The organism is Posidoniimonas corsicana (assembly GCF_007859765.1).
Classification (GTDB): domain Bacteria; phylum Planctomycetota; class Planctomycetia; order Pirellulales; family Lacipirellulaceae; genus Posidoniimonas; species Posidoniimonas corsicana.
Genome location: NZ_SIHJ01000004.1, coordinates 388,823 through 446,493, shown reverse-complemented (window position 1 = coordinate 446,493; position 57,671 = coordinate 388,823). Strand labels below are relative to the sequence as shown.

At 67.8% G+C, this 57,671-nt stretch carries 41 protein-coding genes and 1 tRNA gene (2 of these 42 running past the window's edge); 31 read left to right on the top strand and 11 right to left on the bottom strand.

Translation table 11 applies throughout. The annotated features are described in order from the left end of the window. Nucleotides 1-677, top strand: partial view of a response regulator gene (locus tag KOR34_RS23170; RefSeq protein ID WP_146568501.1) — the 3' portion only. 217 nt of this gene lie to the left of the window's left edge; 677 of the gene's 894 nt are visible here — the last part of the coding sequence; the start codon falls outside the window, past its left edge; its stop codon occupies nt 675-677. Nucleotides 678-713: 36 nt separating this feature from the next. Here the strand turns inward: KOR34_RS23170 and KOR34_RS23165 are convergent. Further along, a tRNA-Arg gene (locus tag KOR34_RS23165) sits at nt 714-786 on the bottom strand. A 404-nt stretch (nt 787-1,190) separates the two neighbouring features. Between KOR34_RS23165 and KOR34_RS23160 the strand changes: the two genes are divergently transcribed. The 10 genes from KOR34_RS23160 (at nt 1,191) to KOR34_RS23115 (ending at nt 13,386) form a co-directional block, all read left to right on the top strand. After that, nucleotides 1,191-2,411, top strand: a complete 1,221-nt coding sequence (locus tag KOR34_RS23160) for an AAA family ATPase (protein ID WP_146568500.1) — start codon at nt 1,191-1,193, stop codon at nt 2,409-2,411. Beyond that, a complete protein-coding gene (locus KOR34_RS23155) occupies nt 2,408-3,757 on the top strand; it encodes a CpaF family protein (protein ID WP_146568499.1) in 1,350 nt (449 codons plus the stop codon). The genes KOR34_RS23160 and KOR34_RS23155 overlap by 4 nt, the downstream gene beginning before the upstream one ends. After that, on the top strand, nt 3,754-4,701 hold the full coding sequence (locus KOR34_RS23150; RefSeq protein WP_146568498.1) for a type II secretion system F family protein: 948 nt from the start codon (nt 3,754-3,756) through the stop codon (nt 4,699-4,701). Before KOR34_RS23155 ends, KOR34_RS23150 begins: the two co-directional genes overlap by 4 nt. A gap of 17 nt (nt 4,702-4,718) precedes the next feature. Next, a complete protein-coding gene (locus KOR34_RS23145; protein WP_146568497.1) occupies nt 4,719-5,648 on the top strand; it encodes a type II secretion system F family protein in 930 nt (309 codons plus the stop codon). A 35-nt stretch (nt 5,649-5,683) separates the two neighbouring features. Next, nucleotides 5,684-6,106 (top strand): TadE family protein, encoded by a 423-nt coding sequence (locus KOR34_RS23140; RefSeq protein ID WP_228714746.1) that lies wholly within the window; start codon nt 5,684-5,686, stop codon nt 6,104-6,106. 6 nt (nt 6,107-6,112) lie between these two features. Then, nucleotides 6,113-6,589, top strand: a complete 477-nt coding sequence (locus tag KOR34_RS23135; RefSeq protein WP_146568495.1) for a TadE/TadG family type IV pilus assembly protein — start codon at nt 6,113-6,115, stop codon at nt 6,587-6,589. 96 nt (nt 6,590-6,685) lie between these two features. Further along, entirely contained in the window at nt 6,686-8,410 is a 1,725-nt protein-coding gene (locus KOR34_RS23130; RefSeq protein ID WP_197531685.1) for a pilus assembly protein TadG-related protein, read from the top strand. A 4-nt stretch (nt 8,411-8,414) separates the two neighbouring features. After that, complete coding sequence (locus KOR34_RS23125) at nt 8,415-9,722, top strand: sensor histidine kinase (RefSeq protein WP_146568493.1); 1,308 nt, start codon at nt 8,415-8,417, stop codon at nt 9,720-9,722. Between the two features lie 45 nt (nt 9,723-9,767). Next, nucleotides 9,768-10,802, top strand: coding sequence for a response regulator (locus tag KOR34_RS23120; protein ID WP_146568492.1), 1,035 nt, complete (start codon nt 9,768-9,770; stop codon nt 10,800-10,802). A gap of 184 nt (nt 10,803-10,986) precedes the next feature. After that, nucleotides 10,987-13,386, top strand: a complete 2,400-nt coding sequence (locus tag KOR34_RS23115) for a PAS domain-containing hybrid sensor histidine kinase/response regulator (RefSeq protein ID WP_197531684.1) — start codon at nt 10,987-10,989, stop codon at nt 13,384-13,386. A gap of 12 nt (nt 13,387-13,398) precedes the next feature. Here KOR34_RS23115 and KOR34_RS23110 read toward each other — a convergent pair whose 3' ends face one another. Both KOR34_RS23110 and KOR34_RS23105 read right to left on the bottom strand, forming a co-directional pair. Then, nucleotides 13,399-14,916 carry a sigma-54-dependent transcriptional regulator gene (locus KOR34_RS23110; protein WP_146568490.1) on the bottom strand — a complete coding sequence of 506 codons (1,518 nt, stop codon included), beginning with the start codon at nt 14,914-14,916 and terminating at the stop codon, nt 13,399-13,401. 545 nt (nt 14,917-15,461) lie between these two features. Continuing rightward, on the bottom strand, nt 15,462-15,629 hold the full coding sequence (locus KOR34_RS23105) for a DUF1328 domain-containing protein (protein WP_146568489.1): 168 nt from the start codon (nt 15,627-15,629) through the stop codon (nt 15,462-15,464). A 447-nt stretch (nt 15,630-16,076) separates the two neighbouring features. Here KOR34_RS23105 and KOR34_RS23100 point away from each other — a divergent pair, with 447 nt between their 5' ends. Further along, a complete protein-coding gene (locus KOR34_RS23100) occupies nt 16,077-18,923 on the top strand; it encodes a hybrid sensor histidine kinase/response regulator (protein WP_146568488.1) in 2,847 nt (948 codons plus the stop codon). Nucleotides 18,924-18,971: 48 nt separating this feature from the next. Next, nucleotides 18,972-20,231, top strand: coding sequence for a protein kinase domain-containing protein (locus tag KOR34_RS23095; protein WP_146568487.1), 1,260 nt, complete (start codon nt 18,972-18,974; stop codon nt 20,229-20,231). Nucleotides 20,232-20,682: 451 nt separating this feature from the next. Here KOR34_RS23095 and KOR34_RS23090 read toward each other — a convergent pair whose 3' ends face one another. The 4 genes from KOR34_RS23090 to KOR34_RS23075 all read right to left on the bottom strand — a co-directional run bounded on the left by KOR34_RS23090 (nt 20,683) and on the right by KOR34_RS23075 (nt 27,831). Then, complete coding sequence (locus KOR34_RS23090) at nt 20,683-23,523, bottom strand: glycoside hydrolase family 2 TIM barrel-domain containing protein (protein ID WP_146568486.1); 2,841 nt, start codon at nt 23,521-23,523, stop codon at nt 20,683-20,685. Further along, nucleotides 23,520-25,778: a glycoside hydrolase family 31 protein gene (locus KOR34_RS23085; RefSeq protein ID WP_197531683.1), complete on the bottom strand. Its 2,259-nt coding sequence runs from the start codon at nt 25,776-25,778 to the stop codon at nt 23,520-23,522. Before KOR34_RS23085 ends, KOR34_RS23090 begins: the two co-directional genes overlap by 4 nt. A 98-nt stretch (nt 25,779-25,876) precedes the next feature. Beyond that, entirely contained in the window at nt 25,877-27,265 is a 1,389-nt protein-coding gene (locus tag KOR34_RS23080; protein ID WP_146568485.1) for a FecR domain-containing protein, read from the bottom strand. Beyond that, entirely contained in the window at nt 27,262-27,831 is a 570-nt protein-coding gene (locus KOR34_RS23075; protein ID WP_197531682.1) for a sigma-70 family RNA polymerase sigma factor, read from the bottom strand. The genes KOR34_RS23080 and KOR34_RS23075 overlap by 4 nt, the downstream gene beginning before the upstream one ends. Nucleotides 27,832-28,341: 510 nt before the next feature. Here KOR34_RS23075 and KOR34_RS23070 point away from each other — a divergent pair. From KOR34_RS23070 to KOR34_RS23010, 13 genes are all read left to right on the top strand, one after another. Continuing rightward, on the top strand, nt 28,342-28,905 hold the full coding sequence (locus tag KOR34_RS23070; RefSeq protein ID WP_146568483.1) for a sigma-70 family RNA polymerase sigma factor: 564 nt from the start codon (nt 28,342-28,344) through the stop codon (nt 28,903-28,905). Next, a complete protein-coding gene (locus tag KOR34_RS23065) occupies nt 28,902-30,737 on the top strand; it encodes an anti-sigma factor family protein (RefSeq protein ID WP_146568482.1) in 1,836 nt (611 codons plus the stop codon). Before KOR34_RS23070 ends, KOR34_RS23065 begins: the two co-directional genes overlap by 4 nt. 224 nt (nt 30,738-30,961) lie before the next feature. Further along, nucleotides 30,962-31,843: a PEP-CTERM sorting domain-containing protein gene (locus KOR34_RS23060; RefSeq protein WP_146568481.1), complete on the top strand. Its 882-nt coding sequence runs from the start codon at nt 30,962-30,964 to the stop codon at nt 31,841-31,843. Between the two features lie 134 nt (nt 31,844-31,977). Continuing rightward, nucleotides 31,978-33,111 carry a PEP-CTERM sorting domain-containing protein gene (locus KOR34_RS23055; RefSeq protein WP_146568480.1) on the top strand — a complete coding sequence of 378 codons (1,134 nt, stop codon included), beginning with the start codon at nt 31,978-31,980 and terminating at the stop codon, nt 33,109-33,111. An 82-nt stretch (nt 33,112-33,193) separates the two neighbouring features. Next, a complete protein-coding gene (locus KOR34_RS23050; RefSeq protein WP_146568479.1) occupies nt 33,194-35,119 on the top strand; it encodes a hypothetical protein in 1,926 nt (641 codons plus the stop codon). A gap of 83 nt (nt 35,120-35,202) precedes the next feature. Continuing rightward, entirely contained in the window at nt 35,203-36,213 is a 1,011-nt protein-coding gene (locus KOR34_RS23045; RefSeq protein WP_146568478.1) for a DUF1559 domain-containing protein, read from the top strand. A gap of 36 nt (nt 36,214-36,249) precedes the next feature. Next, nucleotides 36,250-39,522: a hypothetical protein gene (locus KOR34_RS23040; protein ID WP_146568477.1), complete on the top strand. Its 3,273-nt coding sequence runs from the start codon at nt 36,250-36,252 to the stop codon at nt 39,520-39,522. Between the two features lie 13 nt (nt 39,523-39,535). Further along, nucleotides 39,536-41,467, top strand: a complete 1,932-nt coding sequence (locus tag KOR34_RS23035) for a glycoside hydrolase family 13 protein (RefSeq protein WP_146568476.1) — start codon at nt 39,536-39,538, stop codon at nt 41,465-41,467. Between the two features lie 106 nt (nt 41,468-41,573). After that, a complete protein-coding gene (locus KOR34_RS23030; protein WP_146568475.1) occupies nt 41,574-43,151 on the top strand; it encodes a glycosyltransferase family 4 protein in 1,578 nt (525 codons plus the stop codon). Continuing rightward, nucleotides 43,148-44,020 carry an HAD family hydrolase gene (locus KOR34_RS23025; protein ID WP_146568474.1) on the top strand — a complete coding sequence of 291 codons (873 nt, stop codon included), beginning with the start codon at nt 43,148-43,150 and terminating at the stop codon, nt 44,018-44,020. The genes KOR34_RS23030 and KOR34_RS23025 overlap by 4 nt, the downstream gene beginning before the upstream one ends. A gap of 102 nt (nt 44,021-44,122) precedes the next feature. Then, the gene (locus KOR34_RS23020) at nt 44,123-45,409 is read left to right on the top strand and encodes a glycosyltransferase family 4 protein (RefSeq protein WP_146568473.1); all 1,287 of its coding nucleotides are present in this window, start codon (nt 44,123-44,125) and stop codon (nt 45,407-45,409) included. Between the two features lie 121 nt (nt 45,410-45,530). Further along, nucleotides 45,531-45,689, top strand: coding sequence for a cbb3-type cytochrome oxidase assembly protein CcoS (gene ccoS, locus KOR34_RS23015; RefSeq protein ID WP_146568472.1), 159 nt, complete (start codon nt 45,531-45,533; stop codon nt 45,687-45,689). 35 nt (nt 45,690-45,724) lie between these two features. Then, the gene (locus KOR34_RS23010) at nt 45,725-45,907 is read left to right on the top strand and encodes a hypothetical protein (protein WP_146568471.1); all 183 of its coding nucleotides are present in this window, start codon (nt 45,725-45,727) and stop codon (nt 45,905-45,907) included. A 136-nt stretch (nt 45,908-46,043) separates the two neighbouring features. On the opposite strand, the gene KOR34_RS23005 is transcribed toward KOR34_RS23010, so the two are convergent. From KOR34_RS23005 to KOR34_RS22995, 3 genes are all read right to left on the bottom strand, one after another. Further along, nucleotides 46,044-47,474, bottom strand: coding sequence for a hypothetical protein (locus tag KOR34_RS23005; protein ID WP_146568470.1), 1,431 nt, complete (start codon nt 47,472-47,474; stop codon nt 46,044-46,046). Nucleotides 47,475-47,604: 130 nt separating this feature from the next. Then, on the bottom strand, nt 47,605-48,690 hold the full coding sequence (gene holA, locus KOR34_RS23000; protein ID WP_146568469.1) for a DNA polymerase III subunit delta: 1,086 nt from the start codon (nt 48,688-48,690) through the stop codon (nt 47,605-47,607). Between the two features lie 100 nt (nt 48,691-48,790). After that, nucleotides 48,791-50,503, bottom strand: coding sequence for a hypothetical protein (locus tag KOR34_RS22995; RefSeq protein ID WP_146568468.1), 1,713 nt, complete (start codon nt 50,501-50,503; stop codon nt 48,791-48,793). 352 nt (nt 50,504-50,855) lie between these two features. Here KOR34_RS22995 and KOR34_RS22990 point away from each other — a divergent pair, with 352 nt between their 5' ends. Together KOR34_RS22990 and clpX are read left to right on the top strand one after the other, a co-directional pair. Then, nucleotides 50,856-51,176 (top strand): hypothetical protein, encoded by a 321-nt coding sequence (locus tag KOR34_RS22990; protein ID WP_146568467.1) that lies wholly within the window; start codon nt 50,856-50,858, stop codon nt 51,174-51,176. Between the two features lie 354 nt (nt 51,177-51,530). Then, a complete protein-coding gene (clpX, locus tag KOR34_RS22985; protein ID WP_146568466.1) occupies nt 51,531-52,808 on the top strand; it encodes an ATP-dependent Clp protease ATP-binding subunit ClpX in 1,278 nt (425 codons plus the stop codon). Between the two features lie 225 nt (nt 52,809-53,033). On the opposite strand, the gene KOR34_RS22980 is transcribed toward clpX, so the two are convergent. Further along, nucleotides 53,034-54,290 carry a valine--pyruvate transaminase gene (locus KOR34_RS22980; RefSeq protein WP_146568465.1) on the bottom strand — a complete coding sequence of 419 codons (1,257 nt, stop codon included), beginning with the start codon at nt 54,288-54,290 and terminating at the stop codon, nt 53,034-53,036. A 205-nt stretch (nt 54,291-54,495) separates the two neighbouring features. Here KOR34_RS22980 and pckA point away from each other — a divergent pair, with 205 nt between their 5' ends. The 3 genes from pckA to KOR34_RS27605 form a co-directional block, all read left to right on the top strand. Further along, nucleotides 54,496-56,094 (top strand): phosphoenolpyruvate carboxykinase (ATP), encoded by a 1,599-nt coding sequence (gene pckA, locus KOR34_RS22975; protein WP_146568464.1) that lies wholly within the window; start codon nt 54,496-54,498, stop codon nt 56,092-56,094. A 61-nt stretch (nt 56,095-56,155) separates the two neighbouring features. Then, entirely contained in the window at nt 56,156-56,986 is an 831-nt protein-coding gene (locus KOR34_RS22970) for a Yip1 family protein (RefSeq protein WP_146568463.1), read from the top strand. After that, a protein-coding gene (locus KOR34_RS27605; protein ID WP_390620803.1) for a Yip1 family protein crosses the window boundary here: on the top strand, nt 56,952-57,671 show its 5' portion. Its footprint extends 99 nt past the window's final position; the window shows 720 of its 819 coding nt (coding positions 1-720); the start codon lies at nt 56,952-56,954; the stop codon falls past the right edge of the window. The genes KOR34_RS22970 and KOR34_RS27605 overlap by 35 nt, the downstream gene beginning before the upstream one ends.

The following is a 57,671-nucleotide window of genomic DNA, read 5'->3' as shown; positions in this document are numbered from 1 at the left end:
CCTGGCCAAACCGGCCGAAGATCGTCGTGCTGACCGGTCTGGCGGAGCCGCGGCTGGTGGAAGACCTGCGGCGACGAGGCATCGACGAGATCCTGCAGAAGCCCGTTGACTTTGAAGAGCTGGCGGCTCGGGTTGCGTCGCTTATCGACCCCGCGTTCGTCGACGACGACGACCGCGAGAGCCCCAAGTCGATCAAGCTGCTGTCGACGATCGAGCGATCGCTGCTTGAGCTCAGCGAGATGTTCTCCGAGCGGCTGGAGGGGGTCTTCGAGATCAGCGAAGCCATGACCGACCCGCCGGCGGCCGTGAACGACTTCATCCACCGCCTGGAGGAGGAAGAAGCGCTCGCCGAGCAGAGCACGACGAAGAAGCTCCGCGACCGCGACGTGCAGAAACGCCGCCGCGAACGCGCCCGCGTGCGGTCGGTGGCGCTCGCCGTCCCGGTGACGCGTCACATCGCCCGCTGCGGCGAGCCGTTCACACTAGCGGTGCGGGACATCTCGGAGTCGGGCGTCCGCCTACTCCATACGCGGGCCGTGACGTCCGAATTCCTGGCCCTGAAGTGGACCTGTCAGACGCTCCCGTTCCGCGAGATTGAGGTGGTCAGCAAGGTGATGCGGTGCGAACCGATGAGCCGCTTCTACGACTACGGCTGCCAATTTGTGCTAGCCGACTAGCCGCGCCGCCGGCCCTCGAACGGCCGAACTAAAGAGCGCCCCCGGCAGGATTCGAACCTGCGACACACGGTTTAGGAAACCGATGCTCTATCCCCTGAGCTACGGGGGCTTGGCGGATCGACGGGGAGTCCATTGCGACCGTCCCGGCGCATCACTCGATCGGGACAGTGTACCAGCGGCGGCGGCGGCCGGGTAGTTGGCTGCGGTGGCTGAATCTAAAGGTGTTGCAGCGTAGCGGCCGCCGGCTTCCCACCCGACTGATAGGAGTGCTGGAAGGGCAATGCTAGGTGAGTGTGGATCCGCAGCGCGACGCGTCCGCTGCGTGTGGCTAATACGCACGGTGAATAGCCACGGGGCGGCGATCGCAGACGTAGGTTTGCACGGCGACGCCCTCCGACATGGGACGATAGGTGCCCCATCTCAACCGCTCAGAAAACGCAGGCGACTACCCCCCTCACCAAACCTTCGGCGCCGCGGCCACAACACCGGGCCGTCTACGCCGGTCTACCTCCTATGCAACTCTGGATCGTCAGCAACAGCGAGCCAACGACCGCGCGGGTGTTGAACACTCTCAGCGATCTGGACTTTGACTGCCCTCTCGAGCATGTGCTGGGGCTGTCGACCGTGCTGGCGGACTCGTTCTCCTGGGACATGGGCGAAGGTGTGGTGTTCGTTACAGCCGACGAGGTTTCCGGCGACCTGATCGGCTTAGTATCAGAAATCCGCTCGAGCAGCAGCAACTCAATCGTCGTGGTGGCGCCGGCATCCGACTCGCGCCGGATGCTGCAGGCGATTCGCGCCGGCGCGGACGACTTCCTGGATGTCGAGAGCGACCTGCGACGCGAGATCGGCGACCTGGTGACCCGGGTGTTCTATGAGCAGCGGCGCTCAGTGGGCCGCGGGCGGCTCGTCAGCGTGTTCCCGGCGTACTCGCAGGGCGATTGCGATCTAACCGCGGTGAACCTAGCTGCGGCGTCCGCACGAGGCGGCCGGTCGTGCGCTCTGCTCGACCTCAACCTCAGCGGCGGCGACCTGGCGACCTACCTCGGGGTGAGCCCGCAGCACACGGTCAACGACCTTGTACACCAACCCGACGGCATTGACGAGGGAATGCTGCACCAGGCAATGACCCGGCACGATTCAGGGCTCGCGCTGCTGGCGGGGCCTCCGTCGATGTGCTCGCCGGATGACGACGCCCACCACGCGTGCCGCACCATCGCCTCATTGGCGCAGGACAGCTTCTCGCTCGTGTTCGCCTGCCTGACCGGCGCACACTCGCCCGAGAGCGTCCAGCTGCTGGAGCGGAGCGACTCGCTTGTAATGACGATGAGGCTCGACTTGATCTCGATCTGTCGGGCGAAGAAGCAGCTCGATCGCCTGCGGGACCTCAGCGTTTCCACCGGCGCGCTGCGTGTCGTCGCGTTGGAGACCAGCGGCGCCGTGCAGCTGCCGCTCAAGGAGGTGACCCGCGTGCTGGACCTCGAGGACGGCATCGTCTGCATCCCCGACGACCAGCAGGCGGTCAGCATGTCGGTGAACATCGGCGCGCCGGTCGTGCAGGAGTCGCCGGCGTCGGCGGTCTCCAAGGCGTTCGTCGAGCTGGCGGGGACACTGGCAGAACGGACGCGCGAAGCCAAACCTCCGGCGAAGGCGGCCGCGAGTCAGGGGTCGGTGTTCTCGCTCGCCTCCAGCATGTTCCGCGGCGCCAAGACCAACCCGGGAAGTAAGAAATGAACGAACAGACTGGCCGATCCGGCTCGCAGGACAAATCCCGCGACACACGCTTCCAGCGGCTGAAGTCGGAGCTCCACGAGCAGCTCATCAGCAGTGTCGACTTCTCCGTGCTTAAATCGGTTGATCCCGACGTGCTGCGGGGTGAGCTGCGACGCGGCGCCGAGGCGCTGTGCCGCAAGCACTCCGACCTGTTGAGCCAGTCGGATCGTCAGCGGCTGATCGACGAGCTCGTCGACGAGACGCTCGGCCTCGGCCCGCTCGAGTCGGTCATGCACGACCCGACGGTGTCGGACGTGCTGATCAACGGACCCCACTGCGTGTACGTCGAGCGCCGGGGGCGGCTCGAGCCCACCGACCTCCGGTTCCGTGACCAGGACCACCTGCTCGATATCGTCCAGCGGATCGTAAGCCGGGTCGGGCGGCGCGTCGACGAAGCGAGCCCGATCGTCGACGCCCGCCTGGCCGACGGGAGCCGGCTCAACGCGGTGATCCCACCGCTGGCGTTGGACGGGGCGCTGGTCTCGATCCGCAAGTTCTCTAAGAAACCGCTCACGCCAGGCGACCTGGTCGCGCGGAAAGCGGCGACGCCGCAGATGCTGGAGTTCCTGGCCGCGTGCGTCAAGGCAAGGCTGAACATCCTGGTCGCTGGGGGCACCGGCAGCGGCAAGACCACCCTGCTCAATGCGCTGTCCCGGTTCATCCCCGAGGACGAACGGATCGCCACCATCGAGGACGCGGCCGAGCTTCAGCTGCAGCAGCCCCACGTCGCGCGGATGGAGACCCGCCCCGCCAACCTCGAGTCGCGCGGCGAGATCACCTCGCGCGACCTCGTCCGCAACGCGCTTAGGATGCGTCCCGATCGGATCGTGGTCGGTGAGTGCCGCGGGCCCGAGGCGTTCGACATGCTGCAAGCCATGAACACCGGCCACGACGGCGGGATGTCGACCATCCACGCCAACGACGCCCGCGACGCGATGAGCCGGCTCGAGCTGCTGGTGGGGATGGCGGCGCCGGAGCTGCCGATGTGGTTCGTCCACCGGCAGATCGCGTCGGCGATCCACATCGTCGTCCACCTGGCGCGGCTCAGCGGCGGCGAGCGGAAGATCCTGCAGATCTCAGAGATCACCGGCGTGCAGCGCGAGACGATCAGCATGCACGACTTGTTTGTGTTCAACCAGACCGGCGTCGACGCCGACCACCACCCGATCGGCCGGCACGAGGCGTGCGGCATCCAGCCCAACTGCCTCGACCGGCTTGTCGCGTCAGGGGTCGGCGTGCCGAGGGAGTTGTTCCGGCAGGGCGAGTGCCCCGTCGAGCGGATCGACGCGGTGGGGGCCCAGTCATGACCGACAACGCGGTGCTGATCGCCGTTTTTGCGGCTGTGTCGTTGCTATCGGGCGCCGTCGGGCTGGCGGTGTACCACTGGGCGTTCCGCTACCGCGACCTCGTCAACGCCCGGCTGCACGAGCTCGCCCGGGACGATGCGGACGCGGCGTCGGTTTCGCTGTTCAAAGAGAGCGGCCAGCGCGGCGCGTCGATGCTTACTGCCGACTCGCTGCGTGCAACGCTTCAGCGGTTGATTGACCAGTCGGGGCTACGGTGGACGGTGGGCACGCTGGCTTGGGCGACGGCGGCCGCCGCCGCGGCAGGCGCCGCGGTTGCACTCTCTGCCGGGGTCGGCAACACGGCGGCGGGCGTCGCCGCCGCGTGCTGCAGCGCGGCGCCGATCGCACTGCTCTACTCCAGGCGGCACAGCCGAACCAAACGCCTGACCAAGCAGCTGCCCGAGGCGTTTCAGCTGATCAGCCGAACCGTTCGCGCCGGACAAACCGTACCAGCCGCGCTCAAGCTGCTCTCCGAAGAGTTCAAGCCGCCGCTGTCCGAGGAGTTCGCGCTCTGCTACGAGCAGCAGAACCTCGGCATGAGCAAGGAGTCCGCTCTCCGCAAGCTCGCCGACCGCACGGGCATCCTCGAGCTGAAGCTGTTCGTGGTGGCCGTGTTCGTTCAGTCCAAGTCGGGCGGCGACCTCATGACGCTTCTCGACAACCTAGCGCTTATGGTTCAAAAGCGGCTCCGGCTGAAAGACCGCGTGCGTGCGCTAACCGGCGAGGGACGGATGCAGGCCAACGTTCTGCTGCTGCTCCCGCTGGCGGCGATGGCCGCCATCCTGGTGCTGGCCCCCGAGTACGCCGCGTCGATCATGGCCCGCCCGTGGCTGCTGCTCGCGACCGCCGGCGCCCAGTTGGCCGGCGTGTTCTGGATCCGCAGGATCGTGAACTTCGACTACTAGTCACCTTAGATGCAAACATGATAAGTCAACAACAGATCTACGCCGCGCTGGTGTTCACCGCAATCTCTGGAGCGGTGTACGCGGTCCTGCACCTGTGGGACCCACGGCAGCGTGCGATCCGGACCCGACTCCGCGAGGTCGGCGGCGACGGCGACCGCGGACCCGCCGGGGCGCTTGAAGCCGGCGGGTCGGGCGGCGAGCGAGACCACTCTCCCTTGGGGGGGCTGCTGCCGCTATTCGGGGCCGAGGACCGTGCCCGCGTCGAGCAGCGGCTGAGCTTCGCGGGGTACTACCGATCGGCCAACTCGCACTGGTTCTTCTTCGCGCGTTTTTTGATGGTTGCGTTCGCCGCCACGAGCGTAGCCATGCTGTACGTGTTCAACCTGCTCGCCGCCGGCGTAGCAATGCCGGCGGCGCTGCTGGCGTGTGGCGCCGCGTACTGTGCTCCGGGCCTGTGGCTGGAACGAGCGATCAGGGTCAACCACAACAGCCTGCGGAAGTCGCTGCCGGACTTCATCGACCTGACGATCATCTGCCTCGAAGCCGGACTCAGCCTGCAGGAGGCGGTGAAACGAGCCGGTGAGGAGATGCGTTCAGTCCATCCAACGCTCGCCCGAGAACTCGATCTCGTGCAGCGTGACATCGACCTTGGCTCGACCATCGACCAGGCGCTAAAGCGATTTGCCGTCCGAACCGACTACGAGGGGGTCGGGCTTCTGAGCAGCCTGGTCAAGGAAGCCCAGCGGTTCGGCACCAATATCGGCGACGCTTTGCGGAGCCACGCGGACATGCTCAGGAACCAGCGGGAACAGCTCGCCGAAGAGAACGCGCAGAAGGCGTCGGTCAAGATCCTCCTGCCGACGCTGCTGCTGATTTTCCCCGCGATCTTCGTCGTGCTGGTGGCGCCCGCCCTGCTGCAGATCCAGGACGCGTACGCGGCCAAATAGGAACAGGGGACGAAGGGATAAAAAACGCCATGGCAATGAGAGGCAAGAACACTGCCCCCCGACGGGGCACCGCGGCCACGGAGTTCGCGATCTTGATCCCGCTGCTGATGCTGATCGCGCTGGCGTGCTGCGACTTTGGACGGATCGCGGACGCCCGGATGGTGCTCACGAACGCGGCCCGCACCGGCGCCGAACTGGGCGCCTCGCGCGGCTTTACCGCATTTACCTACGACGCCTGGGAGGCGTTGGTACGCGACGCGGTGCTCGACGAGATGCAGCACTTCCCCGGTTTCCAGGAACCCGACTTGGATGTCAGCGTGACGACCACCATCGGCCCCGACGACGTGGTTCAAGTGGAGGTTGGCGTAGGGCACCCGTTCCGCACACTGATCTCTTGGCCCACGCTCCCGAACGAAACAGGCCTCGAAGAGCAGATCCACTTCCGACAGTTCCGCTGATCCTGCATGCCACGCCCGCTACGGCCAACACACGTCTCCCAGCCAAACGCAGCCAGATCGGCCGCGTCGGCGGTCGAGTGTGCGCTGACACTGCCCGTCATGCTGCTGGTCGTGTTCGCGCTGCTGGATCTGGGCGTCGCAGCGGTGCGGGACAACACCCTTTCCAAGGCAGGACGGCAGGTCGCGCGTGAGGCAGTCATGAGCAGCCGGTTCGCACCAGCCGGGGTACCGAGTTGGGGCCCGGCCACGTACTCGGGCGTCCTGGACGACGGCCAGATCGCCCCCCTCGTGGCGGGCACGCCCCTGCCCCTGCTCTCTGCGGATGAAGTCGCGGTGACCGTGGAGTGGATCGATGGCGACAACGCGCCGGGCGATCGCGTGCGGGTGACGCTTGCGTACGACCACGCGCCGTTGCTGGGATCGCTCCTGCCGTGGGGACAAACGGCCCTGCGGTCAGAAACCACCATGTGCATCACGCACTAGAACCGGCGCTACGGCGCCGCCTTGGAGGCCACGATGCGAGAGATCACTTACACCACCTCTGACTGCCCTCACACTGCCAGTAGGCGCCGCGGGAAGGTGCTCGTGCTCCTCGCGGTGCTGCTGCCCGCGTTGATCGCGGTGGCGGGACTGGTGCTCGACGGCGGCGTGGTCATGGACGAGCACCACCGGCTGCAGCACGTTGCCGACGGCGCGGCGACCGCGGCGGCGGTGGACCTGCGTCTCGGGAACCCGTCGGCGACGGCGATCGCCACCGCCGAGCAGTTCGTCCACGCAACTTCAGGGATGCCCGACGCGCAAGTTGTCGTATCGATCCCCCCCACTTCGGGCGACTTCGCCGGCCTGGCGAACCACGTGCAGGTCGACGTCCAGCGTGACTACCAGACCGTCATCCTGCGCGGCGCTGGCGGGCTGATGTCGAAGCCTATCAGCGCACGCGCGGTTGCCGGCGTGGCCGACGCGACCGACGGCGCCGCCATCATGGCGCTCGACCCCGATCCGGCGCCCATCGATCTCGGCGCGGTGGACGACACGCTGTCCGCCGTTGCGGTCACATCGGTGGTCCAGCAAGCAGTCGCCCAATCTCCAGCAGTCGACTACCTGGCAGGGGTCCCAATCGTCGGTGGCGTGGCGTCCGCGTTGCTGTCCGATGGGCTCGAAGCGCTGCTGCCCGACTTTCTTACCCAGACGCTGACGCAAGCGTCGACCGACCTGGCGCCGCTGCCGCTCCCCACAATTACCGCGGGGCTCGAGGTTGAGGGCCTGGGACAAGTGCGAGTCGAGGGCGCGGTGCTGATCAACACGACCTGGGGCGGCGTGGACCAGGACGGACGCCCCGCAGGCGTCAGCGCGGGGCCGCCCTACGGGTCGGCCTGCATGCCGCTGTTGCCGACGACCCAGCTACTGGCAAGCGACATACGCGTTACGGGCGGCGTGGACGATCAGGACCAGTACCAACCACTCGACCCGGATGACGAGTCGCCGCTCAGGGCGAACATGCTGCCCACGGACGACCCGCTGGAGGCTCTCCCGCCCCCCTCAACGTCCGTCGATGCGACCAACGTCAGCGGCGCGGTCCGCTCTCCGTCCCACGCCATCGCCGTGGCATTGTCCGCTAGCGACGCCGCTGCGTTGCTCGGCGACGTGCTCAGCGGCCTCTCGCCGCTGCTGCAGCCGTTGCTCTCGGCCGTGCTGACCCCGGTGTCCGACCTCCTCGAGAACCAGACGCTTCAGCCAGGGGTGTACGACTCCATCACGGTCGTCGCGCCCGTCGGGGGCGTCATATTCGAACCCGGGGTCTACGTCATCCGCGGCCGGAGTCCGCTCACCAACCTGTCGCTTCTAGCGCTGGGCCCGGTCCAAGCCGACGGCGCCATGTTCTATATCACCGACTCCGCCTCCTACGACGCAACCACGGGCATGCCGGACGCGGGCGTTGACGCGTCGACCGCCCCGCCGGCTTCCGTGGGAACGGTGGTGCCGAGCGTGGTCCTTGCTCCGCTCCTGGCCGGCGCCGCGTACACCGGGCTGCAGGACCCAACCAGCCCCTACGACGGGGTGCTGGTGTACCAAGCCCGGAGCGACCGTCGCCCGATCGTGATCGATGCGCAACACCTCCTCGGGGGCGGCGCGCTGTCCGGGACCGTTTACGCCAAGTGGGGCCACACCATCCTGCTGACGGGCGCAGGCTCGTGCGGTCTCCGGATGGTGAGCGGCACCATGCGGATCGTCACGGTTACGGACGCCACCATCAACCCTGTCGACCTGCTGCCCGCGGCACAAGACGTCTACCTACTGGAGTAGCCCGATGGACCCGAACTACCTTGCGCTGATCGGCGGGCTGGCCGTCGTGGCCTGCTTTGCGTTTGTGCTCCGACGGCGTGGGTCCGCGGCCTCTCGGGCGGCGGGCAGGCTCGCCAAGCTGGAGGCCGCTTCCAGCGACGCGCTGCTGTGGGTTTCGCGGTCCGGGGCCGTGCTGCAGTGGAACCACATCGCAGAGAAGTTCTTCAGCTCCGGCCTGCTCAGGCGGCGCGTCAGCCTCGACGCGCTGGCGACGCCGGACAGTGGCGCTGGCCTGAGCCGAAGGCTCGCGGAGTGCCTGTGCCTGTCGAGCGTGGAGAATGCCGCCCGCCGCGTCCGGTGCTCTGCCAACGGGTCGGACGGTCAGTCGTTCCCGGTCAGCGTCGACCTCTACCCGCTTGAGAACGAGCCGTGCTGTTTGGTGGTGATCGAGGACCAGACCCGGCACGAGGGTTCCGTGAAAGAGTTGCGCGACTACTCGCACCAGCTGCTGGCGACCAAGCAGGCCTTGCTCGCGCAGAACACACAGCTTGAGGAGACGGTGCGGCTGCGCACCGAGGAATTGAGCCGGGCCAAAGACGAGGCCGAGTCCGCCAACCAGGTGAAGACCGAGTTCCTGGCCAACATGTCCCACGAGCTGCGCACGCCGCTCCACGGCATCCTCAGCTTCTCGCGGTTCGGGCAGCAGCGGACCGGCACGGCGCCCGTGGAGAAAATCAGGGGCTACTTCACCCGCATCAACGCCAACGGCAAGGTGCTGCTGGGTCTGGTCGAGCAACTCCTCGACATGGCCCGGCTCGACGCGGGGTCCGAGACGTTCTCGTTCACCCCCTGCTCGGCGGCGGAGCTAATCGACGAGGTACTGCAGGAGTTCGGCTCCCTCGCCGAAGAGCGCGGCCTCGAGCTGTCGTGGTCCGCACCCGATGTGCCAGTAATGATCAACGCCGACCGGGAAAAGCTAGCCTGCGTGGTCCGCAATCTTGTCGGCAACGCGGTCAAGCACTCGCCCGACAGCGGAGTGGTGAGCGTTACTCTGGAAACATCCGATGAATCCGGTGCGTGCGTGTTGCGTGTCCGCGACCAGGGTCCCGGCATCCCGGAGGCGGACCTCGTGGCCGTCTTTGAGAAATTCTTCCAGTCGGACGCGGGCGCGCGACTAGGCGTGGGCGCTGGCCTCGGTTTAGCGATCGCCGAACGGATTGTCCACCAGCACGGGGGGGCCATTCGGGCCGACAACAACGAGGCCGGGGGCGCGGTGTTCACGGTCGAGCTCCCGATCCGCGCCGCTGCAAACTCCGAACCGGCGCCGGCCTAGCCGTCGGCGCCCCGAGACGTACAAGTTAGCCCTCAGGGAGAACGAATGAGCACGCCAGAAACAATCCTTGCGGTCGATGACAATGAGGTGAACCTGGAGGTCATCCAGGAAGCCTTAGACGGGTTTTACCGCGTCGCCACTGCGACCAACGGCGTTGACGGTATCGCCATCGCTAAACAGCTCCGGCCCCCGGTCGTGCTGCTGGACGTGATGATGCCGGGGCTCGACGGCTATCAGGTTTGCCGACAGATCAAACAGAGCTACGAACTGGAGGGCGTGCGCGTCATCATGGTGTCCGCTCGCGTCGCGTTGAGCGACAAGCTACGCGGCTACGACGAAGGCGCAGACGGCTACATCGCCAAGCCATTCGATGAGGAAGAGCTTCTCGCCAAGCTCGACTTCGCGATCCGCGCCCGGCGACTCGAGCAATCATGCGGGGCAATCGGCGACGTGCTCGCGTTCGTAGCGACCCTGCGTGACACCGGGCGCCTGAGCAGCCTTGACCGCACCAGGGCGTTTAACCACCTGTTGGCCGAGAGAACACTCGACGCTTCTCCGGAACTGCTGGAACGCCGCCAAGAATTCCTTGACCATTTGCACTACGCCTGCGTCCTGAAGGACGTTGGCATGCTCTCGATCCCGGTGCGAATCGCCGAGGCGGCCGACCCCATCACTCTCAGCCGCAACGACTACGAACTCCTCAAGGAGCACACCCTAATTGGCGGGCGTCTGCTCGCCCGGATGGCAAAGCAGCACCCCGACACAACGCTCTTCCCTATGGCGGCGGAGGTCGCCCAGTCGCACCACGAGCGGTTTGATGGATCTGGTTACCCGGAGGGATTGCGCGGTGATGAGATCCCGCTATCGGCCCGGATCGTAGCCGTTGTCGACCGCTACGAATCACTGCTCAACGCGGCGGGCCCCGGGTCACGGCCTGGACTTAATGCCCTGCACAAGCAACTCGCCGACGACCGCGGCAGCCTGCTCGACCCGGACCTCACTACGCGTTTCCTGCAAGTGCTGGAAGAACTCAATCGGGACTCTGCGGTTCCGAGCGAGACCCTGGAGCAATGGCACTGAGCAAAGGGGCAAGTCCCTTCGGGCCGCTACTGGTTTCGATCGAGCCAGCACGGCCGCGCGAGAACCACCGCCGATAGAAAGGGCGGTGCGTGGCTCCCCGCGTGGCTTCGCATGGCCTATAGTAGCTACTCTCCACGCTATCCTCCGCTCTGGACACGGACGCCCGCCCAGCGAGATCGACCACATGACCCCCGGCCACGAACCGTACGGGCAATCCACCGGGCTCCTCTCCGCAGTGATGGCGTCGTGCCGTGACGCCATCATCGCCCGCTCTTTCGACGGCCGCATTGAAGCCTGGAACCGCGGCGCCGAGGAGATCTACGGTTACTCCCAAGACGAGGCGATCGGCGAGAACGTTTCGCTCACCACGCCGCCAGACCGCAGGAGTGAGCTAAAGCGCCTGCGTGACGCGGCACGGGACGGCCAGGTTATCGAGAACTTCGACACGGTCCGAACCCGCAAGAACGGCGAAACGTTCCCGGTGGCAATCTGCGGATTCCCCATCAAGGACAAACAAGGGACCGCGGTTGGGTACGCCACGGTCGAACGCGACATCTCCGACCGGGTGCGTTCCGCGGACGAGTTGCGGCGGGCGCTGGCCGAGGCTCAGGATGCGACCGCCGCAAAGTCGCGATTCCTCGCCAACGCCAGTCACGAGCTGCGCACGCCGATGAACGCGATCGTTGGCATGACCGCGCTCGCCCTCGAAGAAGACATCTCGCTGGAGCTCCGCGACTACCTGGAGACCATCCGCGACTCTTCCGACGCGATGCTGCACCTCATCAACGACGTGCTCGACCTGTCAAAGTTTCAGGCGGAAGAGTTCGAACTAGACGAGACCCCCTTCAACCCCCGCGAATTGTTGGAAGGGGCCACCAAAGTGCTTGGTCCGGCGGCACACGCGAAGGGTCTCGAGCTGGTGTGCCACGTCGCCCCCGACGTGCCGTCACGACTGATCGGCGACCCGGTCCGCCTCCGCCAGATCATCACCAATCTGGTGGGCAACGCCGTCAAGTTCACCGCCGCCGGCGAGGTTGTGGTGGAGCTGACAGAGGTGGAGTCGCACCACCGTCGGTGCCGGCTGGCGTTCCGCATCGCGGACACCGGCATCGGCATCTCGGAAGAGGACCAGACCCGCATCTTCGCGCCATTCACCCAGGTAGACGGCGCCACCACGCGGCGGTACACCGGCACCGGTTTGGGGCTGACCATCACCCAGCACCTGATCCATTGCTTCAACAGCCAGCTGCACGTGGAGAGCGCGCCAGGCTCAGGGAGCGAGTTCTCGTTTGAGTTGACTCTCGCCATTGACGACCAACCCGCGAATCCCGACGCCGAATTGACCGCCAAGATGAAGGGGCTGTCGGTGCTGGTGGTTGACGACAACGAGGCCAGCCGTCAGACGCTAATCGAGCAATTCAACGCCTGGGGCATGAAAGCCCTAGCCGTCGACAGCGGCGACGAGGCCGTCTCGCAACTGCGTGCCGGCGCCCCCGATGGAGGCGGGTTTGACATCGCTGTCGTCGACGCGCTGATGCCAGGGATCGACGGCTTCACGGTCGCGTCGCAGATCGAATCCGACGACTCGCTCGCGACCAAGCCGATCATTATGGCGTCGGCCACCGACCGACTCGAGTTCAGCCGCCGCTGCGCGGAAGCCGGGGCGGCGGCCTTCGTGCAAAAGCCAATCAGCCAATCCCAGCTGCTGAGCGCTATCGGTCAGGCGACTGGCGCGGCCACTCTCGAAGGGCAGCGCAATCAGGGGCTGTTCGACAAGCCAAGCGTTCAGCCGCTCACCATCCTGCTCGTCGAGGACACGCCCGCCAACCGGAAGGTGGTGCAAACGGTGCTCAGCCGGCGGGGGCACCACATCGACATCGCCGTGAACGGCCGCGAGGCCATCGATGAGTTCCGCAAGAAGCCGTTTGATCTTGTCATCATGGACGTGCAGATGCCCATCATGGACGGGTTCCAGGCGACCGAGGCGATCCGCGAAATTGAGCGTGGCGATTCACGGCCGAGCACCCCGATCATTGCGATGACTGCCCACTCGATGCGGGGAGATCGCGAACGGTGCCTGCGCGCCGGCATGAGCAGTTACCTGTCAAAGCCACTCGACCTTGCGAAGTTGCTCAAGGTGGTTGAGAGCGTCGCCGATCGGAAGGACGGGAGCGTCGCGTGGCCGTCGAACGAAACGCCGCAAAAAGCGCCGAGCGAGCCGGATGCCGAGGCGCCGCCGAGCCGGCGACTGGTCGACTTGGACGCCGCGCTCAGCCGCCTTCGCGGAGACCGCAGCCTACTCCGCGACATGATTGGCTTCTACCGCGAGGACGCCCCGACTCTACTAACCGCGATCGCAGAGAGCCTCGAGGCCGGCAACCTTGCGACGCTCGAGCGGGCTGCGCACAGTCTGAAGGGGCTGTCGGCGAACTTTGATGCAGAAGCCGTGGTAAACGCTGCCCGCGACCTGGAGCTTGCCGCGCGAACCGGTGAAGAAGGTAAGCTCTCCAAACTGGCCGCCGACCTCACCAAGGCGGCCAACCAGTTGATGGATTTCTTCGAGGACTATTTGGGAGGCGAATAACCGCTCCCAGGCTCAGCTCTTGATCTTGATGTCCGGCCCAATCACGATCCCGTTGGAACGGATCTTGTTACGCAAGCTGCCGCGGGTGATTCCAAGAATCCGCGAGGCTTCCGACTGATTCCCGCCGGTGTGGCTCAGCACACGCGAGAGCAGTTGCTTCTCCATCGCCGCCAGCGTGGCCGCGTAGAGGTCGCCAGAGCCGGCTGCGATCTGCGAGCTGATGAACTCGCCAAGCCCGTTTGCAGCGGGCGAACCATTGGCTGGGGCCTGCTCTCCTTCGGCCACGTGCCCATTAGAACTGCCGGGATCCCCCTCGCCATGAGGCTCCGCGGCCGGGGCGGACTTCCTAGGCCGCATAGGGCCCGCGGTCACCTCTTGCGGCAACGCCGAAGCCATCAGCACCGGCCCGCTGCAGTGCAGCATCGCCTGCTTAACGACGCTCTGCATCTCCCGCACGTTGCCAGGCCAGTCGTAGTCGAGCAGGCGGCGCATCGCGTCGGGCGCGACGCCCTGCACCTCCCGCCCCAGCTCCTTGTTGAGCTGAGCGAGGAAGTGCTGCAGCAGCATTACCCGGTCGTCGCCACGATCGCGGAGCGGCGGTAGAGTGATCGTGTACCCGTTGAGCCGGTAGAACAGGTCGTTTCGGAACTCGCCCTCTTCGCACATCGATTCCAGGTCACGGTTGGTCGCCGAGACGATGCGTACATCGGACTTTATCGTGGTGTTGCCGCCCACGCGTTCGAAGGTCTGCTGCTGCAATAAACGCAGGACCTTGCTCTGCACGGCGGGCGACATGTCACCCACCTCGTCGAGGAAGATGGTGCCGCCGTCGCACTGTTCGAACTTGCCGATCCGGCGGCTTTCGGCGCCTGTGAACGCGCCTTTCTCGTGACCAAACAGCTCGCTCTCGAGCAGCGTCTCCGATAGCGCAGCACAGTTGACCGCGAGGAACGGCGCCTCGCTGCGGGCGCCGTGCTGGTAGATAGCTCGGGCGACCAGTTCTTTGCCGGTGCCGCTTTCTCCACGGATCAGCACCGGAACTGACTGCGGCGCTACGCGGCCGACCGACTTGAACACCTCCTGCATCGCCTCACAGCGACCCACGAACGCGTCCCCTCGGTCCTGCGGCTCGGTAAGGTCGGCCATACCAACGGGCACGCTCGCGAGCCGCCGCGACTCGATCGCGTGGCCCACCAGACGTTCGAGATTGTCGACGTCGATCGGCTTGGTGAGATAGTCGAAGGCGCCGAGCTTCATCGCTTCGATAGCGGTCTCGCTGCTGCCGGCCGCCGTCACGATGATGACGGGCAGCCGCGAGTCGATCTGCCGGATCAGGCGGAACGCATCCAGCCCCGACATATCGGGCAGCATCACGTCGAGCAGCACCGCGTCAGGTCGTTCCGCCTCGATTGCGTCCACGCCGCCGCGAGCGGTCAACGCGGGCACGACCTCGACGCCAGTGTCCTCGAGGGCCTTCGTTACCAGGTGGTGGACCGAACGGTCATCGTCAATGGATAGCAGGCGGGGCATTGGTCTGTCAGGCGTTCCTGTTCAAAACGGCTGTTTGCCGAGGTTTGTTAAAGCTAGCAGCGTCCCGTTGGGTGGGCACGCCTTGCGATGAACCCATGACGCATATGGCGTGCCGCTTACCAGTTCGAACGCCGAAAAGGCACTATCACAGCTGACCGCCACGCACCAATGGTCGCACAGCGACCACCTCGGTCGGTCACAAGCCGCCCGGCTTTATGTTAGTGCGTGCGTAGCGATCGACAACGCGGCTGCCCGCACGGAGAAAAGTGCGAGCAGCCTACGGCGATCACAGCAGCCCGGGGCACTCGCCACTCGCGACCATCGCGCAACAAAAAACCCCCCGCCGTTGGGCGGGGGGCATTTAGAATCTCGGCAGGCTTCGCTCGGACGAGTGCGGCGCATCTTCTCAGCCCGCACTCAAGCCAAGCTGCCTCTTTATTTTCAACGTGCCGACCGTATAGATGGTCATCCCGTAAAGCCCGGGAGCAACCCATTCCAAGGCCAGAACATCAAGGCTCTTATTTCACGGGAGCATTTGAGGTTGGCTAGACGGAGCCACGCAGTCGAGGCACGACCAAGCCAATCAGGAACAGCACCAGGAATACAAAGAACAAGATCTTCGCGATCCCTACGGACGCGCCGGCGATCCCGCCAAAGCCCAGGACACCAGCGATAAGCGCGAGCACCAGAAACGTAATGGCCCAACTCAACATGACTAAGCTCCTGTAGATCGAGTAGTTGTCAGGCCGTGTCACAGGGACCAACGACCGTTTGAAATAGGCGCTTCAACGAAGCTGGAGGAGCGAAATGCATATGGCGTGCCATTGAGGATCTGCAGCTAGTGCCATGTTGTTTTCGGCCGATTCTCGGCAAGGCAACGTTCAACTTCGCCCGTGAAAGGGCCGCTTCCGATCACTCCGTGACGCCAATGGAAGCAGTGTGGTTGCCTGACGGCCGTGGCCCTCGTGACCGAAATCTGTCTCGGCCTTCTTGCCATCCGACGAGCCAAGCTGCCCATCCGGGTTGGGCAGATCGCCAAACCCACCCGAAACCTGTGGATTCTGCCGGTCGGGTGGATAGAATGCAGGTGCGTCCTGCGGGTGGCGGCCGCACGGACGACGTGCTCTCTTCTGTGACGCGTCTAGTTGGAGGCGGAACGAATGCCTTCCGGCGATAGCTTCTCGGCCGACTGGATGGCCATGCTGCTTGGCCCGTCGCAGTCAGGCGATGCTTCCCCCCCATCCGGGCGTGACCCGACTCCGGCGAGCGTCACCAGGTCGATTCTGGACCTGCTGCCGGTAAGCCTGGTGGTGAAAGACGCGGCAGGTCGGCGGGTTTTCTTCAACCAGCACTACGCCGATCTACACAAGTCCAGCGCGGGAGAGCTGCTGGGCAAAACCGACAGCGACCTGTTCCCACAATCCGCCGCGCAGAAGTACCACGACGACGACCAACGCGTTCAGCAAACCGGTGAGGTGCTCCGCGGCGTCGAAGAGCGACGCGCGCCGGATGGGACGGTCAGCAAGATCGAGCGCATCAAGGGCCCGGTGCGCGACGCCAACGGCGATGTCGTGGGCGTGGCGGTGCTGTTCTGGGACATCTCCGATCAGGCGAGGATTGAAGAAGCTCTCGACCTGGAGCAGGACCTGATGCGGTCGCTGATGGAGAGCATCCCCGACTCGGTTTACTTCAAGGACCGTGAGAGCCGCTTCCTGAGGGTGAGCCAGTCTCAGTCGCAGTTGTTCGGGCTCAGCAAACCCCAGGACGCGATCGGCAAGACCGATGCGGATATCTTCTCCGTCGAGCACGCCCGGCAGGCGCTGGAGGACGAGCGTCGCATCATGGAGACCGGCGAGCCAATCGTCGCCCAGGTCGAGAAGGAAACCTGGCCCGACCGAGACGACACGTGGGTCTCTACAACCAAGATGCCGCTCCGGAACAACCAGGGCGAGGTGGTGGGCACATTCGGGATCTCGCGCGACGTCACGGAGCTCAAGCGGATGCAGCTGGAGCTGGTCGCCGCGCGGGAGATGGCCGAGGCCGCCAACCGTGCGAAAAGCGATTTCCTGGCGAACATGAGCCACGAGATCCGCACGCCGATGAACGGCATCATCGGCATGACCGAGCTGCTCCTCAACACCGAGCTCACCGACGAGCAGCGCGAGTACCAATTGCTGGTGCAGCGGTCGGCGGACTCGCTGCTGGCGCTGTTGAACGACATCCTCGACTTTTCCAAGATCGAGGCCGGCAAGCTGGAGCTCGAGCACCTGCCGCTGGAGCTGCGGGACACGCTCGGCGGCACGCTGCACACCCTCGCCGGGCGGGCCGCCCAGAAGGGGGTCGAGCTGGCGGTCCACATCGTCCCCAGCGTGCCGGACCACCTCGTTGGCGACGCCTGCCGGCTGCGGCAGGTGGTGGTGAACCTGGTGGGCAACGCGATCAAGTTCACAAGCGAGGGCGAGATCGTCGTGCGGGTGACCCCGGTCGAGGTCACCGACGATTCGGCGACCCTCCGCATCGCGGTGTCGGACACCGGCATCGGCATCTCGCCCGAGAAGCAGGCCCACATCTTCGAGGCCTTCACACAGGCGGACGCGTCGACCACCAGGCAGTACGGCGGCACCGGGCTGGGGCTGGCGATCTCTGGGCAGCTGGTGCAGCTGATGGGCGGCAGCCTGTCGGTCCGCAGCGAGCCCGGCATCGGCAGCACGTTCGAGTTCACCGCGACCTTCGACCGCGCTGAAGAGACGCCCGAAGCCGCCGCGGCGACGCTCTCCACCCTGCACCAGCTGCCGGTGCTGGTGGTCGACGACAACCACACTAATCGGCTTATCTGCACTGAGATGCTCTCCAACTGGGGCATGAAGCCGACCGCCGTGGAGAGCGGCGAGAGCGGGATCCGCGAGTTCGACCGGGCCGCCGGCGGCGGCGCCGGATACCGACTCGCGCTGGTCGACGTGATGATGCCCCAGATGGACGGCTTCGAGATGGTGCGGCGGCTGCGCGAGCGCCCGGGCGCCGAGTCGATGGCCGTGATCATGCTCTCTTCCGCCAACCGGCCCGAGGACCGGGCGCTGGCGGACGAGCTGGGCGTCGCGCGGTGCATGACCAAGCCGGTGACGCAGTCGAACCTGCTCAACGGCATCACCAGCGTGCTCGGCACGGCGCGGGTCGACGACTCGCCGGCCAGCAGCCTCACCGCCGACCGCGACGGGGAGTTCGCGCCGCGGAAGATCCTGCTGGCGGAGGACGGGGTCGTGAACCGCAAGGTCGCGGTGAGCCTGCTCCGCAAACGGGGCCACGACGTCACGGCCGTGGAGGACGGGCGGATGGCGGTCGACGCGGTCCGCGTCCAGCGGTTCGACCTGGTGCTCATGGACATCCAGATGCCGGTGCTCGACGGCTTCGCCGCCACGGCCGAGATCCGCCGGCTGGAGGCGGACACGGGGCGGCGGCTGCCCATCATCGCCATGACCGCCCACGCTATGAAGGGCGACCGCGAGCGGTGCCTCGACGCGGGCATGGACGACTACGTCTCGAAGCCGTTCCGCCCGGCGGAGCTGTTCGCTGCGGTGGAGAAGGTCCCGCCCAGTCAGGACCAGCCCGACGGCGATGCGCCCACCGCCGCGGTGGGCGGCGCCCCCGCGGCCCCGGCGCCGGTCAGCAACGGCGCCCGCCCCTTCGACTACGACCGCGCGCTGGAGAATGTCGGCGGCTGCGAGGAGATGCTGGCCGAGATGATCGACCTGTTCGCCCAGGAGTGCCCGAAGCAGATGGCCGACGTGGAGGAGGCCTGGCGCGCCAGCGACAGCGAAGCGCTCATGCGCGCCGCCCACACGCTGAAGGGCTCGGTGGCGTTGTTCGCCGCGGGCGAGGCCGCCGCGGCCGCCAAGCGGGTCGAGTTCCTCGGCCGGGACGGGAAGCTCGACGAGTTCGTGGACGAGTGGGCGGGGCTCAAGCGACACGTCGACCAGCTGTTGACCACGCTGCAGGACGCCAAGCCGTAGGACCGGGAACCACGCCGGCCGCCCGCCGGCCGCTGAAGGAACGCCGACATGAAAGTCCTCATCGCCGAAGACAACGCGATGTACCGCGCCGTCCTGTCGCGCAACGTCGAGAACTGGGGCTACGAGCCGGTCGCTGTCGAGGACGGGAAGCGGGCGCTCAAGCTGCTCCAGCGCGAAGGCGCCCCGCGGCTCGCGATCCTCGACTGGCAGATGCCCGGCATGGACGGCATCGACGTCTGCCGCCACGTCAAACGCAACCCCGACCACCCGTTCACCTACGTGGTGATGCTCACCAGCCGCGACGCCCAGGAGGACATGGTGGCCGGCCTGAACGCCGGCGCCGACGACTACCTCACCAAGCCGATCGACCCCAAGGTGCTGCGGAGCAAGCTGACCGCCGCCGAGCGGATCGTCAAGCTCGTGCCGCCCAAGGAGTGGGCCGTGCCCCGCATCGACGGCTACGAGGTTCAGAAGCTGCTCGGCAAAGGGGTGTTCGCTTCGGTGTGGAGGGCCATCCGGCAGTCGACCGGCGAGCCGATCGCGCTGAAGATCATCCGCGTCGACCTCGCCACCGACGACGTGTTCGGCCGCTTCGCGCAGGAGATCGAGCTCATGGAGAAGCTCGACCACCCGAACATCGCCCGGATCTACGACAGCCAGATCGACAAGAACCTCGGCTACTACGCGGTGGAGCTGCTGACCGGCGGCACGCTGGAGCAGCACGTCCAGGACAAGTCACCCAAGCCGGCCGTGCTGCTGCACCTGATCTCCAAGGTGTGCGACGGGCTGGACCACGCGCACAGCAAGGGCGTGGTGCACCGCGACCTCAAGCCGTCCAACATCATGATGACCGGGACCGGCGAGCCCAAGATCGTCGACTTCGGCCTCGCGCGGTTCATGTTCGAAGCGGCCGAGCACAACTCGGCCGTGCACTCGATGGAGGGGAGCGTCATCGGCACGCCGCTGTTCATGTCGCCCGAGCAGGCCCGCGGCGACACCGACCACCTCGACGGCCGCGCCGACATCTACGCGCTCGGCATCATCCTGTACGTGATGCTCGTCAGGAAACACCCTCACAAGGTGAACCAGCACAACCGCTGGGAGACCATCCGCGAGATCGCCGAGGGCCGGGCCCGCCGCCCCAGCGAGATCCGCCCCAACTTCAACGCCGACATCGAGCGGATCCTGATGAGGGCCCTCGCCGAAAAGCCCGAAGACCGGTACGAGACCGCCGGCCAGTTCGGCGACGCCATCCGCGGCTTCCTCGAGGAGCTGATCCGCCGCAAGCGGCAGAAGAGCAGCAGCTGACGCGTCACCCCGATCGCCCGCTTACGCGTCCGGCCCAGTCTTGTCCGATTCGTTTTGTCCAAAAACACGCGCGGAGGGGACAAAACTCCGGGCGTAATTTCCCCTCGGACGGCGTTTTAAGCTTGTATAGCAGCGTCTCCTCAGGTGAGATGCGATCGTGGGCAGGGGTTTTGTCCGATTTCCGTTTCGCAGTGGACAGAACGTACAGAAGCCTACCGGCCCAAGGGCGTTCTCCCCGACCGCGCAGCAGCGACCACAGTCGCCAGCGGAGACGATGGCGGCCCTCGCTGCGTGTGCGGTAGCACACCGTCATTAGAGCACTGCGGGTGGCCGGTTTCTACAAGAATCCACGCCCCTGCATGCGACGCCGTCCCTCAGCCGCACGGTGGTCCTCCACCGTGGGCGCCGTGCAAGAGCTTGCACGGAGATCGCTACGGCGTTCACCGCCGAGCTACTCCGCGGGGCGTCCCGCGGACAACAAGACCGACGCCTCCGGCAGGCCGGGCGTGCTGACCCGCAGCGACAGGTTGCCCCCCAGCCCCTCGTCCGCCCGCACGACGATCACCGCCTGGCCATGGAACAGGCTCACCCGGTTGTCCTGCAGCGGGTCAACCGACAACGGGTCGCCGGCGTCGGCGCCGGCGATCCTACCGGGGCCAACCAGACTCAACGCAAGGGCGTTGTCGGCCAGGGGGCAGACGTTCCCGTCCGCGTCGACCGCGGACACCGTGATGAACGACACGTCCTCGCCGTCGGACACGATCTCCGCCCGGTCCGGCGTGAGCGCGAGCCTCGCGGGCGGGCCGGCGGTGCGGACCGAGGTCGAACCGATTTCTTGACCGTCCTTGTACGCAACGGCGCGCAGCTCGCCAGGCTCGTAGGGCACCTCATTCCAGCGCAGCCGGTAGTCGTAGGTCGGCAGGTAGTACTCGGACTCGAAGTCATCCGCGTACGCCGCGAACCGGTCGAGCGACGGGCTGGCGCCTTCCAGGCACGGCCCGAACACCACACGCAAGCGCTGAGCCGTGGCGTCGGTGCGGACGATCAGCTCGTTCACCCCGCCCCAACGCGGCTCGAGCGACGCCCGCTTAGCGAAGAGGGTCTCCCACGCCTCGCCGTCGTCGCTCGCCTCGACCCGCAGGCCGTACAGCTTCGACTCCTTGGGGAACTCGAGCACGATCGTGCGCAGCGGGCGCGGCTCCCGCAGGTCCACCTCGAACACGGGCGACGGGTCGTCCGGCTCGGGTCGCCACCCCCTGCCCTGCCCCGCCGCGAGCGCATCGCCGGCCGGCCGGCCGTCGGCGTGGGTGCTGGCGGTGGCCGAGGCCGACGCGGCCAGGTCCTCGAGCGCCGCGGGCCGTTCGCCCTTGTTGCGGACGCCTAGCGAGCGGCCGTTGAGGAACAGCTCCGCCGAGTCGCCGTTGGTGTAGACCGTCACCGGCACGCCGACGCCCTCCAGCCCCGACCAGTTCCAGTGCGGCGCGAGGTGCACCGTGGGGACATCCGGCCGCCAGTGACTCCGGTAGAGGTAGTAGCGGTCCTTCGGCAGTCCAACCAGGTCGACGATGCCGAAGTAGGAGCTGCGGGCCTGGGACGGGAACGGGGTCGGCTCGCCCAAGTAGTCGAACCCGGTCCACACGAACTCGCCCGCCAGGTAGCTGTCCTTGCGGAGCCGCTCGAACTCCACCTCCGCCAGGTCGGACCACGGGGCCGACGAGAACTCGTAGGCGTTCACCTGAGGGACGCTCGGGTAGTCGCACTTGGAGTTGGGTAGCGGGAGCTCGTACCACCCGCGGGTGCTCAGCGCCGAGGCGGTCTCGCTGTACAGGATGGGCGTCTGCGGGAACCGGTCGCGGAACCGGGCGTAGCGCCGCTGGTAGTTCCAGCCGGTCAGGTCGAGGTCGGCGAGGATGTCCGAGTCGGCGGTCTGGGGGATGAAGCAGCCGAGCGCCACGGGCCGCGACGTGTCGTGCACGCGGAACGCGTCGCGGGCGGTCCGCAGCCGCTCGCGGGATTTTCCCTCGGCGTCGTACGGCTGATTGCCGATCTCGTTGCCCACCGACCAGACGACCACCGACGGGTGGTTGCGGTCGCGGCGGACCAGGCTGGCGGCGTGACGCTGCATGAAGCCATCAAACCCGGGCTCGCCGTCGACACGCCCGGCGGTGCCGTCCCACTTGTCGAACAGCTCGTCCCACACCACGATCCCCCGCTCGTCGCACAGGTCGAGCACCTCCTGCGCCGGCGGGTTGTGGGCGGTGCGGAGCGCGTTGACGCCCATCTCCTGCATGATGTCGAGCTGGCGTTCGGCGGCGCGGCGGTTGAACGCGGCCCCGAGCGGCCCCAGGTCGTGGTGCAGGTTCACGCCCCGGATCTGAACGCGGCGGCCGTTCAGCCAGAAGCCGTCGTCGGGCGTAAACGCAAACTCCCGGACGCCGAACCGGGTCTCCCGCCGCTCGACCGTGTGGCCCGCGACGCGGAGCTCGGTCTGCGCGGTGTACAGGGCCGGGTCGTCGACGTCCCAGCGGCGCGGGTCGGCGAGGCGGAACCGGTGCTCGACGACCGCCTTATCGTGCGCGACGACCTCGACCGACTCGGCCGATTCAGACGCCACAGCGCCGTCGGGCCCGACCAGACGCACCACCACCTCGGCGTCGCGGTTCTTCGCCTGATGGTTCTCCAGCTCGCTGGCCACCACGACGACCGCCTCATCGTCGGAGATTGTCGGGGTGGTGATCTGCGTGCCGTGGTGGCTGAGGTGCAACGGGGGGCTGACCACCAGCTCCACCTGGCGGTAGATCCCCGCGCCCGGGTACCAGCGGGAGTACAGCCTGGTGGTGTCGACGCGGACCGCCACCACGTTGGCACGGCCGAACCGGACGTGGCGGGTGATGTCGACGCGGAACGGGGTGTAGCCGTAGTCCCACTCGCCCGCCAGCTCCCCGTTGACGTACACCCGCGGGGACGCCATCACGCCGTCGAAGTCGAGGTAGACCTGCGAGCCCTCCTCGCGCCGGTCGAGCATCAGCCACTTGCGGTACCAGCCCACCCCACGCCACGGCAGCTTGCCGGTGCCGCCGTCCCCGTTGGGGTCGAACGGGCCGGCGATCGCCCAGTCGTGCGGGGTGCGGACGTCCTGCCACGCGAAATCGTCGAAGACGACCTGCTGGGCGTCGGCCGGGTCGCCCCGGTGGAACTTCCAGCCACGGTTGAAGTCTTGTTCGCGGGCCTCGGCCTGAGCCGCAGAGAACAGGACGAGCAGGCCGACGGCCAGAGCGGAGTGCGTCCTCATTGTTCCCCCACGCCAGGCTCAAAGACGGTGGTCTCGACGGCGTCCCAGTCGATCTCGCCGGTGTGCTGGGCCACCGGCGCCAGCGGGAGCTTGGCCCCCCGCCGAACGAGCACCACGATGGGGACGCGTCCCGCGGTGATGGTATGCCACGCGGACCCATCGTAAGGCTTGCCGGTTTGGTAATCGACCCACTGGCCCGGCGGGAGGTACACGGAGCGGCGCCGCCCGTCGTCAAAGAGCGGGGCCACGAGCAGGTCTTCGCCCAGCATGTACTGGTCGTCGATAGTCCAGCTTGTGGGGTCTTCGGGGTAGGCGAACAACAGCGGCCGGATCAGCGGCGCGCCCGCCTCCCCCGCCGCCTTGGACTGGGCGACCAGGTACGGGATCAGGCGGTACCGCATCTCGATCGTCTCGCGGAACAGGTCGACAAACTCCGGGTCGTACTCCCACGGCTCGCGGGGCGGCGCCCCGTGGCACCGCGTGTGCGAACCAAGCGCCGCCATCGCCAGCCACCGCGCGTAGAGCTCGCGCGGCGCCCGCTCGACGAACCCCCCGGCGTCGTGGCTCCAGTAGGTGAACCCGCAGAGCCCGAGCGACAGCCCCGCCCGGAGCGAGGCCGCCATCGCCGAGTAGGTGTTCTCGGCGTCGCCGCCCCAGTGCAGCGGGTACCGCTGGCTGCCGGCCCACGCGCTGCGGGCCCAGATGATGCGTTCGCCGTTCGCCTCGGCGGTCAGATCCGACACGACGCGGTTGTAGCGCAGCGGGTAGAGGTTCCGCTCGTGCCAGCCGGTGCGGCCCGATGCGTACAGCCCGTCGAGCGGCGCATCCTCGCCGAAGTCAACCTTGATCGCCCCGACGCCGAGCTCGAGCAGGCCACGCAGCTTCTCCGTGTACCACGCCACCGCGTCCGGGTTGGTGAAGTCGAGCACGCCGTCCTCGGCGGGAACGCGGCCGCTGCGGTTCTTGACGAACAGCCCCGCCCGACGGGCCTCGTCGTACAGGCGGTTCTTGGAAGTGAAGTACGGCAGCTGCCACAGGCAGACGCGGAAACCGTCGTCGCGAAGGTCGGCGATCATCTGGCGGGGGTCGTCGAAGCGGCTCGCAGAGAATTGGTAGTCGCACTGCCAGTCGGTCTCGAACCAGCCGGTGTCGAGGTGCACCACGTCGCACGGGATGCGGTGCTCGCGCAGCTTCCGAGTCACGTCGCGCACCTCGTCCTCGCTCTTGTACGTGATGCGGCTCATCCACAGGCCGAACGACCAGAGCGGCGGCTGCGGGCTGCGGCCGGTGAGCGCCGTGTACTCCTCGACCACCTGCGCCGGGTCCCCGACGAACAGGAACAGGTCGAGCTGCTCGTCGCCCACGTACGACACGTTGGTGGCGTCGAAGTCGCGGCCGAAGTCGAACGTGGTCGGCGTGCTGGTGTGCACGAACACGCCGTAGCCGCGGCTGCTCAGGTAGAACGGGATCGGCTTGTACATCCGCGGGGACTGGGCGCCCATGGCGTCGCAGGTCATGGCGATCACCCGCTGGCCCCGCTTGTCGAAGCGGGTGAACGACTCGCCGCAGCCGAAGATCCGCTCGTCGTGGGCGAGCGCCGTGGCCGCCGCGAACGAGCGGCTCATGTCGCGGCCGCTGCGGGCGAAGGAGAAGCCGGGCGGCGCCGAGAACGACGCCGGCTCGCCCAGCCGCCGGGTCGACGTGAGCTCGTTCCCGGAGGCGTCGCAGAGCGTCACCCGCCAGGGCTTGAAGGATACCTTGATCACCGCGTGCGGGCTTTTGTAGACGACCCCGCCGTCGGTCCGCTCCGCCTTCCACTCGCCGCCGGGCTGCGGCGGCGCCGTCAGCATGGGCGACTCGCTGGGCTCGATCGGCAGGTCGCGGGCGTTGAGCCGCAGGCGGATCGTGCGGTCGCTTACCAGCGTGAGCTCGAACGGGAGCACGGGGTCGCGGTCGTACTCGGAGCCCGGGAACTCGGTCGCCTCGGCCCTCGCCAAGGGGGTGTCGATCTTGTTGAACGAAAGGCTCGGACGCCGCTCGTGGCGGCGCCAGCGGATCGCCCCCTGCCCGGAGTCGGCGTCGTAGGCGACAAGATCCTCCGCGACAAAGTGCGTCGCGTACGGCGCCTGGAATTCGTCCGCGACGTCCACCAGGTCGCCCAGCGTCTGGCCGTGCGAAGGCGCCCCAGCCCCGAACACGGAGCAGGCGGCAAGCGTAGCAATCAACAAGCGTCGCATCGGCAGGGTGCGTGTCATGGTTGTCGCATCGTGGTTGTCACGTCGTGGTGTGCTGGGCTGCGACGCGGCGGCCGCGCACGCCGCGTGCGGCGCCGCGGGTTCGAAGGGGCGGCCGCTCAGCGGGGCGTCGCGGCGACGCCGTACATGGCGCGGGCCTCTCGGCCGTCGCCGACCGACCCCAGCAGGACGACTTCGCCCGCCCGGCAGCTCCGGCGCCAAACAGAAAAGGTGTTGTCGATGCTGCGGCCCGCGCCGGACTCGACGGTGAAGCCCGGGTTGCCGTGCCAGGCGTCCTCGTCCAGGCCGACCAGCTCGCCGGTGTCCTCGAACGCCGCCTTCAGCCAGGCCGGCGCCGCGACCCGCTGGTCGAACAGCACATACAGGTTGGCGTCTTGGGCGATTTCTAGCTGGATCGCGAGCTCGCCCAGGTAGCGGAAGTCATTGACGGTGCGCACGTACTCGGCGCCGCGCAGGAAGTCGGGCAGCCCGCTCTCGTCGATTCCGTTCCACTCGTGCGGGTGGTCGACGTAGGCCGGGGCGTCCTCGACCAGTCCGCCGGGGAGCACCTGGTAGTAGCTGACACTCTTGCTCGCCCAGAGGTTGTCCCACACGGCCGAGATCAGCGTCTCGTGCCCCGCGGGCCGGCTGGTCGACCAGCCGTTGCCGGTCCAGTCGCCGTGCACCTGGAACACGCGTTCCATGGCGCCGTCGCGGTCGATGCGCGCCGCCTCGCCCTGCACCAGCCGCCGCTCGAACGGCTTGGCCGTGTTGCTCGGAAGGGACTTGAGGTCAACCTCGCCCTCGAACACGACGACGTCGGTCTTGCCGTTAGGCTCGCGGGCCACGCCGAACCGGGTCCCCAGGTCCACCACCCCAACGTCCGGCGTCTCGATGGTGAATCCCCGGGCCCACCGCGGCACCTGCGCGGTCGCCTGGCCGTGCGTCAGCCGCACCCGCATGCCGGAGAGCACCTCGCACTCCGCCGGGCCGGTAATGTCCATCTCCACGCCCGAGGCGAACTTGATCGCCAGCGACCCGGCGTCGATGCCGAGCACGCCCGGGACCAGCCCGTCGGCGTCGACCACGGCGGAGGTGTTGGTCGCCAGCCGCAGGTCGGCGCCCGGCGTGATCTGTCCGATCGACGCGGTTGCCGCCCCGCCGCGGGGCAAGGCCGACCACAGCATCACGCCGCCTAGGGCGGCCGCTAGCGTGACGATCCACACCCCCCAGGCGCGGCGCGAGACGTCGGCCCGCGGCGCCGGCTCGGCCACCGCGGCCGGCCCGCACAGGCTGCCCGCGTCGTCGCTCGAGGGCCGGGCCATCTCCCACTGCAGCAGGCTGTGCACCCGCAGCTGCTCGGCGACCGCGGGACGGAGGTCCGGCCGCTGGTCGAGCAGCTCGCGCAGCTCGAGCGCTTCGTTGTCGGTCTGAGCGCCGCTCAGTGCGATGTCCAGGAGCTTCCTGAGCCGCAACTCGTCGGGCGGGTTGCTAGATGGTTCGTTCATCGCGTCAGGCCCTCGACGGTCCCGGGCAGCCGCGCCTCGATGCACTTGGCCAGCGACCGCCGGATGCGGTAGAGCTGCGCCGACACCGAGTTGGGGGTCAGGCCAAGGCGGGCCGCCAGCGTGTTGACCGACAGCGCGCCCTGATAACGCTCCGTGACCAGCTTGCGGTGGTCGTCGGGGAGCCGCTGCAGGCAGTTGCGGAGGGCGCCGAGACGCTCGTCCGCGCCGACCGGATCGGCGTTGCAGTCGTCGCTCAGCGCCTGGACGAACTCGTCGCTGAACACCAGCCGCGACCGCCCCCGCGCCTTGCGGTGGGCCAGCACCCGGTTGTAGGCAAACTTCATCGCCCAGGGCAGGAAGGGCCGCTCGAAGTCAAACAGGTCCATGTTGGACCATAGGTCGATGTTCGTGTCCTGCACCACGTCCGGGGTGGCCGAGCTGCCGGCCAGGAGCATGTTGACGTAGCAGTAGATGTCCCGCTGGTGGGCGGTGAGCATCTCCATAAAACGTCGGCTGTTGTCGTCCGGCACCGGGCTGGCCCCGCTAGAAAAGGCGATCGCAGACAAGACGGCCTCGGCTGGTCCCCGCAACACTTCAAAGGGTCCGCCGAGTGCTATTACTGAGCCGCACGCCGCGAAATCTGACGCGAAAACCGCCCATCCGCTTAAAAACCCGCTCTCTGGCAGGACGGGCCCGGCAACGCGTCTGCCCGACATCGCCGGTTCGCCGGCGACTGGCACGGCTGCTCTCGATTCTACCAACCGGTCTCACACGCCGACCTGGCGTGGGCAGCAAGTGGGCAAGCGTCAGCGACGCTAGGGAATTTCGAGCCCGCGGCTTAAGTGTGGCGCCTCCGCGATTCTTGCACAGGACCGCATAATCAAGGCTAAGCCTTTGAACTGCAACAACTTACCCCCTTCTGACGGAGCGTTCAGGGGACGTCTGAAGACAGATCAGGGAGATATTCTGCATTTCCTGGTACTAATCCCGAAGTCGGCGCGCATTACAACAGAGTCAGAGGGGAACGGCGTCGCTCGACGCCTGGACCGACAGGTGACTCACGAGGCCACAGGCGGATGGCGTCAAACGAAGACATCTCCAGCGACCCAACGGGCGACCGCGACCTGCGCGTGCAGTTCGCCAGGGTGTTCGCTCAGAACGACCGCTGGCTGTACGCGTACCTGGTGTCGCTGCTCGGGTCGCCTACCGACGCGGAGGAGGTGTTCCAGGAGGTCTGTGTCATTTTGTGGCGTGACTACGACCAGTTCGACCCGGACACCAGCTTCATGAAGTGGGCCAGCGTGATCGCCCATTACCAGGTGCGCCGCTTCCGCAGGACACAGAGCAAGCAGGCGAAGCCGCTGTCGGACGCGGTGGTCGACCTGCTCGCGGACGATGCCGTGGCCAAGGCGGACCTGATGGACTCGCGGCGGCTGGCCCTGCACGACTGCCTAAAAAAACTCCCCCCATCGGACCGCGAACTCGTGCGGAACTGCTACTCGGACACCCGCCAGTCGATGAAGACGGTCGCCGAGCTGCTCGGGCGGCCGGCCAACACTGTCTACAAGGCGATGAACCGGATCCGCCGGTCCCTGCACGGCTGTATCGACCGCAAGCTCTCCGCGGAGACGCTGGCATGAGTCACCACAAAGCCCAATCGGCCGAGCTGCGGCGCCTGCTCGACGCGTTCTGCAACGGCGAGCTGCCGGCCGAGAGCGTCGATCGGTTCAACGAGCTGCTCGAGAGCGACCCGCTCGCCCGCGAGACCTACCTAGAGTACCTGTCGGTGGAGGCCGAGCTGCACGCGGTGCACGGCGCGCGGCCCCAGTACTCTGCCGCGTCCACTGCGGTTGCTTCCTCCGAGCACGAGCCGCACACCCGCACCGCCGCGGTGGGACGCACCGGCTGGCTGGCGATCGCCGCTTCGCTCGTCGGGGTCGCGGTGCTGTCGAGCCTCGTCACCTCTACGCTCGACGGGCCAACGGCGCCCACAGTCGACGACCGGGTCGCCGCGGCGTCGCCAGATGAGTCGACTCCCACGCCCGTGGCGGTGATCTCCGCGACCCGCAACTGCCGTTGGCACGACCCCGCGAGCCAGACCGGCTTCGGTTCGAAGGTGTACGCGGGCCAGCGGCTCGACCTCGAGGCCGGCATCGCCGAGGTCACGTTCGACAACGGCGCCACGCTGCTGCTGGAAGGCCCCGCTTCGCTCAGCATCGACGACGCCAAGGCCGCCAGCCTGGAGAGCGGACGGCTGTCCGCCCGCGTGCCGGGCGACTCCTCGTGGTTCTTGGTCCGTTCGGGCCGGATCGGAGTCGGCGGGGTCGCGGCCGGCGGCGCCACCATGCCGCCCGCTCAGGCGGCGGAGTTTGGCCTGCTCTCCGACGGGCTGGGGGGCGGCGAGGTGCACGTTTTCGACGGGTCCATCCAGGCCCACCTGCTCAACCAGGCGGGCGACCAGCTGCGCACGGTCCGGCTGAACCCGCGAGAGGCCGCCAGGGTGCAGCCCGCCTCGACGACGGTCGCCCGGTTCCACGCCAACGACGACCGCTTCGTTAGATCCCTGTCGGCCGGTGCCGGCCCCCACGGGGGCCTCTACGCCTACGAGGGGTTCGACTACCCGGTGGGCCCGCTGTCGTGGCAGAACGGCGGGTTTGGCTGGGCCGGCCCGTGGGCCGACATTGAGACCAACGACCCCGCCGGCGGCGAACCCACCAACCAGGTGGCGAAGCAGAGCCTCGCGTTCGGCGAGGTGCGGCAGATCGGCAACCAGGCGGTGCAGCTCGCCCAGTCCAACCGGATCCGCCGGGTGCTGAGCACGTCGATCGGCGGCGTGTTCGACGCGGCCGGGCTGGTGGAGAACCGGGACGGCCACCGGCTGCTCGGCAAAGAAGGCAAGAGCATCTACGTCAGCTTCCTGCAGCGGGTCGACCGGACCAACGACGTCTTCTACGGGTTCGAGCTCAACCGCGGCGACGGCAACGCCAACCGTGTGCTGTGCGTCGGAAACGGCGCCGAGGGGGCTGGCTACGGCGTCACTTCGAACTACAACGCCTATGGGGCCTCGAACTACCCGTCGCTCGGCGAGGAGAACACCGACGCCAACCTGATTGTGGTCCGCATCGACTTCCGCGACGACGACCGCGACGAGGCGGTCGTTTACCGCAACCCGACTTCGCTGATCGATGAGTCCGAGAACAAAGTTGACGCGCGGCTGCGGGGCAACTTCGCCTTCGACCGCATCAGCCTCGGCAACTTCGAGGGGCAGAAGATCCACGAGGTCGACGAGGTTCGGGTCGGCACCAACTACCGGGCGGTGACCGGCCAGCGGGACCACATCCGGAACAACCTGACGCGGCCGGTCGCCCGTATCGGGTTGCCGGTGGCTCCTGACCGCTTGGCGGCGACCGCCCCCCGGAGCCTAGCTCCTTGGAACACGGGGCTGCTCCTGATCGGACCGACGGTGCGGTGACACTTACGCCCGAACAGGCACGGCGGCTTTTCAACTCGACTCTTCCAACCAACATCGACTTACTGTCCGTGGCCTCGTGTGGAGGCCGTGGTGCGGCGGGGCCGGGCGACCGGGCAAGTTGAGCGACTCGATCCTGATAGATCGCGGTGAACCGGGCTCCAGGCAGCCCGCCGCCGCGGGGTATGAAGCACAGCAAGCATTCCACCACCTGAGGCGCAAGCATAATGAGACGAGCAGCAGCAATCGCGGCGATGGCGTTCCTCACCGCAGGACCAGTGGTCGCCGCGACGATCGACGGCCAAGCGATCCCTTCGGAGGGCCTCCCGTTGCTGGCGACCCAAGACACAACCACCGGGTTCGGCAACGCCACCGGCGGGGGACAGGACTCGGCCGGCGGTTCCGAGCTGAACCAGCTCTACGCGTCGAACGACGGGTCGACCCTCACGGTCGGGCTCACCGGCAACCTGGAAGGCAACTTCAACAAGCTGTTTATCTTCTTTGACGCCGTCCCCGGCGGCGAGGGCACGCTGCAGGGCGACAACGTCGACGGCGGCTTCAACGAGATCAACAACCTTGCGGGCCTGTCGTTCGGCGGCGCCGAGATGGACCACGGCCTGCGGGTCGAGGTGGGCGGCGGTTTCCACGGCGTCAACTTCTTCGACCTGGTGGACAACTCCGCCGTTTCGATCCTCTCCGGCGGGGGGCCGGGCGACCTGCCCATCTCCAACGTGTCCAACGCCGGCGTCACCGTGGGCTGGGACAACTCGAATGTGCTGGGCGTGGACGGCGCCAGCGCCGCCGACGCGGCGACCGCCACCACGGGGCTGGAGTTTGAGATCGACATGGCTGCCGCGTTCGGGGTGACCAACCGCGCTGTACGCGTGACCGCACTGGTCACCAGCGGCGACGCCACCTTTATCTCCAACCAGGTGCTGCCCGGGATCGGCGGCGGCGGCAACATCGGCGGCGGGGATGGCCAGACCCTGGGGTCGGTGCTCGTGCCGGTCCCGGAGCCCACGGCCGCGGCGTTGTGCCTGGCCGGCCTGCTGGGGATAGCGGGCGCCCGCCGTCGTTCGGCATCGGCGTTCCCAGGGGCGCAGGGTTAGACCGCATCGCTGGCAACTAGAATGAAACTGGAGTTTGTAAAGCGGATTGCTACTCAACTCACCGCGTTGCCCCGCTGGGATCGACAACGCACTCTTCACACGAACTCACTGTGACTCCACCGGAGATTCCTCCCATGCTTCGACACGTGATCATCACGGCGGCGGTCGGCGCCGCCCTCGCCCTGCCTAGCAGCCTCCTCGCGCAGCCGATCGACAGCTTCCTGATCGGTTCCAACCCGGCGGAGGGCGAGTACGCGGCCGGGCAGGTGCTGGGGCAGTCGCCCAGCATCCTCGGCTGGACCGGCGCGTGGAACGACGGCTTCCAGGGCAACGCCTGGCAGACCACCGAAACCGGCCTGACCTACAGCACGATCCCCGCGGAAGGGGGCGCCATCCAGACCCTGGCCAGCGGGTCGCCGTTCGAGGGCCGCATCGGCCGCACGCTGTCGACGCCGGTCACCGGCGACTCCAACCGCACGCTCTACATGAGCTTCCTGATGCAGGCGACCACCGCCACGAACGGCGCGCAGATCACCTACGGCGGGCTGGAGTTGCACAACGCCAACGGGCTGGGCGATGGCGACCGGCAGTTCCAGATCGTCGTCGGCGAGAACATCGACGGCGTCTCGCAGACGCCCAACTACTCGGTGTCCCTGTTCAACTCTGACCTCGGCGGCGGGTTCGCCGGCGACCTGGGCGTCAACGACGAGCTGACCAACCTGTTTGTCGCCAAGTTCGACCTGTCGGACGTTAACGACGCCGACGCCGTGACCGTGTGGCGGAACCCCGAGAACCTGGCCGACGAGTCGCTCTCCACGGTCGACTTCTCGGCGACCGGCTTCAACATCAACATCAACGCGACCTCGTTCGCGCGGTTCGGCATCGCTGGCGACTTCACCTACGACGAGCTGCGTCTGGGATCCACGTACGAGAGCGTCACCTCGGTGGTGCCCGACTTCGTGCTCGGTGACACCAGCGGGAACGGCTTTGTCGAGTTGGCGGACTTCGACCCCATCCGCGACAACTGGCTGGAGTCCAACGCGAGCTTCGGGTCCACGCTCTCGCGGATGGACGGCGACCTCAACCTGAACGGCATTGTGAGCATCGAGGACTTCCGCGAGTGGAAGGACGCGTTCCTGGCTTCGGGCGGGTCGGCGTCGGCCGTGCAGTCGGCGTTCGCGTCGCTGAGCGTGCCCGAGCCCTCCGCGGCCGCGATGCTGCTCGTTGGCCTCGCGGCGGCCGCCCGGATAGGCCGGCGGCGGGGCTAGGGCCTCCGGCGGCGTGCTTCTCACACTCAAAGCGCGGCGGGCTGCGGCCCCGGCGCCTCATCATCGATAAGGCAACATCACCATGAAGGCCAACTTGCGAACAGCCGCCCTGGTAGCGGCGCTCGTCGCGGCGCCGCTGGCGGGCGGGGCAATGGCGCAGGAGAACGTGTGGATCGGCTCCGACGGCGGTTTCGGCGGCGACGACTCCTCGTTCTCTGACGACAACAACTGGAGCTTCCTCATCGCGCCCGACGGCACCTTCAGCCGCGCGGTGATCGGCGGCGACCCGGGCCTGGAGGTCGACCCCAACCCGGTCGTCGAGGTCGACGGCAACCTCTCCTCCACGCCCACCCCGCAGCTGGTGCTGGGGCGCGGCGGCGCCTACAGCGGAACGCTCAACGTCGGCGCCGGCGACAACCTGGTGGTCGGGCCGGGCACCGAGTCGACCGCCGGGGATGTGCCGGCCAACCTGATCGTCGGGCTCGACGGCGGACGGGGGACCCTGAACGTGACCGGCGGCGTGCTGACGATCGGCAACGAGCTGTCGACCCCGAGCAACGGCGCCGCGGCCAGCGCGATCAACCTCTCGGGCTCGGCGAGCGTGTCGGCCGCCTCGGCGTTCCTCGACAAGAACCTGACGATCACCGGCGGCGGCGTGTCGCTGGCGATCTCGGGCAACGCGATCCTCGGCCAGGGCGGAACCCACACCTGGAGCTTCGGCGCTGGCGGCCCGTCGGCGATCTCGGTGGGCGGCCAGCTCGACCTCGGCGGCACGCTGAAGATCGACACCCAAGGCATGACGCCGGCGGTCGGGACCTCCTACCTGCTGGCGGACTCTGGGTCGGTGATCAACGGCTTCGGCGCGGTGGACGTGTCCGACGTGCCGGGCATCTCGCTCGGGGTGAGCGTCCGCACCAGCACGGCGGCGGGCGGAGCCAACGGGTTTGAAACCAGCATTGTCTTCGAGCAGCAGCCGGTGCTGATCGTCAACCGCCGCACCGGCGAGGTGTCGATGCAGAACCCGGGCTCGTCCGCGACTCTGGCGTTCGACGCCTACACGGTTGGTTCGGCTGCGGGGTCCCTCAACGACTCTAACTTCCTGACCTTCGCCCCCGCCGAAGGCTGGCAGGTGGCCAACAAGAGCCAGACCGCGTTGTCCGAGCTCAACCCGCTCTCGTCCGGCACGGTCGCCGCGAACACCACGGTCGCCCTGGGCGACGTCTTCCAGCCCGCGCCCCAGGCGTTCGGCGTCGACACGGACGACGTCACCTTCCGCTTCTCGACGCCCGGCTCGAACGTGTTCACCAACGGCGTGATCCTCTACGAGGGGATCCCGACCGACACGCTGACGCTCAACGTCGACCGGACGACCGGCGAGGCGCAGATCCTCAACGGCTTCCGCGAGGCGGTCACGATCGACACCTACGTTATTGACTCGGCGTCGGGTTCGCTAGACGCGTCGCTGGCGGGCTGGGACAGCCTCGAGAACCAGAGCGTCGGCGGCGGCCTGTGGGAGGAAGCGATCCGGGACGCCGCGACCCTGTCGGAGCTGGCGCCCATCGGCGACCTGACGATCGCCGCCAGCGAGGGCGTCCTGATCGGCGCGCCGTACGACTTCGACAGCCCTAGCGCGGAGGAGGACCTGGTGTTCCGCTTCGCGTTGCCCAACGAGAACTTCTTCCGGTTCGGCAAGGTCGTGTTCGACGACATGCTCACCACGCTGCCGCAGGGCGGGCTGGTGGGCGACTACAACGGCGACGGCACGGTCGACGCGGCGGACTACACCATCTGGCGTGACAACCTGGGCCAAGACCCGTCGGCGCTGGCGGCTAACTCCCGCGCGCCGGGCGCGTCGGGCCCGATCGACCAGGGCGACTACGTCGCGTGGCGGAACAACTACGGCCAGACCAACGCCGCGGTGGGCGCCGCGGCGGGCAGTGTCCCCGAACCCGCCTCGATCTGCCTGGCGGCGTTGGTCTTTCTAACAACGCAGCGGAGGCGCCGCTGACCGCGCCCTCGGAAGGGCGCGGCGGAGCGCCGCCCGCGGCCGGGCGGAACGCGGCTCGGCCCCTACCTTTGATTGGAGATGTCATGGAACGTCGTACCGCATTTACGCTGGTGGAGCTGCTGGTGGTGATCGCCATCATCGGGGTGCTGATCGCGTTGCTGCTGCCGGCGGTGCAGGCGGCCCGCGAGGCGGCCCGCCGCACGCAGTGCAAGAACAACCTGAAGCAGCTGTCGCTGGGCTGCCTGAACCACGAGAGCACCCACGGCTTCCTGCCCACCTCCGGCTTCGGCTGGCGGTGGCAGCCCGACCCCGACAAGGGCTACGGCAAGGACCAACGCGGCGGCTGGCCCTACGGCCTGCTGGCCTACGTCGAGGAGCAGGGGCTCCGCGACGTCGCCTCGGGCATCAGCAGCGCCGCCGACAAGGAGGCCCAGATGCTGCGCCTGGTGCAGACCCCCATCGACATGTTCACCTGCCCCTCGCGACGCGAGGCCCAGCTCTACCCGATCCTGCGCAACAACTTCCTGGCGTTCAACCTCCGCAGCTGCCGCGTGGGCGACTGCTTTGTCGCCCGCTCCGACTACGCCGGCAACGCGGGCAACATCAACCCCACCGGGCAGGGCGGGCCGGAGAACCCCGCCGCGGTCAACTCCTTCACCGCCTGGATCACCAAGACCCAGAACGGCGCCATGTACCAGCGCAGCACCGTGCGGCTCGCCAAGATCACCGACGGCACCAGCAAGACCGCGCTGATCGGCGAGAAGTACATGGACCCGGCCCAGTACCTCGACGGCTCCGACCCGGCCGACGACCAGAACATCTTCGTCGGCCACGACCAGGACAACCTCCGCTACACCGGCTGGAAGCCGACCAGCAACAACGCCTCGGTGGCGTGGACGCCCGCCCAGGACGGCGCCGGCTTTGACACCGCCAACGGCAACGACATCCCCCCCTTCGGCGCGCCTCACGCCGGCGCCATGAACATGGCCTTCTGCGACGGCTCCATCCGCACCGTCGAGTTCGGCGTCGACGAGGAGGTCTTCTACAAGTTCGGCGGACGCGACGACGACGCCGACCTGTACCCGGGGCCCTAAACGCCGCGGCGCCGACAGCGAGACCCTTCACCAACGATGAACCGCCTACGACTGACCCTGCTCACCGCCTTGCTGCTAGCGCCCACGGCCGCCGCCGTTGGGCAGGACGTGTCGAGCGAGCCGATCCTGCAGATCTTCGACGCCCGCTGGGACACCATTGAAGACCGCATGGCGGACATCTTCGTGGCGGGGTACGGCCGGCTGTGGCTCCCCCCGCCCGCCCGGGCCGACACCGGCGCCGGCTCGGTCGGGTACGACGTGTTCGACCGCTTCGACCTCGGCCAGCCCCGCAACGAGACCGCCTACGGCACCGAAACCGGCCTCAAGACCGTGGTCGACGCCGCCCACACGGCGGGCGTGCGGGTCCACACCGATTTCATCGCGAACCACAACGGCTTCACCGACGCGAACTCCGTCGACGGCGTCGGCACTTCTTTCGGCCAGGCGGGCGGCTACCCGGGCTTCGTGCTCTCGCTTCCGGGCGTGCCCGACGGCGACTTCCACTCCGCCCAGCTCACCGGCGAGGAGACCTTCCGGCTGTCGGGCCTGATCGACATCGACCAGTCCACCAACCACCAGTTCATCCGCCACCCGGTGGAGCCGGGCAACCCGCTAAACATCCCGTCCGCCGGGACGACCGGCGCGTTTGGCCGCCCGCCCGCCAACCTGCCCGACCCCGGCAACGCCCGCTTCTACCCCGACCAGGACCTGGGCGGCACGACGGTCTTTGACCCCCGCACCAACCAGTCGGTCACCCTGCACGACTTCAACACCGACGCGCCGCTTGCCGGCGACGCGGTCACCGACAACGCCACCGGCCTGCTGATGCGGAACCTCCGCTGGATGATCCAGGAGATCGGCGTCGACGGCTTCCGCTACGACGCCTCGCGGCACTACCCGCGGTGGGTGCTCGACTACCTGGACCAGGCCGCGTTCCTCGCCAAGCAGCAGCCGCTGCTGGACGGCAGCCCGGACCACGTGTTCACCTTCATCGAGACCGGCGGCGACAACCGCTACGACTTCCTGCAGGGTTTCATCCGCAAGGACATCGACGACAGCAACCTCGGCGTGGTCGGCGGCAACCGCGACGCGCTCGACTTCAACCTGTTCTTCAGCCTGCGCGACAACCTCTCCGGAAACGGCATCGCCAACGACTGGCGGAACGTCAAGAACCGCAGCATCGACATCCACGACGACGGCCTCGCCAACAACGGCAGCCAAGGGGTCGCCTTCGCGCAGAGCCACGACGACGGACCCGCCTACCTCAACAACGTCGCCCACGCGTACCTTTCGCTGCGGCCGGGCGAATGGAACGTCTACCTCAACGCCGACGAGTTCGACGACCCGCTGCGGGGCTTCCCGAAGCCCGGACGCGAGGACGCGCTCGGAGGGCTGTACGGCGACGCGGTCACCACGCTGGTCGGCATCCGCTCCAGCCACGGCCGCGGCGCCTACGTCGACCGCACGCCGGCCGCCGACGAGAAGGAGCTGTTGATCTACGAGCGGCAGGCGTCCGCGTTGGTGGTCCTCAACAACCGGCTCGACGGCGGCTTCGACGCACGCACGGTCCAGACGTCATTCGCGCCGGGCACGCCGCTGGTCGAGCTGACCGGAAACGCGGCCAGCAGCGAGGTCGACCCAAACTCCGACCTGCCGGAGGTGCTGATCGTCAAGGCCAACGGCACGGTCGACCTGCGGGCGCCGCGGAACCGGTCGTCGGCCGGCGTTGAGCACGGCAACGGCTACCTGATCTACGGCGTCGCTACGCCCGAAGGCCGGCTGCGGCTCACGGACGCCGCCGGCGACGATTTCTCCAGCGTCTTGCCGGGCGCCACGCCTGAACCCGGCGCCGGTGGGCCGAGCGCCAACTACCTCAATGGCGTCACCCGCCTGGCCGACATCACGGTGGTGGATCAAGAGTCGTTCAAGCTGCGGGTTGAGACCGACCCGGTCACCCTGCCCGGCGGGATCCGCGACCGCCACGCCGACGGCGACTTCGCCCAGTTCCGCATCGACGACGGCCGCGACAAGAGCGGCGCCGTGATCGCCGACGTCGTCACGCCCGGCGACGTGGCGTACGGGTTCAGCAACTTCACCGACACCTCCTCGCCAGGTTTCTTCAACGCCAGCGGCGCTGGGGTGTACGAACAGATGATCGACGCCCGCCAACTGGCCGAGGGCCGGCACTACCTGACCGGCCGCGTCTACCGCCACCGCGACCCGGGCTCGTTCACCGACGGCGACCCGTCGCTCGCCGGCGACGGCGGCCCCGCGGTGTTCGAAGAGTTCCGCCGCGTGATCTACGTCGACCTGCTGCCGCCCGAATCCGAGGTGGTGAGCTTCGCGCCCTTTGCCAGCAGCCCCGAGAACCCGAACGACAGGGACCTGATCGTGCGGTCGGTCGACAAGACGGCCGACAACATGCACGTGCTGCTCGACCTGCCGGCGTCGCTGACCGACGACCAGGTGCTGGCGATGATCGGCCCCGGCACTGCTACTTCTTACTACGACCGCGACGAGTGGATCCGCGGGTACTTCGGCGTCCCGAGCGGCGCCCACGCGGTGACCATCGTCACCTTCGAGCCGACCGGCAACCGAAGCGTGCAGCGGTTCGCCGGCCTGGTCACGGATACCGACGTTGGACGCGGGTTTGGCGACCTGGACCACGACAACGTGTACGAGCGGGCGGACTTCGACGGCCCCGGCGGGTTCGAGGAGGTGCTCTACAGCCAGAACGCCCAGTTCAACCCGGCGGCCGACGTTACCGCGGACGGGCTGGTCGACAACCGTGACCTGTTCGCCCTGGTGGACGAGCTCGCCGCGCCGGGCGGCCCCTCGCCGGCGGTCCTCCTAGGCCTGGACGGCGTGCTGCGCCGACGCGGCGACCTCGATAACGACGGCCTGACCGACGGCGACGACCTGCGCAGCCTGTACGCGGGCTTCGGCCCCGCCACCTGGCTCACGGACCTGAACGTGGACGGGGTGACCGACCTGGCGGACGCGGCGGTGTTCGTGACCGAGCTCGTCCGCACGGCGCCGGGCGACTACAACCTCGACGGCTTCGTCGACGCCGCGGACTACTCCGTCTGGCGGGACGCCCTCGCGTCGGGCGATCCGGTCGCCGACGGCAACTTCGACGGCGAAGTAACCGGCGCCGACTACCAAGTCTGGCGGGACGCATTCGGCTTCCAGCGTCGGTTCTTGAGCCCGCTATCCGCCGCGAGCAGCGCGGCCCCGGAGCCCGCCGCTTCGGCGCTCTTGCTTTCCATTCTGCTGTGCGGCGTTTCACGACGCCGACCGAACCGCTAGTTCTACCATCGCCATGCCCGCCCACGCTCCACTGTCGTCACCTCCCCTGCTCCGCTGGGTCGTGCTGCTGATAGCAACCCTAGGGGGTCGGGCGCTGGCGCAGGTCGGCGACCACGAGGTCGCCCTCCGCACCGACCCGACGCCCAGCCGGACCAGCACGATGCCGGACTGGGCGGTCGGCGCCGTTTTCTACCAGGTCTTCCCCGAACGGTTCTGCAACGGCGACGCCACGAACGACCCGACGCGTCAATCGCTCGAATCGCCCGACCGCGTGCCGGTCGATTGGAAAGTCTCGCCCTGGACCGGCGACTGGTACGCCCGCGCCGCGTGGGAGAAGAGCCTCGGCGCCGACTTCTTCGAGCACGGTGTTTTTGACCGGCGCTATGGAGGCGACCTGCAAGGGGTCATCGACAAGCTCGACTACCTGCAGGACCTGGGCGTCGATGCGCTGTACCTGAACCCCGTGTTCTACGCCCGATCGCTGCACAAGTACGACGCCGCCGCTTTCCACCACATCGACCCACACTTCGGCCCCGACCCCGCCGGCGACTTTGAGGCGATGTCACGCGAGACGCCCGACCCGGCGACCTGGCGCTGGACGGCGGCCGACAAGCTGTTCCTGGAGCTGCTCCGCCGCGCGCACGATCGCAACATCCGGATCGTGGTGGACGGCGTCTTCAACCACACGGGCCGCGAGTTCTTCGCGTTCGCCGACCTGCGCAAGAAGCAGGAGCAATCAATCTACAAGGACTGGTATATCGTGCAGTCCTTCGACAACCCCGCGACCGATGCCGACGAGTTCGCCTACCGCGGCTGGTGGGGCGTCGAGTCACTGCCGGAGTTTGCAGACAACGCCGCCGGCGACAACCTGCACCCGGGACCCAAGGAGTACATCCTGGCCGTAACGCGCCGCTGGATGGACCCCGATGGCGACGGCGACCCGTCCGATGGCGTGGACGGCTGGCGCCTGGACTGCGCGGGCGAGGCGCCCGTCGGGTTCTGGCAGGAGTGGCACCGGACCGTGCGGCGGATCAATCCCCACGCCTACACGGTCGCCGAGCACTGGCTGGACGCCGCCGATTTCGTGCGGCAGGCCGGCTTCTCCGCGACGATGAACTACCACGGGTTCGCGTTCCCCATCAAAGGATTCCTGGTCGACGACTGCCTCAGCCCCAGCGACGCGGCCCGCATGCTGGTCGAGCGGGCGGCCAGGTTCCCCGCAGACACGCGGGGTGGGCTGATGTCGCTGGTCGACTCGCACGACACCGACCGGCTGGCGTCGATGATCGTCAACGCCCAGGGCGACCACCCCTACGCAGAGCCTGACCGCTTTGACTACGACGTCAGCAGCCGGGTCTCGCCCCGGTTGCGGAGCGACTACGACCTCCGCAAGCCAACCGCACGCGAGCGTCGCATCCAACGGATGGTGGCGGTCATGCAGGCCACCTACCCCGGCGCCCCCACGTTCTACTACGGCACCGAGGCGGGCATGTGGGGCGCCGATGACCCGTGCGACCGGATGCCGATGGTCTGGCCCCACGCGCGTCATGACGACCAGCAGGCCCACCCGGGCGGCGCCGACCGTTCGTCCGACCCGGTCGCCTTCGACAACGAACTGCACCGCTTCTACCGGAGCCTGATCGAACTGCGCCGCGGGTCGCCGGCCCTGCAGCGCGGCGTGATGAGCATCGTCGCGACCGACGACGCCCAGCGGGTGCTTGCGTTCCGACGCTCCGACGGCAAGCGGACCTGCCTGGCGGTGTTCAACCGCGGCGAGTCGGCGGCGGAGGTCGCCTTGCCAGTTCCGACCGGCGCGTACGACGTCGTGTTCGCCGCTTCTGGCGCCCCCTCGCAGTCGTCAAGTGTCCGCATTGGGGAAACGCTCAACGTGAGGCTCCCGGGCCTCGAGGCGGTGGTGCTGGAGCTCCAGCCCTCCGACCGGTAGCCGCTTGCTCTACGATCGTTGATTTCGCCGCGAGCGGGCCCCCAGGCGCCTGTCGGGGTGATTTGCTACGCTAGTGGGACTGCCCAAATCGACCCGGCGTCCCTCCATGAAGCTAGCAATCCTCCACTACCACCTGAACCGCGGTGGGGTCTCTCAGGCGATCCTGAACCACCTCCACTCGCTGGCCACCCTCCCTGCCGACCAGCGTCCGGAGGAGGTGGCCTTGCTGTACAGCGGTCGCAAGGAGGACTGGCCGGCGTCCGTGTGGCGGCGGAGCGAGTGGGAGCACGACCCGCCGTTCGACGTCCGCCTGCTCGCCATCCCCGAGCTTGAGTACGACTCTTCGATCCACTGCGAAGGCCAGACGCTCGCGGACGCGATCTCCCAGATGCTCACCGGCATCGGAATGACGCCGGACACGACCATCGTCCACTCGCACAATTTCTCGCTCGGCAAGAACGCCTCGCTTCCGGACGCGCTGCGGGTCTTGGCGAAGCACGGGTACCGGCAGCTGCTGCAGGTGCACGACTTCGCCGAGGACTTCCGCCCCTCCAACTACCGCCACCTGATGCGGGCCACCGGCTCCCAGCGGCCGGCGGAGCTGGCCGAGCGGCTGTACCCCTCCGCCGAAGGAATCCACTACGCCACACTCAACGGGCGGGACCACAAGATCCTGCTCGGGGCGGGCGTCGACCCGGAGCGGCTGCACCTGCTGTCGAATCCGGTGATTGAGTTCCACGGGCTCCCGCCGCGTGACGAGGCGCGGCCTCGCGTCTGCAAGCAGCTCGGCGTCAGCGACCAGACCCGGCTGGTCATCTACCCCGTGCGGGGGATCCGCCGCAAGAACATCGGCGAGCTGCTGCTGTACAGCGCGCTGTCGGGCCCCGAGGTGTGCCACGCCGTGACGCTGGCGCCGGCCAACCCGGCCGAGCGGATCTCGTTCGACGACTGGTGCGAGCTGGCGGAGGAGCTGTCGCTGCCCTGCCAGCTCGGCATCGGTGATCCGCCGTCGCGGCAGGGCCACGGCGTGGAGTTCTACGACGCGCTCGCCGCCAGCGACGCGGTCATCACCACCAGCGTCGCCGAGGGGTTCGGCATGGTGTTCCTCGAGGCGTGGCTGGTCGACCGCCCGCTGATCGGCCGCAACCTGGGCCGCATCACGTCCGACTTCACCGCCCACGGGCTCCGGCTCGAGGGCCTCAGCGACCAGCTCTTGGTGCCCGGCGACTGGTTCGATCTAGCCGCCGCCCGCGAAGAGGTGCTCGACCTTCACCGCTGGGCCTGCCGTGACTTCGGGATGCCGGCGCCGGAAACGCCGCCGGAAGACTGGAGCTACGGCCCGGACGTCGACTTCGCGAGCCTGCCGCGGCGGTTCCAGGCAGAGGTCATCCGCCACGCGGCCGCCAACCCCGAACAGGCCCGGGCGTCGATGGAGGAGCTCAACCCCGGGCTGGCCGAACGCCTTTCGGGCGCCGCCGCCGAGCGGCAGCCGGTGCAGGCGAACGCGGAGTGCGTCCGCAAGCAGTTCTCGCCCCAGGCCGTCGGCCGCCGCCTTGCGGAGATCTACTCCGGGGTGCTCAGCGACGCCGCCGGCGGCGAGGTCGGGTCCCTGCCGGATGGCGAGCACATCCTCCGCTCGTTCCTGCGACTCGACCGGCTCCACCCCGTTAGGCTCGAGCCGTGAACGGAATCGCCGCTCGCATCCTAGAGCTCAGCTCCCCGCTCGCGCCGCAGCCGACCGGCGTCGAGCCGGTGTTGCCGCAGATCGATGGCCTGCGGGCGGTCGTGTTTGACGTTTACGGGACGCTCTTGGTCAGCGGATCGGGCGATATATCGCTCACCAGCGGGGCCGCCCACAGCGACGCCGCCACCGACGCGTTGGTCGCGTGCGGCCTGCCCCCGGGCGCCGACGGCGAGGAGGTGGTGTCGCGGCTCAAGGCGACCATCCAGGCCGATCACCAGCGGTCGGCGAGCGCTTACCCGGAAGTGGAGATCCGCGACATCTGGCGGACCACCCTGGCGGAGCTCCACCCTGGCCAGGCGGCCGCCAATGTCGATGTCGACCGGCTCGCCGTCGAGTACGAGTGCCGCGTGAACCCGGTCTGGCCGATGCCCGGCCTGCGGGAAACGCTTTCGGCCCTGGCCGCCGCGGGCGTGCCAATGGGGATCGTCAGCAACGCTCAGTTCTTCACGCCGCCGGCGCTGGCCGCCCTCGCCGGCGGCGACTGGGACGCCCTGGGCATCGACCCGCGGCTGTGCGTCTGGTCGTTTGAGCACCGCGAGGCGAAGCCCGGCAGGTTCCTCTACGATCAGGCGGTGGCGCGGCTCGCGGAGCGGGGCGTTTCGGCGGCCGAAACGCTATACGTCGGCAACGACATGCGGAACGACATCGCCCCCGCGGCGGCCGCCGGGTTCCGCACCGCCCTGTTCGCCGGCGACGCCCGCTCGCTCCGCCTGCGGGAGGGCGACCCGCTGGTCGGCGACACGCGGCCCGACGCCGTGGTGACCGAACTGCGTCAGATATTGACGATTTTGTCGCTTGCCGACCGCTGAGAGAAAAGTACATTTTGCGAGTAAACCGGCGTTTGGTCGTCCTTGGCGGAGGGCAGGCTGCGCGTCACCCCGCCTGCCCCCGTCCCACCCGCCGCCAGCACCATGCCCGACCCCCTCGCCACCCCCAGCCACCGGATTGGATTCGTGGGCACCCGCTTCGCGGGGACCGACGGCGTCTCGCTCGAGGCGGCCAAGTGGGCCAAGGTGCTGTGGCACCACCGGCACGTCAGCTACTGGTTCGCCGGCAAGCTCGACACCGACCCGGAGGTGAGCATGCTGGTCCCGCACGCCTACTTCGGCCACCCGGACATCCAGTGGGTCAACGACCGCATCTTCGGCGTTTCCGAACGCGACCCCGAGGTCACCCGCCGCATCTTTGCGCTCGCCGAGCACCTGAAGCGGTCGCTGTACGAGTTCGTGCGGCGGTTCGACATCGAGATCCTGATCGTTCAGAACGCGCTCTGCATCCCGATGAACATCCCGCTGGGCGTCGCGCTCGCCACGTTCATCGCGGAAACCAACTTCCCGACCATCGCCCACCACCACGACTTCTACTGGGAACGCGACCGCTTCGCGGTGAACGCCGCGGGGGACCTGCTGCGGATGGCGTTCCCGTGCACCATCCCGTCGATCCAGCACGTCACGATCAATTCGGAGGCCCAGCGGGCCCTCTCGCACCGCCGTGGCGCGTCCAGCGTGCTGGTGCCCAACGTGCTGGACTTCGAGACCCCTCCCCCCGACCTGGACGACTTCAACCGCGACTTCCGCGAGTCGGTCGGCCTGTTGCCGGACGACATCCTGTTCCTTCAGCCCACGCGCGTGGTGCCGAGGAAGGGCATCGAGCACGCCATCTCGCTCATCAAGCAGCTGGACAACCCCAAGTGCAAGCTGGTGATCTCGCACGAGTCCGGCGACGAGGGGCACGAGTACCTCAACGCGCTGCGGGAGATGGCCGAGCAGCAGGGGGTCGACCTCCGCTTCATCCCCGACCGGATCGGCGAGGAACGCGGCGTCAACGCCAACGGCGAGAAGGTGTACCTGCTGGCAGACGCCTACCTGCACGCCGACTTTATCACCTACCCCAGCCTGTACGAGGGCTTCGGCAACGCCCTGATCGAGGCGTTCTACTACCGCAAGCCGGTGCTGGTGAACCGATACTCGATCTTTGTGAGCGACATCGAGCCCCGCGGCTTCGACGTCATCACGATGAACGGCTACATGACCCGCGAGACGGTCGACAAGGTGCGCCGCGTCATCGAAGACCAGGCCTACCGCGACCAGATGGTCGAGGCCAACTACACGCTGGGCAAGCGGTTCTTCAGCTACGCGGTGCTGCGTCGCAAGCTGCGGGCGCTGGTGACCAACGTCACCGGCATGGACGACCTGTAGGCCCCGTGGTCCGAAGCGGCCGCACCGGGCGGCGGCTCTCGTCCGACGCCAGACGCGCGGTACAATGCGGGCCGAGCGCGTGCCCCGCGCCTGATGTCCACCAACGGCCATCCGCCCCGCCATGTCGGTTATCTACATCATGCTCCCGGTCGCCTTGCTGCTGGCCGCAGGCGGTGTGGCCGCGTTCTGCTGGGCCGTTCGCGACGGCCAGCTCGACGACCTGGACAGCGCGGCCGCGAGGATGCTCGAAGACGACGACGACGACGACGGCAAGCCCTGACCCGGCTACTACGCACCGCCAACCGGAGCGAGACCATGCCCTGTTCTCACCTGCGTGAGCTCTACCGTCTGTGCGAAGAGAATCAGCTACGGCTGAGCGCCGCCGACCTAATCCACATCGTGTGCGACCAGTGCGGCGAGAAGGAGGTCTGCCCGTCGGTCCTGACCGATGAGTACGACGGCGGCACGCCCACGGCGCAACAGCCCGACCAGGACTAGTGCCAGTGGCACGAACAATGTTCCTGTAGCGGGGCCGTTGGGTCCGCACGAAACCCTTCGTAAACTGCGGGATTCGTGCTCACGCCCGAGTGCATCACAGGAAACAGTTCTAGGGAGAGCGTACTAGCGTCCGCCGCTACTTGGTGGCGACGATCTCAAAATCGATCGTGCCGTGGCCGATCTTGTCGCCCAGCTGGTCCGTGAGGGTCAGCTCCAGCACGTACCGCCCCGGGTAGATCCCCTTGGGCAGGGTGATGCCGTACTGGATGTGGAAGTCGCGGCGTCGCGAGGCGCAGTAGTCGTTCACGACCGGCACGTCGCCCCCGTCAACGCGGCTTCCGTGCTGGTCGAGCACCTGGTAGCTCGTCGCGAGCGACGTGTGCTCACCTTGGGGCGTGGTGACGGTCTTGAAGTTGGCCACCTCGGCGTAGATCTTCACCTCGTCGCCGGGCCGGAACCGGGCGTGCTTGAGCGGTTGGTAGGCGCCGAACCCGTAGACCTCCTCGCAGAACCTCAGGTGGCCGACCGTCAGACTGCCGAGCTGCTCCAACGCGGTCACGGCGTTCTGCAGGTGCAGCCCGCCGGCGGCCGCCCGGCGGCGGACCTCGGGCTGCGTTTCGTTGTCTAGCATCGTGCTCACGGTCAGCAGCTGGTGCGACCAGTACTGCTGCTCGGTAGCGGTCAGACCTGGGACCGACGCCGCCGCGCCGTCCAGGTTGCCGGCGGCCAGCTGCAGCATCCGCAGCCGCACGTGGTCGTACGCCTCGTTGACACTCTGCGGGCGGTGGTCGAGTTCCTCTGACAGCTGCTTGATCGCGGCTTGCAGCGAGTCGTTCCAATTCTGTGTCGTGGGTTGTACAGGGGCGGGCGGCGCGGCGCCGGCCTGCTGCTGATGCGTCGGGGCGTACGGAACCGACCGCGCCGGCGCCGCGAAGGGCACCGTCTGCGCTGGGTTCACCGACCGCGAAAAGATCGTGTCGAAGGCGGCCGTCTGCGTCAGCGCCGGGTCGAACCGCCGCACGTCGACGCCCTGCCCCGCGGGCTCCGGCTGCTGCGTTTCGTAGGTTTGGGTCGGCCACGTCTCGGGCCGGCTGGGCAGCGGCGGCGCGCTGGCGTCTGGGGCGTTCCTGCCGGCGCCGCGCGTCGTGGGATTCGAGGCCACGTCGACTCGGGCCGTTTGCTGGCCGGACGCCTGCATCACGTCGCCCTTGGCCGGTTCGCCGGCGAGCTGCCGCTGGTAGAGCATGGTCGAGCGTGCGCGGGTCACCAGCCCCTCCCAGTGGGCAGGGTCTGACTCGGCGAGCTGAGTCAGTAGCTGCTGCTGAGCGGCGGGGTTGTCCTTGCCGATCGCCTGAAGATCATCGAGCACGGCGGCGAATGCCTGCTCGCGGGTTGGCTCCACCAGGGGCGCTGCGTCCGCGGGCGGCGGGGCCGGGGCCCGACCGGCGACGCTGGGCGCCTCGAGCTGGCCGGTGGTCCCCTTCGCGAACGACTTCAACGAGGTCCGGCAGCCCAGCGAGAGCGGCCCCGCCAGGCAGATGAGTATCGTAAGGCAGATACGGAGCATGGAACGCGAACCAAACGAGCACAGAGAGCTGATAGCACGGGCCGCGGATGGTACGACAAGCCCGCCCCACCGGCAACGGCACTTGCCCCCAGGAGTCGCGATCTGACTCCGCTGCTAGCGTGCCCGGCGTCTACCCCGCACGGCGTTCGTCACCGGCCTTGCTGAGACGCACAATAAGGCATTCCAGCTCGGTGCGGCCGCGTCCGGGCGTGCTGTTGTGGCCCTTGAGCGCCAGGTCGGCGTCGAGCAGCCACTGGTCGAGCTGCGCGGCGCGGGCACGACCGATCTGCTTCAGCTGCCGCTCAGCGTCGGCCAGCTTGAACTTCATCACCCCCGCCCGCTCGAGCGCATCGCGCAGCGAGGTGCGGCGGCCGTTCGCCTCGGCCTGGGCGATCAGGCACGCGGCCGCAGAAAACCTCCGCAGCGACGACGCGACCTGGGCCATCAGCCCGATCGGCTGCTCGCCGGCCCGCAGCAGCCGATCGAGCTGTTCGAGCGCGTCACTGGCGTCGCCGTCGGCGATCGCGTCGATCATGTCCCACGTCTTCCGCGTCCGCCAGCCGCCGACGTGGCGGTGCACCAGGTCCGCGTCGATTGCGGCGCCCTCGCCCGCCAGCAGCGCAAGCTTGCTGACCTCCTGGTCCATCACTCCCAGGCTGAGCGGCAACAGATCGAACAGCGCGTCGAGCGCGCCGGCTTCGACAGGCGAACCGTGGACGCCTTCGGCCCGTTGGGCCAGCCACTTCTTGGCCGCGCGCTGGAACTGCCCCACCTCCGCGCCCCGCTCGGGGACCTGGCACTTGACCACCAGCCCCTTGCCGGCCTGGGCCTTTGCCAGCCGCGTGTTGGACGGCCACGTCTTGACGTCCAGCACCAGCGTGCCGGCATGCCGCTCCTTCGCGGCGTAGTCTTCCAACTGGGGCCGGAAGCGGGTGACAAACGGGTCGGCGTCCTCGACGATGGCCGCCGACGCGCCGCCGAACAGCGACACGCTCGTCAGCGCGTCCGCGACGTCACGCCAGTCGCACTCACGCCCGGCGTACGTGCTGCAGGCCAGGTCGTTGCCGTCGGACAGTCGCTCGCGGACGCTGTGCAGCACCTCTCGCTTGAGGAACGGCTCGTCGCCCACCACAGCCACCATCGCGCCCAGATCCTGAGCGGCCGGCGCAAGCAGGTAGTCGAGCCCGGTCAGCGCTGAATAAGTAGTCTTGCTCAATTCATCCCCGGCAGGACTGGCGGGCCCCGCGGCTCGTACGAGTCGGAACGGCCCTCGTTGACGAGCGCCCTTGGCCTGAGTCTACCGCGCGGGCGCCGGGCTATTGAAGCGGGCGGGCGTGCCGGATGGCGCCGGAGGACTCGGGCAGCCGGATCTCGACGGGCTGCTGCGTCTGGTCGACGCCGACGTTGCCCGCCTGGTCGCGGGCCTCAAGCCGGACGTACAGCCGGCTGGGCAGGTGCCGCTGCAGCCGCCACGAGTACCGCCCGTTGTTCGGCAGGTTCGAAGCAATCGGCATCCACGGGCCGCTTGGCTGGGCGGCGTAGAGCAGCGAGATGGGCCGGTCGACCAGGTTCGCGTCCCCGGCCTGCCAGGTGACATTCAGGTGATCCGCGAAGTAGCCGTCCGGCTGCACCGCGTCGCCGATGGACACGGTGGGACGCGCGCGGTCGACCTCAACGTAGATGTCCGGCTGGTCGCCGGAATGCGGCGGGTCACGGTCCAACCCGCCGACGCTCTGCACGAGAATCGAGAACCCGTATACGCCGTCCGCCTGGACCTGCACGTCGACCGGGCTGCGCTGGTCGGTGTCGATCGCGAACCTGCGCCAGTTGGCGCCACGGTCCTCGGTCCCCCAAACCTCGACCCGCGACACGCCCCACCTGCCAACGGAGTGCAGGTCGTACTGCAGTTCGAACCGCTCGGAGTTGACCAGCAGCCGCTGCGGCGCCGCGGCGCCGCCCTGAACCGGCAGGTCCTGCGGCGGGGCGCTCGAGGCGTAGCGGAAGGGACCGGGCGCAGCAGTCGTCGGGGGCGCCCCCGGTTGGCTGGCCGCTACGCTGGGAATCGGCGTGTTGTCCGGGCGCCACACCTGCGCTGGCTGCGGCGCGGCCGGCTGCCAGCCAGAGGCGGCCGCACTGTTCGGCGCTGCGAGTGAGGGCGTTTCCGTGGGCGGCGCCTGCGGGACAAACGCCGTGCTGCTGGTGAATGGGTCGGCGGGCAGTCCCGTCGACGGCTGCGCGATGGCGGCGAAGTGGTTGGAAGACGGCGCCGGCTGGGCGTAGCTTCCTCCCATGCCGAGCGTAGCGGACGCAGACAACGCCGGCACGCCCCGCGACGCCTCGTAGGGGGCGGCCGCCATGACGCCTGCGCTGGCCGGGTTGCCCGCCCGGTCCTGGACCGACACACGCACCATGACTCCTCTGCTCCCCGCGGGCAGCACCGCCGTCGCCTGGATGGTCGCCGCGCCGGCGACGCCGGGCGTAGCCGTGGGCTGGATGGTCTGCCACCCGCCTGTTGTTGGGTCTTGGTACGCGACCACCGCGGTGCTCGCGTCGAGCTGCGGGTCGGACGCCTCCGCGGCGACCGACAACCGGCCATCGGGCGTCAGCGTCGCCAAGGTGATCCGCAGCGTCGGGAGCTGAGTGTCCACCACCACCCGGAGTTCCGGCCGCATCGGCCCCGAGGGCCAGCGGGCGCCGGCGGCGTCGGCGGTCCGGATAGCAAACCAGTACTCGCCGTCGCCCGGGGCGCGGTACATGAACGACTGCACGTCGGGCCGGGCCCGGGTGACTTCTTTCCAGTCGCGTCCCTGGTTGTCAGAGAAGTAGAGGATTACTTCCCGGACTGCCGAGCGGTCGGAGCCGCCCGACCACTTGTAGGGAATCACGAACACGTCCTGGCCCCAGACCACCGCATCGCCCGCCGGCTGGGCCCGGGCCGGCCCCGAAGTCGCCGCACCGCAAGCCAGCGCCACAAGCGTCAGCAGACGCCAGAGCGGGCGGGGGCGGCGGGTGGGTCGGTTGCTGGGCATGGGTTCTCCGGAGGCCCACAGCCGAGGTTTCAAGACGACTGGTCGGCGCGCGGCGGTCCTCCTCTCGATTTATCGGCCGGGCGGCGGGCCACGCGGCTTTGGGCCCCGAACGGCGAGGTTATTGCGATTTGGCGATTGGGGACGGACAGGTAAAATGGTCCGGCGGCGGGGCGTGCGACGGCATTTCCTGGACTGCCCTCTGACAGGCCGCCATAATTGTGGAGGCCGGGCGGCGGCGTGTGAGCTCGGTCAACCGCCTGATGCGGTGAGCGGAGCGGGCCGCGGCTGGACACCGCGCAGAGGAACAGGGACTGCCGGGGCGACGCCCTGCTTCACGAAGTTTGGTGCGATCATGGCGATTCATCCGGTGGCGGAAGCGGCGTTGCTGTTTGCGCTCGTGCTTGCTGCGGCCGGCGGGCTGTTTTGGCTTGTGAAAAGATTGCGCGATGTTGAGGCTGACGACACGCCAACCGCCAGCGACCTGCTCAGTAACTTCAGGGAACTGCACGCCCGGGGTGGGCTCAGCGACGAGGAATACCGAACGATAAAGACGAAGCTAGCTGCCCAGCTCCAGGACGACATGCAGGTCGACCTGGAAACCATGCTGGCAGAGACGCGTGAAGAGAGTCGACGTTCGTCTGTTGCGGGTGATGCGGGCCAAGGCGCCCTGTGACGGTGGGTTCGCCTGGCGAGTCCTTGCGTCGCTAGCAGGGTGCGGTGGCGAAAGATTGTGCCCGGGGCCGATGAACGGATCCCATCAGCGTTGCGTACCGAGATGCGAACACTGCTCGAAAGAGTGCGTGGACAAGGAAGCCCCGCCTGACGTGTGGTCGCGGCTCGGTAGACAAAGCTTTGGCGGATCGATGCAGGGGAGTCCCCACGCCGTAGAACGGATTGGGGGACGGAGCATCGTGAGCCCGAACAGTGTCTGCCGAGATGCGGACATCGAGCGGCACCACAGGATAAACCGCGGGCCTCGCCGGCCGTCTGGCCGGCGCCCACCGCAGTAACGGGGAAGGAGTTGTTTATGCCCTCTGGACGAGAAGTGACCGGCGCCCGCCGCGGCGGCACCTCAAAGAAGAACGCGTTCTGCTCGTTTTGTCGCAAGAGCTACCGCGACGTCGGGCCGCTGGTCGAAGGTCCGGGCGACGTCTATATCTGCGGCGAGTGCATCGAGCTGTGCCAGTCGATCCTCGACCAGGAGCGAAAGCGCCGCGGGGCAAGCAAGCAGCTCTTCACCAAGATCCCCACGCCGCGTGAGATCGTCGCGGAGCTCGACAACTACGTGATCGGCCAGGACTCGGCCAAGCGGGTGCTGGCCGTGGCGGTGCACAGCCACTACAAGCGGCTGATGGCGGCCGAGGACGAGCACGAGGTCGAGATCGACAAGTCCAACATCCTGCTGGTCGGCCCGACCGGCTGCGGCAAGACCCTGCTGGCCAAGTCCTTGGCCCGCAGCCTGAACGTGCCGTTCGCCATCGGCGACGCCACCACGCTGACCGAGGCCGGCTACGTCGGCGAGGATGTCGAGAACCTGCTGCTGAAGCTGCTGCACGCCGCCGACTTTGACGTCGAGGCCGCACAACGCGGCATCCTCTACATCGACGAGATCGACAAGATCGGCAAGACCAGCCAGAACGTCAGCATCACGCGGGACGTGTCCGGCGAGGGCGTCCAGCAGGCCCTGCTGAAGATGCTCGAGGGCACCACCGCCAACGTGCCACCGCAGGGCGGCCGCAAGCACCCCGAGCAGCAGTACATCCAGATCGACACCTCGAACATTTTGTTCATCTGCGGCGGCACCTTTGCCGGCGTCGAGGATGTGGTCCGGAAACGCCTGGGCAAGCGGTCGATTGGCTTCAGCCAGGACCGCGAGCAGACCGATGAGATGAGTCTGGCTCAGGCGTTGGCCGAGGTCAACGCGGACGACCTGGTGGAGTTCGGCCTGATCCCCGAGCTCGTTGGCCGCCTGCCGGTGGTCAGCTCGCTCCGGCCGCTGAACGAGGAAGCGCTGGTCCGTGTGCTCACCGAGCCGCGCAACGCCCTCACCAAGCAGTACCAGCACCTGTTCTCGATGGAGGAGGCCGACCTGCAGTTCACCGATGAAGCCCTGAAGGCGATCGCCCGTCGGGCCCACTCGCGTGAGACCGGCGCCCGCGGCCTGCGGTCGATCATCGAGGACGTGATGCTCGACATCATGTTCGACCTGCCGGAGCAGCCGCGCGGCAGCAACTACCTGATCACCGACGACGTCGTCGAGGGCCGGGCCAAGCTGTTCGCCGAGGAGGCCGCCAAGAGCGCCTAACACTTCCTCCTGACAACCTGACTCAACTCCTGGGCGACGTTCAAACCTGGGGCGGGGGCGCTAGACGCTGCCGCCGCCGGGGGTCAAGTCGCCTGGAAGAAAACCGGGCCCGGGCGGCACGCATCAATGGGAAGCGTCGCCCGGGCCCGTTTGAGTTTTCTCGGGGGGGTGTCTGCTCTTTCGCTGCCAGCTCGATTAGCCCACGGCGCAATCTGTGGGTTGCGTTCAATCGTGCAGCGCGCGCAGCTCTTCGGCCATGATTTCTAGCGCCTCGCGGACCGTTTGCTCGCTCTGTGAAAACGTCAGCCGCAGGCACTGGCGGCGGTGGGGCCAGTCGTCGCCTTCGGGGAGGCCGAAGAAGAAGTAGTCCCCGGGCACGACCAGCACATCCCGCGCCTTGAGGCGCTCGTACAGCTCGCGGGACCCGATCGGCAGTTCGGGCAGCCACAACCAGAGGAAGAACGCCCCTTCGGTCAGGTGAACCCGGTAGGGGAACGCGTCGCCGAACGCGTCGGCCAGGATCTGCCGGGCGAGCTGGGCCCGCTGCTCGTAGAAGGGGCGGATCACGTCGCGGCTGAGGGTCAGCGCCTCGCCCGAGTCGAGCATCGGGCCCACAATCGCCTGCCCGGTGTTGTTGTTCGCCAGGCCGATGACGGCGGTCATCGCCGCGACGCGGCGGGCGACCTCCTCGCTGGCGATCACGACGCCCGTCCGCGTGCCGGGCAACCCCAGCTTGGACAGGCTGTAGACCAGGATCATCTGATCGTCCCAGGGCGGCGGGCTCGCCGGCGTGAAGATGGCCCCCGGGAAGGGCTGGCCGTACGCGTTGTCGACGACCATCGGGCAGCCCTCGGCCCGGGCTAGGTCGGTCAGGCGGGCCAGTTCCGTGTCGGAGAGCACGTTGCCGCTGGGGTTGGTGGGGCGGCTGATACAGACCGCCCCGGCCCCGCTCAGGTCCAGGTTGTCGAAGTCCACGTGGTACTTGAAGTCGTGGTCACCGATCTCCTCGATCTTGGGGTGGTGCGTGCGGAACAGCCCCGGCGCGGCGCCCTGGTCGGCGTAGCCGATATACTCGGGCGCGATCGGCAGCACGATCGGCTGCGTGGCGTCGCCGAGCAGCGTAAACAACTGGAAGAACGCCGCCTGCCCGCCGGCCGTCACCGCGACGTTGGCCTCAGTGATGTCCCAGCCCAGCTCGCGGCGGAAGCAGGCCGCGACGCTGCTGCGGAACGCCGGGCTGCCGGACGGCGCGTCGTACACGCCCAGGACCTTGTCGACCTGGCCCGGGTCGGCCAGCATCTCGGCCAGACGCCTGCGCCACACCTCCTGGACCGCGGGGATGGCGGCCGGGGCGCCGCCCCCCAGCATCCGCATCCGGCCCGCCCCGGGGCCGGTCATCGCGTGCCCCAGGTCGTCCATCAGCTCAAAGATGCCGGTGGCGGTCGAAAGGCGATTTCCTGCTTTGGAGATCCTTAACGGCATGTCATTCGCTCTGCTACATTCACGGTTGATCGCCCGTCGCTCACGCGTCCCAAATGCTCAAGGGAAATGGTAGCCGTCGGGAATGCAGCCGCCCAGGCGGGCAGGACCGCACAAAACGCCGTGTCGGTTCCGCACAGTTGAGGCCTTCGGGTTGTGCGTCCCGCTTCGGCCCGTCACCTTTCGCTACCACGAGGAGGAACCTGCGATGGAAAAATTCGACATCAGCCAACACGGCATCACGGTTGAGGACGTCAAGCGGAACCTGTCGCCCGCCGTGCTGTACCAGGAGGCCCTGCGTCGCGAGCCCGACTCGGTGATCTCCGACCGCGGCGCCCTCGTGGCGTACTCCGGCGCCAAGACCGGTCGGAGCCCCAAGGACAAGCGCGTCGTCGAACAGGCGCCCTCGAAGGACCAGGTCTGGTGGGGTCCGATTAACGTCCCCATCGACCTCGACACGTTCGAGACCAACCTGGAACGCGCCCAGGACTACCTCAACACCCGCGACTGCCTGTACGTGGTCGACGCGTTCGCCGGGTGGGACCCCAACACGCGGCTGAAGGTTCGCGTCATCTGCTCGCGGCCGTACCACGCGTTGTTCATGCACACCATGCTCATCCGCCCGACGCGCGAGGAGCTGGCCGACTTCGGCGATCCGGACGTGGTGATCTACAACGCCGGTTCGTTCCCCGCCAACAAGCACACGCGGGGCATGACCAGCAAGACCAGCGTCGACGTGAACCTGGAGAGCCGCCAGATGGTGATCCTGGGCTCCGAGTACGCCGGCGAGATGAAGAAGGGCGTGTTCACCATGATGAACTACTTCATGCCCGCCCAGGACGTGCTCTCGATGCACTGCTCGGCCACGGCCGCGAAGGACAGCGAGCAGTCTTCGCTGCTGTTCGGCCTGTCCGGCACCGGCAAGACTACCCTGTCGGCCGACCCCAAGCGGCGGCTCATCGGCGACGACGAGCACTGCTGGAACGACGACGGCGTGTTCAACATCGAGGGCGGCTGCTACGCCAAGGCGATCGACCTCACGCCCGAGAGCGAGCCCGACATCTTCCAAGCCCTGCGGTTCGGCAGCGTGCTGGAGAACGTGGTCTACGACGAGGACACCCACCACGTCGACTTCCACGACACCTCTATCACGCAGAACACCCGCGGCGCGTACCCGATCGAGTTCATCCAGAACGCCAAGATCCCGTGCGTGGCCGGGCACCCGACCGACGTGATCTTCCTGACGTGCGACGCGTTTGGCGTGCTGCCGCCGGTCAGCAAGCTGACCCCCGAGGCGGCCATGTACCACTTCATCAGCGGGTACACCGCCAAGGTGGCCGGCACCGAAGTCGGCGTGACCGAGCCGGAGGCGACCTTCTCGCCCTGCTTTGGCGGCCCGTTCCTGGTCTGGAACCCCGGCAAATACGCCGAGCTGCTGGCCGAGAAGATGAAGAAGCACAACGCCAACGTCTGGCTCGTCAACACCGGCTGGAGCGGCGGCGCCTACGGCGTCGGGAAGCGGATGAAGCTCGGCTACACCCGCGCGATCATCGACGCGATCCACTCCGGCGTGCTGAAGGACGCCCCCACGGAGGCCGACCCGATCTTCGGGCTGGACGTCGTGACCCGCGTGCCGGAAGTGCCCGACGAGATCCTCGTGCCGAAGAACACGTGGGCCAGCGAGGGCGAGTACGAGAAGACCGCCAGCAAGCTGGCCGGCCTGTTCTCGGACAACTTCAAGAAGTACGCGTCCGGCGTTGACGCGTCGGTCGTCGAGGCGGGCCCCAAGGTCCCCGCCGCGGTCTAAGTAGGGAAGCCGCCGGCTCAACCGGCGGCGTCAGCAGGGATGCTCCGCCGAGCCCCACGCCATGGGGCTCGGCTTTTTCATGCGCCGCAGCGGGCCGGGCGTCGCGGTGCTGTTCCCCACGCGGCCCGACTCGGTTAGAACGGGCGGGAGCCGCCCTGCCCTGTCCCCCCGCAGAAACCTCATGATCGACGACGATCCCACACGCCGCCCGGACCTGTCGTCCAATCCTTACGCCGCCCCGCAGGCGGAGGACCCCCAGCGGCCGTTCGACCCCACGTTCACCGGGGTGACGCTCAACCCGTGGGTCAGCATCTGGAACCAGCCCCGCGCGACCATCCGCCAGATCGTCGACACCGACCCGCGGTACATGGTGCTGCCGATCGCGATTGCCATGGGCGTTTCGACGGTGCTGAGCGGCGTCGCTGATTCGGTGGCCGACCCCGCGCAGCCCTTGGCCCTAACGCCGGCGGTGGCGGTGGCGATTAGCGCCGTCGCCGGCCCGATCCTCGGGCTGCTGCTGTGGCTCCTCAACTCGTGGCTGATCAGCATTACGGCCCGCTGGATTGGCGGCGTCGCGACCTTTACTGAGATGCAGGCTGCGTACGCCTGGGGAGCGGTCCCTGGCATCTTCACGCTCCCGCTCAGCCTGCTGCTCGTTATCTTGGTCGGCCAGTTTCCTGGCAGGGATTACCTCGGGCTGATCGCTATCAATGGGATCGCCGAAGGAGTGCTCGGCATCTGGTCATTTGTAGTGCTCTGCAAGTGCATCGGAGAGGTGAGCCGCTTCTCGGCCTGGAAGGGTTGGGGCGCCATCATCCTGGCGGGGTTGTTGCTGATGCTCCCGATAATCGTCGCCGGTGTCGTCGTGGTGGCGATTGTCGCTTCCCTCTAGAAAGCGGCTGCAGGCCACTGACCGTGATCATTGCCGCTGCCTGACAAGGCCGACCCGATTGGATCACCAAGACACAAGTGACACCGATCGCAGAATCGGCAACCCGTATGCATCGCCCAGGGCGGTTGATGAGAGCCGCCACGCGCCGGCCGAAGCACCGCCAGTCCACCAACTGCGGTCGCCGTGGTTGAAGATTTGGCGTTGGCCGAAGGAGACTATCCTCGAGATCGCCGAACATCGGCCAGGCTACATGACCTGGCCGCTGGCCGTAGGAATCGGAATGTGGCTGGCGGGCGGTCAGCTCGGAGACCACACGCGCCCGAAGTGGAATGGAGCTGTCTGGCTCACTCCTAGCCCTTTCGTTGTGCCGACGATACTGTCGGTTGGCGCCCTGCTGGGTGTCCCGCTCTGGTTGCTATTTGCCAGGGCCTGCGAATGGTCCGCAAGGAGGAACGGCACGCCTGCCCCAAGATCCGCGGTCCGGACGGCGTGCGCCTGGGGCGCCTTTCCGGCGGTCTTCTGCGGTCCGATCTACCTGGCCGCTGACGTCTACCGCTGGCATGGGCCGGTTGCACTGCAAGAGGCTGTTTCTGGCATCGCGCTAGTTGCAGTACTCGTCCTTACTCTCTGGGCGATTCGCGGCCTCGCCAAGGGCATTGGGGGCGTATGCAATGTAAGTGACTAC

Excerpts from the sequence above, each read along its gene's own strand:
- KOR34_RS23160 (WP_146568500.1), top strand. The coding sequence starts at position 1,191 with ATGCAACTCTGGATCGTCAGCAACAGCGAGCCAACGACCGCGCGGGTG.
- KOR34_RS23155 (WP_146568499.1), top strand. The coding sequence starts at position 2,408 with ATGAACGAACAGACTGGCCGATCCGGCTCGCAGGACAAATCCCGCGAC.
- KOR34_RS23150 (WP_146568498.1), top strand. The coding sequence starts at position 3,754 with ATGACCGACAACGCGGTGCTGATCGCCGTTTTTGCGGCTGTGTCGTTG.
- KOR34_RS23145 (WP_146568497.1), top strand. The coding sequence starts at position 4,719 with ATGATAAGTCAACAACAGATCTACGCCGCGCTGGTGTTCACCGCAATC.
- KOR34_RS23140 (WP_228714746.1), top strand. The coding sequence starts at position 5,684 with ATGAGAGGCAAGAACACTGCCCCCCGACGGGGCACCGCGGCCACGGAG.
- KOR34_RS23135 (WP_146568495.1), top strand. The coding sequence starts at position 6,113 with ATGCCACGCCCGCTACGGCCAACACACGTCTCCCAGCCAAACGCAGCC.
- KOR34_RS23125 (WP_146568493.1), top strand. The coding sequence starts at position 8,415 with ATGGACCCGAACTACCTTGCGCTGATCGGCGGGCTGGCCGTCGTGGCC.
- KOR34_RS23120 (WP_146568492.1), top strand. The coding sequence starts at position 9,768 with ATGAGCACGCCAGAAACAATCCTTGCGGTCGATGACAATGAGGTGAAC.
- KOR34_RS23115 (WP_197531684.1), top strand. The coding sequence starts at position 10,987 with ATGACCCCCGGCCACGAACCGTACGGGCAATCCACCGGGCTCCTCTCC.
- KOR34_RS23110 (WP_146568490.1), bottom strand. The coding sequence starts at position 14,916 with ATGCCCCGCCTGCTATCCATTGACGATGACCGTTCGGTCCACCACCTG.
- KOR34_RS23105 (WP_146568489.1), bottom strand. The coding sequence starts at position 15,629 with ATGTTGAGTTGGGCCATTACGTTTCTGGTGCTCGCGCTTATCGCTGGT.
- KOR34_RS23100 (WP_146568488.1), top strand. The coding sequence starts at position 16,077 with ATGCCTTCCGGCGATAGCTTCTCGGCCGACTGGATGGCCATGCTGCTT.
- KOR34_RS23095 (WP_146568487.1), top strand. The coding sequence starts at position 18,972 with ATGAAAGTCCTCATCGCCGAAGACAACGCGATGTACCGCGCCGTCCTG.
- KOR34_RS23090 (WP_146568486.1), bottom strand. The coding sequence starts at position 23,523 with ATGAGGACGCACTCCGCTCTGGCCGTCGGCCTGCTCGTCCTGTTCTCT.
- KOR34_RS23085 (WP_197531683.1), bottom strand. The coding sequence starts at position 25,778 with ATGACACGCACCCTGCCGATGCGACGCTTGTTGATTGCTACGCTTGCC.
- KOR34_RS23080 (WP_146568485.1), bottom strand. The coding sequence starts at position 27,265 with ATGAACGAACCATCTAGCAACCCGCCCGACGAGTTGCGGCTCAGGAAG.
- KOR34_RS23070 (WP_146568483.1), top strand. The coding sequence starts at position 28,342 with ATGGCGTCAAACGAAGACATCTCCAGCGACCCAACGGGCGACCGCGAC.
- KOR34_RS23065 (WP_146568482.1), top strand. The coding sequence starts at position 28,902 with ATGAGTCACCACAAAGCCCAATCGGCCGAGCTGCGGCGCCTGCTCGAC.
- KOR34_RS23060 (WP_146568481.1), top strand. The coding sequence starts at position 30,962 with ATGAGACGAGCAGCAGCAATCGCGGCGATGGCGTTCCTCACCGCAGGA.
- KOR34_RS23055 (WP_146568480.1), top strand. The coding sequence starts at position 31,978 with ATGCTTCGACACGTGATCATCACGGCGGCGGTCGGCGCCGCCCTCGCC.
- KOR34_RS23050 (WP_146568479.1), top strand. The coding sequence starts at position 33,194 with ATGAAGGCCAACTTGCGAACAGCCGCCCTGGTAGCGGCGCTCGTCGCG.
- KOR34_RS23045 (WP_146568478.1), top strand. The coding sequence starts at position 35,203 with ATGGAACGTCGTACCGCATTTACGCTGGTGGAGCTGCTGGTGGTGATC.
- KOR34_RS23040 (WP_146568477.1), top strand. The coding sequence starts at position 36,250 with ATGAACCGCCTACGACTGACCCTGCTCACCGCCTTGCTGCTAGCGCCC.
- KOR34_RS23035 (WP_146568476.1), top strand. The coding sequence starts at position 39,536 with ATGCCCGCCCACGCTCCACTGTCGTCACCTCCCCTGCTCCGCTGGGTC.
- KOR34_RS23030 (WP_146568475.1), top strand. The coding sequence starts at position 41,574 with ATGAAGCTAGCAATCCTCCACTACCACCTGAACCGCGGTGGGGTCTCT.
- KOR34_RS23020 (WP_146568473.1), top strand. The coding sequence starts at position 44,123 with ATGCCCGACCCCCTCGCCACCCCCAGCCACCGGATTGGATTCGTGGGC.
- ccoS (WP_146568472.1), top strand. The coding sequence starts at position 45,531 with ATGTCGGTTATCTACATCATGCTCCCGGTCGCCTTGCTGCTGGCCGCA.
- KOR34_RS23010 (WP_146568471.1), top strand. The coding sequence starts at position 45,725 with ATGCCCTGTTCTCACCTGCGTGAGCTCTACCGTCTGTGCGAAGAGAAT.
- KOR34_RS23005 (WP_146568470.1), bottom strand. The coding sequence starts at position 47,474 with ATGCTCCGTATCTGCCTTACGATACTCATCTGCCTGGCGGGGCCGCTC.
- KOR34_RS22995 (WP_146568468.1), bottom strand. The coding sequence starts at position 50,503 with ATGCCCAGCAACCGACCCACCCGCCGCCCCCGCCCGCTCTGGCGTCTG.
- KOR34_RS22990 (WP_146568467.1), top strand. The coding sequence starts at position 50,856 with ATGGCGATTCATCCGGTGGCGGAAGCGGCGTTGCTGTTTGCGCTCGTG.
- clpX (WP_146568466.1), top strand. The coding sequence starts at position 51,531 with ATGCCCTCTGGACGAGAAGTGACCGGCGCCCGCCGCGGCGGCACCTCA.
- KOR34_RS22980 (WP_146568465.1), bottom strand. The coding sequence starts at position 54,290 with ATGCCGTTAAGGATCTCCAAAGCAGGAAATCGCCTTTCGACCGCCACC.
- pckA (WP_146568464.1), top strand. The coding sequence starts at position 54,496 with ATGGAAAAATTCGACATCAGCCAACACGGCATCACGGTTGAGGACGTC.
- KOR34_RS22970 (WP_146568463.1), top strand. The coding sequence starts at position 56,156 with ATGGGGCTCGGCTTTTTCATGCGCCGCAGCGGGCCGGGCGTCGCGGTG.